This window comes from Schaalia sp., from assembly GCF_050312375.1.
In the GTDB taxonomy this organism is placed as follows: domain Bacteria; phylum Actinomycetota; class Actinomycetes; order Actinomycetales; family Actinomycetaceae; genus Pauljensenia; species Pauljensenia hyovaginalis.
The window spans coordinates 56553-114223 of the sequence record NZ_JBNOYB010000105.1; the positions used below are offsets into that span (position 1 = coordinate 56553).

Below are 57671 nucleotides of genomic sequence, written 5' to 3' on the forward strand. Positions count from 1 at the left end.
GGCCCTCGCCCTCGTAGATCCTCATCGCGACGGGATTGCCGCGGGCGACGAGCGCATCGTGCATCTCCTGCGCCTGATTCATGGGGACGACCCGGTCCTGCGAACCCTGAAGGAGGAGGAGGGGAGCGGAGATGGCGTCGATGTGGAAGAGGGGGGAGCGCTCCTTCCAGACCGGATCCTCGACATCCGACGATCCGAGCAGGCGGAAGGAGTAACCGGCTTCGAACTTGTGGGTCTCCTCCTCGAGCCGTTTGAGGTCCGCGATGCCGTAGAAGGAGGTGCCCGCGGTGAAGACATCGGAATTCACTAGGGCCGACAGGGTCGTGAATCCCCCCGCGCTGCCGCCGCGAATCGCGACGCGCTTCGGATCGGCGAGCCCGCGTTCGATGAGGGAACGGGCGCCATCGGCGCAGTCCTGGACGTCCATCAAGCCCCAATTGCCGTTGAGGCGCTCGCGATAGGCGCGTCCGAATCCGGTCGAACCGCGGTAATTGACGTCGAGGACCGCGAAACCGCGACTCGTCCAGTACTGGAGGGGGATCTTGAGGCCGGGGCGGGTCGAGGAGGTCGGTCCGCCGTGGACGTTGACGATGAGCGGGGGGAGTTCGCCCTCGGGGGCGGTGAACGCGGGATTCTTCGGCGGGTAGTAGAAGCCGTGCGCCTTCTCGCCGTCAGAGGTGGGCCAGGTGACGATCTGGGCCGGCGAGATGAGATCGGCTTCGATCTCGGCCTCGGTCGACGGCCTCACGATGGAGGTCTTCCCATCTTCGACCTGTACGATCGCGGGCGTACGGGTCGGCGAGTCGGCGAGGAAGACCACCCGGGAATCGGAGGCGGCGACATTGCCGATCGGCCACCAGCCCGTCGCCCATTCCTCGGTGAGCCCGTTGTCGATGCGCACGGTGCCGATGTGCCAGGTGAGGTCCTCGGCCCACGAGCAGATGAGGTTCTCGTGGTCGAAATTGTCGAAGGAGTGCAGGCCGAGCTGCCAGTGCGGGTGGGAGAAGGCGCGGGTCCCGGGATGAAGCGCGCGCGTCCTCAGGCGCGTGGCCCACGCCTCGGCGTCCTCGTCCTCCTTCCAGGAGAATCCTTCGGTGCGGAACAGATTCGCCCAGCCGGTCGAATCATCGACGTGGATGAGATCGCCGCGCAGGGTCCAGCGGGGCTCGTAGACGCACACCTCGGGGGAATCGACGAGGACGACCTCGCGGGTGAGTCTGCCCTCGAAATCGAGGGAGGCGACGTGGAGGGCCGATTGATTCCACGGCATATCCGGGTGATTCCAGGTGAGCCATGCGAGCTTCGTCCCATCGGGGGACAGGGCCGGCGCGGCGACGAAGTCGGTGCCCGAAAAGACCGTGATGAGGGCGGAATCATCGCGGGCCGCAGAGCCGTCGAGGGGGATGGCGACGAGGGTGTTGACCGGCTCGCCGGCGGGCGAGTGGTCCTCGCGGACCGCGTAGACGAGCCCGCGGACCTCATCGAGCTCGAAGTCGCCGAAGCGGGACTTCGACAGGGTCGTCAGCGGCTGCGCGGTGCGCTTGGGGTCGCTCGGGTCGAATCGGTACACCCGGGAATCGAAGCCGTCGGAGAAGACGACGAATCCGTCGAGCACCGCGTAGGCGCGGCCGCCGTACTCATGGACGCGGGTCCTCACATCGGCCAGTCGCACCCCGTCGATGAGGGGCAGGACCTCACTGGTCTCCCCGGCTCCGTTGCGCTTGAGCAGGGTGCCGCGCCCGTCCTCCTTCGGATGCCCCTCGACCCAGTAGGTGTCGGGGCCGTCGACGCGCACCTGCGACAGCGTGACGCTCCGCGCGGTGAAGGATTCTCCGGTGATGGGGGATGTCCATTCGCCATAGGGCGCGACGGTCACTGACATGCTTCCTCCTGGAGGACGATTCGAATCGGTCGGACGACACGTGATCCACATCCTAGTCCGAGGCGTCGGCCGTGCGCGCGGGCCCCGGGAGCCGCAGTCCGCGCTCAGGGCCATTAGACTCTTGAGCCATGCAGTCATCTGATCCGGCATCGTCCCTCCTGGGAAGAATCGACGCGCCCTCGGATCTTCATGAGCTCACGCCCTCCGAACTCGTCGATCTGTCCCACGAGATCCGCGGATTCCTCATCGAATCGGTCTCGAAGACCGGGGGGCATCTCGGGCCGAACCTCGGCGTCGTCGAGTTGACGATCGCGCTTCATCGAGTCTTCGACTCCCCCCGGGACACGCTCATCTTCGACACGGGGCATCAGGCCTACGTGCACAAGCTCCTCACGGGGCGCAAGGACTTCTCCCGGCTGCGCTCACGCGGAGGCCTCTCCGGCTACCCCTCGCGCGCGGAGAGCATCCACGACGTCGTGGAATCCTCGCACGCCTCGGCATCGATCGCCTGGGCGGACGGGATCTCTTGGGAGAAGCGCCGTCAGGGCGACGACTCGTGGACCGTGGCGATCATCGGCGACGGCGCGCTCACCGGCGGCATGGCCTGGGAGGCGCTCAATCGCATCGCCGCATCGAAGAACCGCCGCGTCATGGTCGTTATCAATGACAACGGGCGCTCGTACGCGCCGACGATCGGCGGTCTCGCGCACCATCTCGACGCGATTCGCACCTCCGAGGGCTATGAGAGGGCGCTCGCCTGGGGGAAGCGGCGCCTGCTTGCGATGGGCGAGCCCGGGCGCGCGGCTTTTGACGCGCTCCACGGCCTCAAGGCCGGTCTCAAGGACGTGTTCGTCCCCCAAGTGATGTTCGAGGATCTGGGCTTGAAGTACCTCGGCCCGGTCGACGGCCACGACATCGTCGCCCTCGAGGACGTCCTCAGGCTGGCGTCGGGGCTCGACCAGCCCGTCCTCGTCCATGCGATCACGCAGAAGGGCAGGGGCTACGTGCCCGCCGAGGAGAACACCGCCGATCGCCTCCATGCGGTCGGCCCGATCCATCCGGAGACCGGACTGCCCGTGGTTCCCGAGCGCTTCGGATGGACGAGCGTCTTCGCCGAGGAGATCACCGCTCTCGCGCGGGAGAACCCGAAGATCGTCGGCGTGACCGCGGCGATGATGGAACCGGTCGGCCTGGCCCTGCTGAAGGAGGAGTTCCCCGCGCGCGTCATCGATGTCGGCATCGCCGAGCAGGAGGCGCTCGCCTCGGCCGCGGGCATGGCCTACGAGGGCGCGCATCCCGTCATCGCCCTCTACGCGACCTTCCTCAACCGCGCCTTCGACCAGCTGCTCATGGATGCGGCGCTCCACCGGGCGGGGGTGACGCTCGTGCTCGACCGAGCAGGCATCACCGGCGCCGACGGTGCCTCCCACAACGGGGTCTGGGACATCGCCATGTGCCAGATCGTGCCGGGCCTCGAGCTCTTCGCCCCCCGCGATGAGTCCACTCTGCGCGAATGCCTCCGACGGGCCGTCGCGATCGAGGACCGCCCGACCGTGCTGCGCTACCGCAAGGGCGCCCTTCCTGAACCCGTGCCCCGGCTCCGCAGCGTCTCCGGTGTCGACGTCGTCTTCGAATGCGATGAGTCCGATGCGGATGCGCTGCTCGTCGCGAGCGGCTCCCTCGTCCCGGAGTGCCTGGAGGCCGCCCGCGCCCTCGAGTCCCGCGGGGTGAAGGTCCGGGTCGTCGACCCGGTCCGCTTGCTCCCGGTGAAGGCGGGCTTGGCGGATCTCGCCGCCGGAGCCGGGGTCGTCCTCACCGTGGAGGACGGGATCGTCGACGGGGGCTTCGGCTGGGCCGTGAGGGAACTCCTGGTGGACCAGGGCAAGCGAGTCCTGTGCGCGGGCGTGCCCAAGGCCTTCCTCGCACACGGCGAACGGCCCGAGATCCTGTCCGACCTGGGTCTCGACGCGACGGGCATCGAGGCCCGCATCCTCGAGGCGTGCGCGGGGTCCGCTTCGCGCTGACGCCGGCCCGGAGGGGCTTCGAGGGGGCCTCGGAAGGGGCGTCGGGCTTCGGGCGGCCGGACTCGCCCGGGGCGGATGCCCCGGAACGCCGGGGCGCGGGCCTCAGTCTTCGAGCGCGTCCGCGATCGGATCGAGGCTCAGATCCATCTGCCAGTCCCGGGCGCCCTTGTCGTACATGCGCTCCTCGACCTCATCGCCCGAAGGACGGGAGGGGTCGAGGGGGGCCCAGGCGAGATAGCGCTGGATCCGCGGTTCCAGAATGACTTCGGGGGCGATGCCGACGCGTTCGGAGAGGGCGTGCATGGCCGAGCGGACCGCGGCCAGCCGGGCCGCGGCCTCGGGGTCGATGCGCGCCCAGAACCGCGGTTCGGGGATGGCGCCCGGAGTCCTCGGGGGACGCAGTGCGGGCAATTCGTCCTCATTGAGGTGGAGGGCGCTGACGATCGCCCGCATCCACTCGTCGCCGTGCTGGCGCGCGACGGGGGAGCGGAACTCGGAGATCGCCTGCAGGGCGCGTCGGTTGCGAGGGGGATTCATCGCGGCCTTCACAAGGGCCGCGTTGCGCACGAGGCGCCCCGGGGCGATGTCGATCCGCCGGGCGATGTCTTCGCGCACCTCCCACAGGCCCTTGAGGACGGCGAGCTCGCGCTGGGAACGGATCTTGCCCGCGCCGGGCAGTGAACGCCAGCGCTCGGTCTTCGCGGGCGCTTCCGGCGCCGAGACGAGGTGGGCGTTCTCCTCGAGCGCCCACTCCCAGCGTCCGGCCTCATCGAGGGCGAGCGCGAGCCGGCGGTAGAGCTCGCTCAGCAGTTCGACGTCGAGAGCCGCATAGCGCAGCCAGTCCTTCGGGAGCGGCCGCACGGACCAATCGGAGGCCTGGTGGTCCTTGACGAGGCCGAGGCCGAGCACCTGCTCGCACACGGCCGCGAGGCCGAAACGCTCGAAACCGAGGAGCCTGGCCGCGATCTCCGTGTCGAAGAGCGTCGCGGGCGAAAGCCCGCACTGGCGGAGATTGGGCAGATCCTGGGCCGCATCGTGAAGGATCCAGATGTCCGCGACGCCCGCGGTGAGCCCCGAGAGGTCGGGGAGCGCGGCCGTGTCGATGAGGAAGGTCCCGACGCCCTCCCTGCGGATCTGGACGAGATAGGGGTCGTTCCCGTATCGGAATCCCTGCGCGCGTTCGACATCGAGGGCGACCGGAGTCGTCCCCTTCTCGAGGGCGCGCGCGGCCTCCTCCAGCCCCTGGAGCGTATCGATCACCTCGGGGATCCCCTCGCGCGGAGAAGCGATGAGTTCGGGGTTCTCGGTGTCTCCGGCGGGAAGACCGGCGGCGTTGACGATGCGCACGCCTCACACTCCTTCGAGGAATCGACTGGCGGCGACGCCCGCCGTCCGGGTCATCAAGTCGGTCCAGGCACTCAGGTGCGGAGCGAGATCGGGCGGGGACGGGGTCCAGGAGGCGCGGATCTCGACGTTGAGGGTCGAGCCCTTGAGCTCGAGGCCGCCGAAGGCCTCCGACAGCTCCCGCGTCACCGTGCCGGCGAGATCGTGATATCCGGCCCCCGCTTGGAAGAGGCACTCGTCCGCCCATCCCCAGAGGGCCTCCGCGAGCAGCGGGTCGGTGCCCATCTCCGGGTCGATGTGGCTGCGGATCTGGGCGACGATCCGGAAGTCGCCGTTCCAGCCGGGTTGGCCCCCGGGGTCGTGAAGAACGACGAAACGGCCGGTCGCAGCCGGTTCACCGAATTCCTCTGCGAGGGTGCGCATCGCGAGGGCGGCGGTCAGGGGCGCCAGGCCTCGCGGGGGCGGGACTTCTTCGAATTCGACATCAGTGCGTCCGCTCGCTTCGCGCAGACCGAGCAGCGCCAGGCGAAACGCCTCGGGAATTGCTCGTGAGTCCACATGCTCAGGCTAGGGGCGCGCGGGCGCCGAATCCCCGAGGCGCGCCGTCGGGGACGAGGATGGGCGCAGAGTAAGACAGGCGTGAATCGAGGGTGCATACTCGTGACTGACTGTCGAGCCTGTTCACACGCACGCCGTGCACACTTTTTGGGGAGATGACGATGACGCGATCGCGATGGATCCTGCGCCGAGGTTCTCGCGAGGAATTCGATGCGCTGACGGCGGGGGCCGCCATCGATCCTCCGATCGAGCAGACCGCCGAGTGGGCGGAGTTCGAGGAGAGCGATGAGGATCGCCAGGCGCTCGGGGTCTTCGTCGTCGAGGACTCGGCCGAATGTCCTCGCGCCGTCTTCCGTGCGACGCGGATCAACGATCACGGCACGCATTTCGTGTGGCTCAGGCACGGCCCGGTCTGGTTGGGCGATCCCTCCGCCGAGGAGGAGCGCGAGCTCGTGGACGCCCTCGTCAACGACATGAAGATCATCGACGCCGGGGCGACCCACATCCGACTCGATCTCCGCTTCCCCGCGGAGGCCACGATCCTGCCCGCTTCGATGATCACCTACGACCGCACGGTCGTGGTCGACACCTCGATCTCCTCGCGGGATCTCGAGCACGACGCGGCGGCGGAGGAGATCCTCTCGCGATTCAAGTCGCGCGGCCGTCGGGACGTCCGCAAGTCCATCCGGGAATCCGGACTCGTCTGCGCCGATGAGACCGAGCGCGCGCGGGAGGACTTCGAGGAGTATCACGCGGTGATGCGCGAGACGGCTGAACGGGACGGCTTCTCGCCCTGGCCGAAGGCGACCTATGAACGGATGATCCGCATCCTCGGGCCGAATCGGGCGCGCGTGTACGCGGGGCGCATCGAGGGGGAGCTCGTGTGCTGGGCGATCGTCACGATCTCCGGCGCCCGCGGCTGGTACTTCTACGCCGCGTCGAAGTCCGCGGTTTCGCGGCGCCTCGTCGCCGATCGGCTCCTCCTCTTCTTCTGCGCCGAGCTCGCCCTGGCGGGCGTGGAGCAGGTCGACCTGATGGGCATCGGATCCGATGTCGCGCCGGGCCTCATGAGCCTCAACACCTTCAAGACGAAGTTCTCCCCTGAGATCAAGGAGGTCCCGGCCGCTCGGGAGATCGTGGTGCGCCCCTGGTTGTATTCGAGCGTGTCGAGGGCGCGGCGGCTCGTGCGCTCCCTCCGTCGCTAGGCGTTGACGCGGAAAACGGCGGAATCCAGCGGAAATACACGCTTGTGATCCGTGTTACGCCGCTTCGATTTCCCAAATCGTCTTCGGGGCTGCTAATGTCTTCCCTGTTCGCAGCGAGCCCCTCGGGGCGAAGGCGACACGCGGATGTGGCTCAGTTGGTAGAGCATCACCTTGCCAAGGTGAGGGTCGCGGGTTCGAGTCCCGTCATCCGCTCGGGCGATTGGCGCAGCGGGAGCGCGCTTCCCTGACACGGAAGAGGTCACTGGTTCGATCCCAGTATCGCCCACGGTCGTTCCGATTCCATCGGACTCGACGGGACGGATGTCCCAGGTCGCTTGGCGATCATTCGCGGATGTGGCTCAGTTGGTAGAGCATCACCTTGCCAAGGTGAGGGTCGCGGGTTCGAGTCCCGTCATCCGCTCGTAGTCCCGCCGCTGCGCGTCGCGTGTGCGACGGGCACCTGGTGGGTTGGCCGAGAGGCGAGGCAGCGGCCTGCAAAGCCGTATACACGGGTTCGAATCCCGTACCCACCTCGGGCGATTGGCGCAGGGGTAGCGCGCTTCCTTCACACGGAAGAGGTCACTGGTTCGATCCCAGTATCGCCCACGGAATGATCCCGGAACCTTCGCGGTTCCGGGATTCTTCGTTGTGCGCACGCCCCGTGAACGCGCGGCGCGGAGAACGCGCCCGAGGCGAGTAGACTCATGGAGCAATAGAATCCGACCCCTTCGAGGAGGACCATCGTGCCCGTGATTGAGCTCGTCATCGACGGAGAATCTCAGACCGTCCCGGCAGGCACCACCGGCACGACGTGGTACGAGGGGAGGAACGAGGTCGTCGCCCTGTCGGTCGACGGTGCGCCGAAGGATCTCGACTCCGCCCTCGTCGCCGGAACCTCGGTCGAGGCGATCACCCTGGATTCCCCGGCGGGACTCGATATCCTGCGCCACTCGACGACCCACGTGCTCGCCCAGGCCGTTCAGGACCTCTTCCCCGAGGTGGACCTTGGGATCGGCCCCTTCATCACCGACGGCTTCTACTACGACTTCGGCAATATCGACGCCGTCACCCCCGAGCTGCTGCGCGAACTCGAGAAGAGGATGAAGCGCATCGTCAAGGAGGGCCAGGCCTTCCGCCGCCGCGTCATCTCCGAGGACGAGGCGCGCGTCGAACTCGCCGAGCAGCCCTACAAGCTCGAGCTCGTCACGACCAAGGGCAAGGGCGACGAGAGCGCGAGCGTCGAAGTCGGCGCCGGCGAGCTCACCATGTACGACAACGTCCGGCGGGACGGTTCGGTCGCATGGTCGGATCTGTGCCGCGGTCCGCACCTGCCCTCGACACGCCTCATCGGCAACGGCTTCGCCCTCACGAAGTCTTCGGCCGCCTACTGGAAGGGCGACCAGGCGAACGACCAGCTCCAGCGCATCTACGGCACCGCGTGGAAGTCGAAGGAGGACCTCGTCGCCTACCAGGAGCGGATCAAGGAGGCGGAGCGCCGCGACCACCGTCGTCTCGGCGCCGAACTCGACCTCTTCTCCTTCCCGGAGGAGCTCGGCGCGGGCCTGCCCGTCTTCCACCCCAAGGGCGGCGTCCTCAAGCGGGTCATGGAGGACTACGTCCGCCAGGCCCACATCGCCAACGGCTTCCAGTACGTGGGGACGCCCCACATCTCGAAGGAGGACCTCTTCCACACCTCGGGGCACTTGCCCTACTACGCGGACGGCATGTTCCCCCCGATGGACGACGACGGGCAGCAGTACTACCTCAAGGCCATGAACTGCCCGATGCACAACCTCATCTTCCGTTCGCGCGGGCGCTCGTACCGTGAGCTGCCGCTGCGCCTCTTCGAGTTCGGCACGGTCTACCGCAATGAGAAGTCCGGTGTCCTCCAGGGCCTCACGCGTGTGCGCTCGATCACGCAGGACGATTCTCACAGCTACGTGATGCCCGAGCAGGCGGCCGATGAGATCACCCACCTCCTCGGTTTCATCCTCACGCTCCTGAAGGACTTCGGCCTGGAGGACTTCTACCTCGAGCTGTCCACCCGCGATGAGGACGGCAAGAAGAAGGACAAGTTCATCGGTTCGGACGAGCAGTGGGAGCAGGCGACCGCGATCCTGCGCCGATGCGCCGAGGAATCCGGACTCGAATGCGTGCTCGATCCGGGTGGCGCCGCCTTCTACGGGCCGAAGATCTCGATCCAGGCGAAGGACGCCATCGGCCGCACCTGGCAGATGTCGACGATCCAGTACGACTTCAACCAGCCCGCGCGCTTCGGGCTGTCCTACACGGCCCCTGACGGCTCCCACCAGGAGCCCGTGATGATCCACTCGGCGAAGTTTGGCTCCATCGAGCGCTTCATCGGGGTGCTCACCGAGCACTACGCGGGCGCATTCCCCGCATGGCTCGCCCCCGTCCAGGTCAAGCTCGTGCCCGTGGCCGAGGCCTTCGACTCCTACGTCGACGAGGTCGCGGCGAAGCTGCGGGCCGAGGGCATCCGCGTCGAGGTCGATCACTCCGACGACCGCTTCGGCAAGAAGATCCGCAACGCCTCGAAGGAGAAGGTCCCCTTCACCCTCATCGCCGGCGGCGAGGACGTCGAGGCGGGTGCGGTCTCCTTCCGCTTCCGCGACGGCTCGCAGGACAACGGAGTGCCGGTCGACGAGGCCGTCGCCCGCATCGTCGGCCACGTGCGGGCACGCTCGAACTCCGACCTCTTCGAGACCGAGGCCTGAGATGACCGGGGAACCCCTGCCGGTCGAGGACTCCCGCTCGCTGGCGGGGGTTCCCGACGCCTTCGGTCGCTTCTGGACGCCCTATCGGATGGCCTACATCCAAGGAGAGGGCAAGCCCGCCGACGCGACGGACGCGGCCTGCCCCTTCTGCGCCGCGCCCGGGAAGACGGACGAGGAGGGCCTCATCGTCCACCGGGGCCTCAGCTGCTTCGTCCTCATGAACCTCTTCCCCTACAACTCCGGGCACCTTCTCGTCTGCCCCTACCGCCACATCGCCGACTACACGGAACTCGAGCACGAGGAGCGCGTCGAGTTCGGCGAACTCACGGCGAAGGCGATGAGGGTCATCCGGAGGGTGAGCGGGCCGGGGGGATTCAACATCGGGATGAATCAGGGCGAGGTCGCCGGTGCGGGCATCGCCGCCCACCTCCACCAGCACGTCGTGCCGAGATGGCTGGGGGATGCGAATTTCCTCCCGATCATCGCGCGCGTGAAGGCGGTCCCGCAGCTGCTCGATGACGCCCGGCGGATGCTGGCCGCCGCATGGTCGGAGGAGGACTGGTGCTCGGCAACCACGGCCGCTCGCTGACGAAGGCGATCTTCACACCGCTCGCCCGGCTTCTGGCGCGCGCGGGGGTCACCCCGAATCAAGTGACGATCGTCGCCACCCTCGCCTCGGTGGTGATCGCGATCTCGACCCTGCCCTTCGGGCACGTGTGGCAGGGCGCCCTGCTCCTCGGCATCGTGCTCTTCGGGGACTCGCTCGACGGCACCCTCGCGCGCATGACCACGGGCGGATCCCGCTTCGGAGCCTTCCTCGATTCGACCCTCGACCGCCTGTCCGATGGCGCCGTCTTCGCCTCCCTCACCGCCTGGGCGATCTTCTCCTTCCCCGAGGGCGCGGCCCGGACGTGGGCGATCGTGGCCGGACTGGCCGCGATCGTCGGAGCGGGCACAGTGCCCTACGCCAGGGCGCGCGCCGAATCGATCGGCATCGAGGCGAAGCTCGGAATCGCGGAGCGGACCGATCGTCTCATCGCGGCCCTCCTCGGAGGGCTGCTCGCCGACTGGGGATGGGGCGAGTGGTGGCTCACCGTCGGACTCGGGTGGGTCGCCCTCGGATCCTTCATCACCGTCGTGCAAAGAATCGTCTTCACCGCCGCCGAAGCATCCCGGCGGGAGCGGGAAAGCGCCGATCCCGGCGCGGAACGGGAGAGATCCTGAGTTTCAGCCACCCGATGCCGGCGCCGGGCGCCCCGACGCCGAGCTGGAGCATTCCCCCCGCCCCTCGCAAGCGGACGGGCGCCTTCGAAATCGTCGTGAGCGTCATCGGCGCATTCGCGATCGGACTGTCGATCCTCGGCTACCTCGGGCTGGCCGGCTGCACCACGACGCTCCACGTCGCCGTCTACGCCCTCGTTCCCCTCATGATCGTCATCTCCGTCCTGACGCGGATCGACCGATGGGAGCCGGAACCCTTCTGGACGAAGGCGACGGCGTTCATCTGGGGAGCCGGTCTCGCCGTCGTCTTCTCCTCGGTGGTCAATACCGTCTTCCTCTTCTCGGCCGAAGCGGCCCTCGCCGATGCTGATACGGCGATGCGCTTCACCACCGTCGCAGTGGCGCCGATCGTCGAGGAGAGCGCGAAGGGCCTCGGCGTGCTCCTCATCGTCCTCATGAGGAGGGAGACGATCCACTCGGTGCTCGACGGCGCCGTCTACGCCGGATTCGCGGGCGCGGGCTTCGCCTTCATCGAGAACATGCAGTACTTCATCGCGGCCTCCCAGGAGTCCATGACTTCTCTGACGGTCACCTTCATCCTTCGAGGGGCCTTCAGCCCCTTCGTGCATCCGATGGCGACCTCGATCACGGGAATGGCGCTCGCCTGGGCGCTGCTTCACGCCGGCACGGCCCTCGGGCGCCTCGCCGTGAGCGCCTCCGGATGGCTCGGCGCGGTCCTCCTGCACGCGCTGTGGAACCTCCTCGCCGGATTGCCGACCTCCGAATGGTTCCTCGCCTATCTCATGATCGAGGTGCCCCTCTTCACCGCGTGGCTCGCATTCCTCCTGCGCCTGTCCCGACTCGACGCCCGGTCCATCCGCATCGGTTTGGGGCCCTACGCCCGCACGGGCTGGATCCTCCCCGGGGAGATCGATCTGGTCACAGACGCTGCGGCGAAGAAGGCGGCGCGGGCCTGGGCCAAGGCCGGGGGCCCGCGCGCGACCCGCGCCCTCGAGGAGTTTCTCGTCGCACTGGCCGCCCTCGGACTCGATGCCGCGATCATGAACCGGCGCGGCCCCCAGACGGCGCGAATCGCGAAGGACCGGGAGCTCCTCGCCTCCGCGGCCTCGAAGCGGGCGGAGTTCCTCGCCCTCGTCGCGGGCGGAGGGACGCGATGACGAGCCCCCTCGGTGACGAATGGCCGCTCGACGCGGAGGGCTACCCGCACCGGGAGGCCGCGCGCGTCCTCCTCTTCGACGGGGCGGACAGATTGCTCCTGGCCCGCGGGCACGACGCGGATCAACCGGGCCGTTCATGGTGGTTCACGATCGGAGGCGGGATCATGCCGGGGGAGGGGCCCCGCCAGGCCGCGGTGAGGGAGCTGGAGGAGGAAACGGGCATCCGTGTCGCCTCGGAGCTCCTCGAGGGCCCCGTCGCCTACAGGAGCGCCGAGTTCGACTTCCTCGCCGTCACGGCCAGACAGGACGAGTGGTTCTTCCTCGCCCGAACGACCTCGGTCGCGCTCAGCGCCCGGGGCTGGACCGAGCTCGAGAAGGACGTCATCGATGAGCAGCGCTGGTGGGGCCTCGATGAGCTCGAAGAGGCGATGAAGGACCCGGATCTGGAGGTCTACCCGCGCAGGCTGGTCGTCCTCGCCCGCCAGTGGCTCGCAGGCTGGGACGGCGGCGTGACGCGCATCGTCGAGCGGGAGTACTGAAGGAGGTCGCCTCCTCAGTCCAAACCGAGGGGGCCGATGAGGACATCGAGTCGGCGCAGATCGAGGGCGTGCTGGACCGCTTCGCGAACCGCGGGCTTGGCGCAGAACGCGATGCCGATACCGGCCGTCCGCATCATCGCGATGTCATTGGCCCCGTCCCCGATGGCAACGGTCAGGGCGAGGTCGGCGTCATGGAGGCGCGCCCACTCCTCGAGCGCCCGCACCTTCGCCTCCGCCGTCACGATCTCGCCCAGGATCCGGCCGGTGAGGCGGCCCGCGCTGATCTCGAGGCGGTTGGCGAGGAAATGATCGATCCGCATCCGCCGGGCGAGGGGCGCGACGACCTCCTCGAAGCCCCCGGACACGACGCCGAAGGCCCCGCCGTGGGCGTGCACGGCATCGATGAGCTCCTGGGCGCCCTCGGTGGGATGCACCTCATCGAGGACCTGCGCGAAGACGCTCTGCGGAACGCCGGCGAGCGTGGCGACGCGTTCGCGAAGGGAATCGGCGAAGTCGATCTCGCCGTTCATCGCCCTCGCGGTGATCCGGGCGACGCGTTCACGGGTTCCGGCCCGGGCGGCGAGCTCTTCGATCACCTCCTCGGCGATGAGCGTCGAATCGACATCCGTCACGACGAGGCGCGGCGGAGGGGAGGCGGCGCTCCTGCCGAGTGAAGCGGCGGTCGGGACGAGGAGTTCGGAAACCTCCTTCACCGGCTGACGACCGTGCCCTTGGGAACGATCGTGATGCCCGACTCGGTGACGGTGAATCCGCGCTGGCGGTCGTACTCCAAGTCCACGCCGATCGCGGCGCCCTCCTCGACGAGGACGTTCTTGTCGAGGATGGCCTTGGCGACGACCGCATGGCGCCCGATGCGGCAGCCGTGCATGAGCACCGAGTCGGTCACCTGCGCCCACGAATGGACGTAGCAGTTCGGCGAGACGATCGAGTGGTAGACCTCGCCGCCCGAGACGATGACGCCCGGGGAGACGAAGGAATCGACCGCGTGGCCCATCCGGGAGTGCTCATCGCCGTAGACGAACTTGGCGGGGGGCAGGGAGCCGTCGATCATCGTCATCGTCGGCCACTCGCGGTTGTACAGGTTGAACACCGGGTGGACCGAGATGAGATCCATATTGGCGTCGTAATAGGCGTCGAGGGTGCCGACGTCGCGCCAGTAGTTCCGATCCCGATCGGTCGATCCCGGCACGTCGTTGTCCTTGAAGTCGTAGACGCCGCATTCGCCCCGTTCAACGAACCAGGGCACGATGTTACCGCCCATGTCGTGCTTGGAGTCGGGGTTGTGCGCGTCCTCGCGGAGCGCCGCGATGAGGTCCTTCGTCGTGAAGACGTAGTTGCCCATCGATGCGAGGACCTTCGTCGGGTCGTCGGGCAGGCCCTCCGGCGCCTCCGGCTTCTCGAGGAACTCCTTGATGACTCCGTCCCGGGCGTCGATCACGCCGAGGGCGGAGGCGATCTCGATGGGCTGGCGGATCCCCGCGACGGTGGCGGGCAGGCCGGAATCGATGTGGTGCTGGACCATCTGCGAGAAGTCCATCCGGTAGATGTTGTCCGCGCCGATGATGACGATGTAGTCGGGCTGCTCATCGTCGACGATGTTGAGCGACTGGTAGATCGCGTCCGCGCTGCCGAGGTACCAATGGGGGCCGCGCCGCTGCTGGGCCGGCACCGGCGCGATGAAGTTGCCCAGGAGGGGGGACGTGTACCAGGTCTTCGTCACGTGGCGGTCGAGCGAGTGCGACTTGTACTGGGTGAGGACGACGACCTTGAGGTATCCGGAATTCACGATGTTCGACAGGGCGAAATCGATGAGCCGGAAATGACCGCCGAAGGGAACGGCGGGCTTCGCGCGGTCATCGGTGAGCGGCATGAGCCGCTTGCCCTCTCCGCCGGCGAGAACGATAGCGAGCACGTGATTCTTGGCCATGAGCACAGACTATGCGGCAATGGTCCCGGCGCGCAGGAGTTCCGCGGGTGTGGCGCCGATCATAGACCGCGGGGCGGGATGAGGGGGCGCTCCGGGCCCCGCTCGTGCGTGACCTCAGTCACGGCTTGGTACGCTTGGAGCGCATATGCCGGTCGCTCGGAAGGAAACCCATGCGCGTCGACCTCCTCACCCGTGAATATCCTCCGCACGTCTACGGAGGAGCCGGTGTCCACGTCCTCGAGCTCGCCAAAGTCCTGAGGGACAGGGTCGCCGACCTGCGCGTCCACGCATTCGACGGCCCCCGGGTCGACGGGGGGCCCGGAGCGGACCCGGGCGTGACCGGGCACGCCGATCTCGCGGAGCTCGCGGGCGCGAATCCCGCCCTCAAGACCCTCGGCGTCGACCTCGCGATCGCGGATGCGACCTCGGGCGCCGACCTCGTGCACTCCCACACCTGGTACGCGAACTTCGCGGGTCACCTCTCGGCCCTCCTCAATGACGTTCCGCACGTGATCTCCGCCCATTCCCTCGAGCCCCTGCGGCCGTGGAAGGCCGAGCAGCTCGGCGGGGGCTACCGGGTCTCCTCCTTCGTGGAGCGCACCGCCTACGAGGCGGCCACCGCGATCGTCGCGGTGTCGAAGGGGATGCGCGACGACATCCTCCGCTGCTACCCGGCGATCGACCCCGAACGCGTCCGAGTGATCCACAACGGCATCGATCTCGAGAAGTGGAGGGCCCCGCGGACCCAGGAGGAGCTCGAACGCCAGGAGCGCGTCCTGAAGGAGCACGGGATCGATCCGCGGCGGCGCACGGTCGTCTTCATCGGGCGGATCACCCGGCAGAAGGGGCTCCCGCACTTCCTGCGCGCCGCCCGCCTCCTTCCCGACGACGTCCAGATCGTCCTGTGCGTTGGCGCCCCCGATACGCCCGAGATCGCCGCCGAGGTCGAGGGGCTCGTGAGCGAGCTCCGCCGAGGCCGAGCGGGCGTCGTCCTCATCACCGAGATGCTGCCCCAGCCGGAGGTCGCGGCCATCCTCGATGCGGCGACCGTCTTCATCACCCCCTCGGTCTACGAGCCCCTCGGGATCGTCAACCTCGAGGCGATGGCCCTGGGGCTGCCGGTCGTCGGAACGGCCACCGGGGGCATCCCCGATGTGATCGTCGACGGGCAGACCGGCTACCTCGTTCCGATCGACCAGCTCGATGACGGGACGGGGACCCCGCTCGATCCCCGGCGATTCGAAGAGGACATGGCCGAAAGGCTCACGGCGGTCCTGGACGACGCCGAGCTGGCGGCGCGGATGGGCGCGGCGGGACTGGCCAGGGCCCGTGACCTCTTCTCGTGGGAGGCCATCGGCGATGCGACCGCCGCCCTCTACGGCGAACTCCTGGGTACCGAATGACCCGGGCGGATCTCGCAGGTAGGGTTGGGGCATGAGCTCTGTACTCTCACTCGACGCCGCGGTGGTCGCCCGCAGGGGGCACCCGATCCTCGACGGCGTCTCCTGGACGACGGCGCCCGCGCAGCACTGGGTGGTCCTGGGGCCCAACGGCGCGGGGAAGACGAGCCTCGCGCGCGCCGTTTCGGGGCGTCTGCGCCTCACCTCGGGGACCGCGACCCTGCTCGGCGAGGACGTCGTGCGCATCCGTCCGGCCGAACTGGCGACCCGCGTCGCCCTCGTGTCGAAGTCCTCGGCCCCCTCGATCCGGCCCGGGAGCACGGTGCGCGACCTCGTGCGCACGGGGGCGTGGGGCGTCACGGTGCATCGGGACGAGCAGTACGAGGCGCTCGACGACGCGCGCTGTGAGGACCTTCTCTCGGCCTTCGGGGTCGCCCGCCTGGCGGACCGCGAATTCTCCACCCTCTCGGAGGGGGAGGCCCAGAGGGTGCTCCTCGCGCGCTCGCTCATGCCCGATCCCGAGGTCCTCATCCTCGACGAGCCCACCGCCGGACTCGACCTGGGGGCGCGCGAGCTGCTCGTCGGCGCCCTCGAGGAGATCATCGCCGCGCCCGACGCGCCCCAACTGGTCCTCATCACTCATCAGGTCGAGGAGATCCCGGCAGGCGTCACCCACGCGGCCCTCATGTCCGGGGGATCGATCCTGAGCGCCGGTCCGATCGACCGGGCGATCAACGGCGTCGACCTCTCGGCCGCATACGGATTGCCGCTCCTGGCGGGCCGTGGTGATTCGGGCCGCTGGTGGGCGCGGGGCGCCGCACGGGCCCGATAGGGAGGGAACGCCATGGGACACGCGATGTGGTGGCTCGCCGGGGCCGTCGTCCTCGGCATCATCGAGGTCGGCACGGTCGACTTCGTCTTCCTCATGCTCGCGCTGGGCGCGCTCGGAGGGGGCGCCGCGAGCGCCCTCGGGGCGGGATTCGCGGTCGAGGTCGCGGTATTCTCCCTCGTCGCCGTCCTCGGCCTCCTCCTGGGGCGGCCGTGGATCAAGGCGCGCCTGGCCGCCTCGACGCCGGACGTGAGGACCAACGTCCACGCCCTCGTCGGCGCCCGGGCGGTCGTCCTCGCCGAGACCGATGCGCACGACGGGCGCATCAGGCTCGAGGGCGAGGTCTGGTCGGCCCGCACCGAGGGCCCGCCCCTCGCCGAGGGCGCGCAGGTCCGCGTCCTCGCGATCGACGGGGCCACGGCGCTCGTCGAAGCCTCAGATGACGGTTCCGAACCATCGAAAGGAATACACCCGTGACCGAGCTCCCGCAGATCTTCGGAGGATGGATCGTCCTGATCCTCCTCGTTCTCCTCGTCGCATTCGCCCTCGGACGGGCGATCCAGATCGTCCCGCAGTCCCGGGCCCTCGTCATCGAGCGCCTCGGCAAGTTCCACACCGTCATGTACGGGGGCTTCCACGTCCTCGTGCCCTTCGTCGATCGCATCGCTTCGCGCGTCGATCTGCGCGAGCAGGTGACGAGCTTCCCGCCCCAGCCGGTCATCACCGCCGACAACGTCGTCGTCTCGATCGATTCGGTCATCTACTACCAGGTGACCGACCCGATGCACGCGACCTATGAGATCGCCAATTTCATCCAGGCGATCGAGCAGCTCACCGTGACGACCCTGAGGAACGTCATCGGCTCCCTCGACCTCGAGCAGACCCTGACCAGCCGTGATTCCATCAACACCCAGCTGCGGGGCGTCCTCGACGAGGCGACCGGCCGCTGGGGCATCCGCGTCAACCGCGTCGAGCTCAAGGCGATCGATCCGCCGCCCTCGATCCAGCAGGCCATGGAGCAGCAGCTGCGCGCCGAACGCGACAAGCGCGCCGCCGTCCTCACCGCCGAGGGCGTGCGCCAGTCCCAGATCCTCCAGGCGGAGGGCGAGAAGGAATCGGCGATCCTGCGGGCCCAGGGCCAGGCGGAGGCCGCCGTCACCCGCGCGCGGGGCGAAGCGGAGGCGATCGCCACGGTCTTCGCCTCGATCCACGACGGCAACCCGACGCCGGACCTGTTGAGCTACCAGTACCTCCAGATGCTGCCCGAGCTCGCCAAGGGCGAGTCCTCGAAGGTGTGGGTCGTGCCGACGGAGCTCACCGCCGCACTGGATTCGATTTCGAAGGGCTTCGGCGCCGCGAAGCAGGACTGAGCCCCGTCGGGCGAGGCGACCAGGAGGAGACGAGGAGACATGGACCGTCAGCAGGAACAGGTGATGCGGGAAGTCGCCCAGCGCGACATCCGCTTCATTCGACTGTGGTTCACCGACGTCGCCGGCGTCCTCAAGTCCGTGGCGATCGACCCGGGCGAACTCGAGGACGCCTTCACGGAGGGCATCGGTTTCGACGGTTCCTCGATCGAGGGGCTCACGCGCGTGCACGAGTCCGACATGCTGCTCCGGCCGGACGCGCAGACCTTCCAGCTCCTGCCGTGGAGGGGCGCCGCCGATCCCGTCGCCCGCATGTTCTGCGACGTGTACACGCCCGACGGGCAGCAGGCCCACTCGGATCCGCGGGCGGTGCTGGAGCGGGTCGTGGCGCGCGCCAGGGGGCTGGGCTTCACGGTGATGGTCCATCCGGAGATCGAGTTCTACCTCCTGCGGCCGCCGGTCTCGGTCGACCGCATGGTGCCCGTCGACAACGCCGGCTACTTCGATCACGTCGCGCGCGGCGATTCGAACGACTTCCGCCGCAGAGCCGTGAGAATGCTCGAGGACATGGGCATCCCCGTCGAGTTCTCCCATCACGAGGGCGGGCCGGGGCAGAACGAGATCGATCTGCGCGCGGTCGATGCGGTGACCGCGGCGGACAACATCATGACGGCGCGCACGGTCATCGAGGAGGTCGCGCTCCGCGAGGACCTGGTCGCGACCTTCATGCCCAAGCCCTTCATCGACCACCCGGGTTCGGGGATGCACACGCACCTGTCCCTCTTCGAGGGCGAGGAGAACGCCTTCTACGACCCGTCGGGCGAGTACCAGCTGTCGCGGACGGGGCGCTGGTTCATCGCGGGCCTGCTCGCGCACGCGCGGGAGATCACGGCGGTCACGAACCAGCACGTGAACTCCTACAAGCGCCTGTGGGGCGGGGGAGAGGCGCCCTCCTTCGTCTGCTGGGGCCACAACAACAGGTCCGCGCTCATCCGCGTTCCGGTGTACAAGCCGGACAAGCGGCGGGCGGCCCGCATCGAGTACCGGGCCCTCGATCCTGCGGCGAACCCCTACCTCGCCCTCGCGGTCCTCATCGCGGCCGGACTCGACGGGATCGAACGGCGCCTCGAGCTCATGGACGAGGCGGAGGACAACGTCTGGGACCTCACCGACCGCGAGCGCCAGGTCCTGGGCATCGAGGCCCTTCCCTCGTCGCTCTCGTCCGCGGTGAGGCTCATGCGCGAATCCGACCTCGTCGCGGCGGCCCTCGGCGAGGAGGTCTTCGACTACGTCGTGCGGAACAAGGAGAACGAGTGGCTGGAGTACCGCCGCCAGATCACTCCGCAGGAGATCCGCCAGTTCCTCAAGGTCTACTGATGCCCGTGACCTCGAAGGGCCTGCGGCAAGCTGGGTTCCTGGACCCCCTTCGGGCCGAGTCCTTCCTCGCCGCTCTCCCGGGCGACCCCGAGGCGTGGGTGAGGCTCTGCGCCCGCTGCGCGGATCCGGATCTCGCCGCGCTGACGGCGCTCCGATTGGCCGAGGCGGATCCGCGGGTGCTGTCCGGCCTCATCGACGAGGGCGGGGACCGGCTCGCCCGACTGGTCGGGGTGCTCGGCGCTTCGCCGTGGTGGGGCGATCATCTCGTCGCGGACCCCTCGCGCGCCGAGGGCGTCTGGGTCGAGCCCCCGCCCGCCCGCCGCGCGCTTCTTGAGTCGCTCGGAGCGGATCCGGGCGCGGATCTCCCGATCGCCGCGCCCCGGGCGAGCGCCGATGACATGAGGCGGGCCTACCGGAGGGTCCTCCTCGACCTCGTCGCCGACGACCTCGCGAGTCCGGATCCCGTTGGGGACGTGCCCTCGGTGGGCCGCAGGCTCTCGGATCTGGCCGATGCGGCCCTGGAGGCCGCGCTCGCCCTGGCCAGGAGGGACATCGATCCCGAGGGGCGCGCGCGCCTGGCCGTCATCGCGATGGGGAAGACCGGGGCGCGCGAACTCAACTACGTGTCGGATGTGGACGTCGTCTACGTCGTGGAGCCCGCTGAGGGCGTCGATGAGCGCGAGGCGGTGGAACTGGGGGCCCGTTTGGCGGCGATCGCCGCCCAGGCGTGTTCGGGGGCGGGCGCCGAGCAGCCCCTGTGGACCGTCGATGCGAATCTGCGTCCCGAGGGCCGCAACGGCGTGCTCGTGCGCACCTTGGACTCCTACGTCCAGTACTGGAGGAAGTGGGCGCAGAACTGGGAGTTCCAGGCGCTGCTCAAGGCGCGCCCGGCCGCCGGGGATGCGGAGCTCGGCAGGCGATTCGCCCTGACCGCTTCGGAGTTCGTGTGGTCGGCCGCGGGGCGCGAGGGCTTCGTCGAGAACGCGCGGGCCATGCGCCGCCGGGTCGAGGACTCCATTCCCCGCAATCAGGCCGATCGGGAGCTCAAACTCGGCCGGGGCGGGCTGCGCGACGTGGAATTCACGGTCCAGTTGCTTCAGCTCGTCCACGGCAGGACCGACGAGTCCTTGCGGGTCGCCTCGACGGTCGAGGCGATCGACGCGCTGAGCGCTGGCGGCTACGTCGCCCGCAGCGATGCGGCCGAGCTCAGGGGCCACTACTGCTTCTTGCGGGCCGTCGAGCACAGGGTCCAGCTGACCAGGATGCGGAGGACCCACCTCGTCCCCACCTCCGCCGCGGAGCTGCGCAGCATCGGCCGGGCGATCGATCCGGCGCGCTTCGCGACGCAGGACGACTTCCTGCGCGAACTGGAGCGCGTCCGCTCCAGGGTGCGCGAGTTGCACGAGGAGGTCTTCTACCGCCCGATCATCACCGCGACCGCGGGTCTGAGCCCGGATGAGGCGGCCCTGGACGAAGAAGGCGCGCGCGCCAGGCTGGCCGCGATCGGCTACATCGACCCGAACGGGGCGCTCGGGCACATCGGGGCGCTCACGCGGGGGACGAGCAGGCGTGCGCTCATCCAGCGCCATCTGCTCCCCGTGTTCATCTCCTGGCTCGCCGACGGCGCCGATCCCGATCTCGGCCTGCTGTCCTTCAGGACGCTGTCCGAGCAGATCGGCGACTCGCACTGGTACCTCGCGCTGCTGCGCGATTCGGGGGTCGCGGCCTCGCGCCTGTGCCGGATGCTCCCGAATTCGCGATGGATCGCCGAGGCGCTGTCGACCGCCCCCGAGGCGATCGCCTGGCTCGACTCCGACGCGGACCTCGAAGCCCGGACGCCCGGGGCGCTCGCCAAGGAAGTCGATTCGCTCATCGGCAGGCACCCGGATGCCGAGGACGCGGCTGCCCGCACGCGCGCCGTGCGCTCGCGCGAACTCCTCCGTTCGGCGATGGCGGATCTGCTCATCGGGATCGCGCCGACGAGGAAGGCGATCGCCCAGGCGACGGACGCTGCCCTCATCGGCGCGCTGGACATCGCCCAGCGCGAGGACGCGGCGCGCCACGGGGCCGATAGGGCGCGCGTCGTCTTCTTCGCGATGGGCCGCTACGGGGGATCGGAGTCCTCCTACGCCTCGGACGCCGACGTCATCGCCTGTCACGCCGAGGCCGGGGGCGCGAGCGCCGCGGAGGCCGCGGAGTCGGCGACGTGGATCGTCAACCGCGTCAAGGCGCTCCTGGGCAGGACGACCTCGCAGATGAGCGTCGCCCTCGACCTCGATCTGCGTCCCGAGGGCAGATCGGGGCCGATGTCGCGGACCGTCGATTCGCTGAGGGACTACTACTCGAAGTGGTCCTCGACCTGGGAGCGCCAGGCGCTCCTGCGGGCCCGCCCCGTCGCCGGACCGGCCGAGCTCCTCGCATCCGCGGGGGACGCGATCGACGCTCTCCGCTGGTCCGGGCCCCTCAGCGCAGCCGGGCTCAAGGACATCCGCCTCCTCAAAGCGCGGATGGAGAGCGAGCGCCTCCCCCGGGGCGCCGAACCCGCGCGCCACGTGAAGCTCGGCCCCGGAGGGCTCAGCGACGTCGAGTGGGTCGTTCAACTCCTCCAGCTCCGCCTGGCCTCCGATCATCCGGCATTCCGCTCGCCCTCGACGATGGAGGCCCTGGAGGCCCTCGTCGCGGGAGGCGCGATCAGCGCCGAGGACGGCGAGGTCCTGTCCGCCGCGTGGAGTCTCGCCTCGCGGATCCGGGCGGGCAACGTCCTGACGACGGGTAGGATGTCGGGCGCCAAGCTCGACGCCCTGCCGCGCGATGCGCGCGAGCTCATTCCGCTCGCCCGCGTGCTCGGCTACCGGGCCGGCTCCGAGGCCGATCTGGAGGAGGACTGGATGAGGGCGGCGAGGCGGAGCCGGGCCGTGATGGACCGGCTCTTCTGGGAATGATTGAGGGAACGAATGGAACTTGTCCTCGTCCGTCACGGCGAGACCTACGCGAACAGGGCGCACGCCCTCGATACGGGCAGGCCCGGTCTGCCGCTCACTCCCGATGGCCTCGCTCAGGCCGAGCGCCTCGCCGAGCGGTGGGAGAGGGAGGTCGCGGGCCCGCCCCTCGTCCTGGCGGTCTCCCCCTTGACGAGGACGCGCCAGACCTGCGCGCCGCTGTGCGCGAAGTACGGCCTCACGCCGCTCATCCGCCCGGGGATCCGTGAGCTGCGCTCGGGCGATGTGGAGATGAACGCGGATCCGCATTCGGATTCGCTCTACGTCGAGGGCACGGGGCGCTGGTCGCATGCGCATCAGGACTTCAGGATGCGGGGCGGGGAGACCGGGAGCGAGGCGCTCTCGCGCGCGCTCCCCGTCGTGGCCGAGGTCGCCCGGCGCGTGCGCGCGATCGATGCCGGGGGAGTCGGAGTGATCGTGGCGCACGGCGCGCTCCTGCGGCTGCTCGCCTCGACGCTCGCCGACAACATCTCCGGCGACCTGGTGATGACGCATTTCATGGGGAACACGGGCACCGTCGTATGCGAGTGGCCCGACGATCTGGGCGCCGAGGACCCGGGCCGCCTCATCGGCGCGCTCCGCGCGCGCACCTGGAATGATCGTCCGGTGGACGCCTGGGAGCGCCCTCAGTCCTGAGCATCCCCGATCGGCGCGATCTCGAAGGGGAAGCCCCGGTAGCGCATGTAGTCGGCGAGGAAGGCCTCATGCTCGGCGCATGAGAGCCAGACCTTCGAGGCCGCCCAGGGGATCTTCGGGTTCGACCACTCGATGCGCAGGGTCGCCGGTCGCGAGCACTCCCGCGCCGCGCACACCCCCTCTTCGGGTCCGCGTGCCAAAGCCATGTCGACCTCCTCCTCCCTTCGGCACTGTAGTGTTCCCGCATGGAACAGCGCACCCTCATCCTCGTTAGGCACGCCGATGCCCGCCCCGGCGGGCCCCGCGACGAACTGCGCGAGCTGACGCCCTCGGGGGCCATGCGCGCCCTCGAGCTCGGAAGGATGCTCGCCCCCGTCTCAGGGGCCGTCGATCTCGCCCTCGTCTCCCCGGCGCTGCGCGCACGGCGCACCTTCGAGGGGATCGCCCGGTCCCTCAGCGTCTCGCAGTCGCTCACGCACTCCGCGCTCTACCTCGAAGGCGCCCACTCACTGCTCGCGGATGCGCGCGCACTCGACGCCGGGACACTGCTCGTCGTCGGTCACGAGCCGACGATCTCGCAAGCGGGCCTCCTCCTCGGCGATGAGGAGGCGAAGGCCTTGCTCGCGCGGGGGATGCCGACTGCGGGCGCGCTCGTCATCCGCTACCCGTCCGCCCTCGAGGCCCTTGAGGGCGCGGGCCTCGGCGTCGAGATGCTCGTCGCTCCCCGCTTCGAGTGATTCGTCACCTCGTCCCACGCCGAGCGCCCCCATCTCGAAGCGGGCTTTCGCGGTCGGTAGAATGGCCCGGTATTCAATCCATCCCAAGAGGGAGCACTGATGTCGGGACACTCCAAGTGGGCGACCACCAAGCACAAGAAGGCCGCGATCGACGCCAAGCGCGGCAAGCTCTTCGCGCGACTCATCAAGAACATCGAAGTCGCCGCGCGCACGGGCGGTGGCGACCCCGCGGGCAACCCGACCCTCTTCGACGCGATCCAGAAGGCGAAGAAGAACTCCGTCCCCGCCGATAACATCACGCGCGCCGTCAAGCGCGGTTCGGGCGCCGAGGCCGGCGGCGCGAACTATGAGACGATCATGTACGAGGGCTACGGGCCCAACGGCGTCGCCTTCCTCGTCGAGTGCCTCACCGACAACCGCAACCGCGCGGCCTCCGACGTCCGCCTCGGCTTCACCCGTCACGGCGGCTCCCTCGCCGATCCCGGTTCGGTCTCCTACCTCTTCTCGCGCCGGGGCGTCATCGAGGTCCCCGCAGAAGGCGTCGATGAGGACGCGCTCACCGAAGCGGTGCTCGACGCGGGCGCCGAGGACGTTACCGCCGAGGGCGAGCTCTTCGTCGTCGAATCCGATCCCTCCGACCTCATCGAGGTCCGCAAGGCCCTCCAGGCCGCCGGCATCGATTACGACTCCGCCGAGGTCCAGTTCGTCGCCTCGACCGAGGTCGAGCTCGACCTCGAAGGGGCCCTCAAGGTCAACAAGCTCATCGACGCCCTCGAGGATTCCGATGACGTCCAGAACATCTACACGAACATGACGCTGCCCGACGAGGTCCGCGCGCAGCTCGAGGAAGAGGAGTGACCATGGCCGAGGCCGAGTCCACCCGCGAGGTCGGAACCGCTCGCGTCAAGCGAGGAATGGCCCAGATGCTCAAGGGCGGCGTCATCATGGACGTCGTCACCCCCGAGCAGGCGAAGATCGCCGAGGACGCGGGCGCGGTCGCCGTCATGGCGCTCGAGCGCGTCCCGGCGGACATCCGCGCCCAGGGCGGCGTCGCCCGCATGTCGGACCCCGACCTCATCGACGGCATCATCAACGCCGTGTCGATCCCCGTCATGGCGAAGGCCCGCATCGGGCACTTCGTCGAGGCACAGGTCCTCCAGTCCCTCGGCGTCGACTACATCGACGAATCCGAGGTCCTCACCCCGGCCGACTACTCCCACCACATCGACAAGTGGAACTTCACCGTCCCCTTCGTCTGCGGTGCGACCAACCTGGGCGAGGCCCTCCGCAGGATCAACGAGGGCGCGGCGATGATCCGCTCCAAGGGGGAGGCCGGAACGGGCGACGTCTCGAACGCGACGACCCACATGCGCAAGATCCGCGACGAGATCCGCCACCTCACGAGTCTTCCCGAGGACGAGCTTTACGTCGCGGCCAAGGAGCTCCAGGCCCCTTACGAGCTCGTCGCCGAGGTCGCCCGCGAGGGGCGCCTCCCCGTCGTGCTCTTCACCGCCGGCGGCATCGCGACCCCCGCCGACGCCGCGATGATGATGCAGCTCGGCGCCGAGGGCGTCTTCGTCGGCTCGGGCATCTTCAAGTCGGGTGATCCCGCCAAGCGCGCCGCCGCGATCGTCAAGGCGACGACCTTCTACGACGATCCCGCGGTCATCGCGGAGGTCTCGCGCGGCCTGGGCGAGGCGATGGTCGGAATCAACGTCGATGACGTCCCCGTCAGCCACCGTCTCGCGGAGCGCGGATGGTGACGATCGGCGTCCTCGCCCTCCAGGGCGATGTCGGCGAGCACGTGCGGGCGCTGGAGGAATCCGGCGCCCGCGCGCTCGCAGTGCGCAGGCCCGGGGAGCTCGAAGCGGTCGACGGCCTCGTCATCCCCGGCGGGGAATCGACGACCATGTCGAAGCTCCTCCTCGCCTTCGGCCTCTTCGATCCGCTGAAGGCGCGGATCGAGCGGGGGATGCCCGTGTGGGGCACCTGTGCGGGAATGATCCTGCTCGCCTCGTCGATCCTCGACGGCCGCCCCGACCAGAAGAGCCTCGGGGCGATCGACATGGTCGTGCGCCGCAACGCCTTCGGACGCCAGGTCGACTCCTACGAGGAGGACCTCGAGGTGAGCGGTCTCGCCGATCCCTTCCACGCCGTCTTCATCCGGGCCCCCTGGGTCGAGTCCGTGGGGGAGGGCGTCGAGGTGCTCGCCCGTGCCGGTGATGATCCGGCCGGGCCGATCGTCGCGGTTCGCTCCGGCCGGGCGCTCGCGACGAGCTTCCATCCGGAGATCGGGGGGGACCGCAGGATGCACGGGCTCTTCGTCTCCCTCGTGCGGGGATCTTGAGGACCGGCCCATGAGGGTGATGGGGATCGACCCCGGACTCACGCGCTGCGGCATCGGCGTCGTCGACGTCGACGCGGCCCGCAGGGCGCGCCTCGTCCACGTATCGGTCGCCCGTTCCGACAAGGACCTCGCCACGCACTTCCGCTTGCGGACGGTCGCCGACGCGATCGATGAGGCGATCCGCCTCTACGAGCCGGAGGTCGTCGCCATCGAAAGGGTCTTCGCGCAGGACAACCTGCAATCGGTCACGACGACGATGCAGGTCATGGGGGCGGCGATGACCTGCGTGGGCAGGGCGGGACTGCCGATGGCGGTCCACACGCCCTCGGAGGTGAAGTCCGCCGTCACGGGGAACGGGCGCGCGGGCAAGGCGCAGGTCCAGGCGATGATCGCCAGGATCCTCGGGCTCGACGCTCCGCCGCGCCCCGCCGACGCCGCCGACGCCCTGGCCATCGCGATCTGCCATTCGTGGCGGGGCACCGGATTGCTCGGGGCGGGCGACGACTCCTCGGTGAGCGTCTCCCTCTCGGGGCGCCTCACATCGAAGGGGAGCATGACCCCCGCCCAACGGGCCTGGGCGGAGGCCCAAGCGGCGCAACGCCGCACCGGAGCCGTCGATCCCAGGCTGCGCCGGGGCTAGAATCGTACAGGTGTTCGCCCTCGGCAAGAGAAAGCAGGGACTTCAGTGATCGCTCAGCTCACCGGAACGGTTGCGTCGACCGATCTGGAGTCGGTCGTCCTCCTCGTCGGGGGCATCGGGTTCTCGGTGAGGGTTGCGCCCGCGCTCTCGCAGTCCCTGACGCCCGGTGAGGAGACGACGATCCATACGAGTCTCATCGTGCGCGAGGATTCGCTGTCGCTCGTCGGCTTCGAGACCCCCGACGAGCGGGAGGTCTTCACCGTCCTTCAAACGGTCTCGGGCATCGGGCCCAGGATCGCGCTCGCCGCTCTGGCGGTGCTCACCCCGAACGAGCTGCGCCGGGCCGTCCGCGATCAGGATCTGACGACCCTCCAGCGCATCCCCGGCGTGGGGAAGAAGTCCGCTCAGCGCATGGCCCTCGAAATCGGGGACAAACTCGGGGTCCCTGCGGCGCTCGAGGGCATCCGGGAATCGGCCCCGGCCTCCTCGGGCGCGGTTGAGGCGGAAGTGCGCGCCGCCCTCGTCTCCCTCGGTTGGTCCGACGCGCAAGCGGGAGGCGCCCTCGACGCCCTCGGGGGCCAGGGGCTGGGCGCATCCGATCTCCTGCGCGCCGCGCTCGTGAGACTGGGAGGCGGACGTGCCTGAACCCATGGACATGCTCGGATCCGAGGCCGCGCGGATCGTCGCCCCGGACGCCGGTGAGCTCGAACGGGCCGCCGAAGCCGCGCTGAGGCCCAAGCGCCTCGCCGAGTTCGTCGGCCAGAGGGTCGTCCGCGACCAGCTCCAACTCGTTCTCGACGCGGCGCGCGGCCGGGGGGCGCCCCCCGATCACGTCCTGCTCGCCGGCCCCCCCGGACTGGGCAAGACGACGCTCGCCATGATCATCGCGGCGGAGATGGGGACCTCCCTGCGCCTCACCTCCGGTCCTGCGATCCAGCACGCGGGTGATCTCGCCGCGATCCTCTCGGGCCTCCAGGAGGGCGACGTCCTCTTCATCGACGAGATCCACCGGCTCGCGCGGACCGCCGAGGAGATGCTCTACCTCGCCATGGAGGACTACCGCGTCGATGTCATCGTCGGCAAGGGGCCCGGCGCGACCTCCATCCCCCTCACGCTTCCGCCCTTCACCGTCGTCGGCGCGACGACCCGCTCCGGACTGCTGCCGGCCCCCTTGCGCGATCGCTTCGGGTTCACCGCGCATCTCGAGTACTACGAGACCGATGAACTCGAGTCGGTGGTCACCCGTTCGGCGGAGCTGCTCGGGGCGCCGATCGCCGTTTCGGCGGCGCATGAGATCGCGTCGCGATCGCGCGGGACGCCGCGGATCGCGAACCGCCTGCTCAGGCGGGTTCTCGACTACGCGCAGGTGCGGGGTTCGGGCTCGCTCGATCTGGAGGCCGCGAAGGGCGCGCTCGCCCTGTTCGAGGTCGACCCGCTCGGACTCGACCGGCTGGACCGCGCCGTCCTCGATGCCGTGTGCCGGCGCTTCGCGGGCGGCCCCGTGGGTCTGACGACCCTCGCGGTCACGGTCGGCGAGGAGGCCGAGACGGTGGAGACGGTCGCCGAACCCTATCTGGTGAGGGAGGGCTTCCTCGTGCGGACGAACCGCGGCCGGGCGGCCACGCCGAAGGCCTGGACGCATCTGGGACTCACCCCTCCGCCCGATTCGACTCTCTTCGGCTGATCGGCGTCTCCGTCGCCCAGCGGCGTCGACTACGGGTAGACTGTCCCGGGCGCGTCAGCGCATACCGACGAAAGAGGCGATCAGTGGAGCAGTTCATCAGTCAGTACGGCATGTTCATCATGCTCGGCATTCTTCTCATCGCGATGATGTGGTTCTCGAACCGCTCGCGCCAGAAGGCCGCGGAGAAGCAGGCGGAGCGCGAGCGCCAGCTCGCCGAGGAGCTCGTGCCGGGCGCGTGGGTCCGCACCGCGGTCGGCTTCTGGGGCCGTTTCGTCGATCAGGACGGCGACGTCGTCGTCCTCGAAACCGTCGACGGCACGGAGATGTACTGGGATCGCCAGATGATCCGTGAAGTCGGAACGCAGCCGCCCTTCGCCGCCGAGTCACAGGAAGCGGAGGAGGAGCCCGAGGCGATCGAACCGGTCCTCGGCCTCGATATGCCCGAAGCCCCGGCAAACGAAGAGAAGAACTGAAGTCCCGTAATCCGGGATCGGGAGAATCATCGTGTCAACTCGTAAGCGCCGACCCCTGCGCTCGCTCGTCACCCTGCTCGTCGCGATCATCGCGGCCGTGACGGCGCTCGTCATCGGCAACCTCACACAGGGGGCGTCCTACGTCCCCTCGCTCGCACTCGACCTGCAGGGCGGAACGCAGCTCATCCTCACCCCGACATCGGCTGAGGCCGATGACCGGCAGATCACCGAAGAGGACATCACTCAGGCGATTTCGATCATCCGCAATCGAATCGACGCCTCCGGCGTCGCCGAATCGGAGATCACGTCGATGGGCCAGGACAACATCGTGGTCTCGATCCCGGGAACACCCTCCCAGGAGACCCTCGATCTCATCCGCTCCTCTTCGCAGATGAACTTCCGGCCCGTTCTTCAGATCGCGGCGGCCCAGGCCGCCGCCCCCTCGGCGGCTCCCGCGGTGACCGCTCAGTCGGGTGCGGTCGACGCCGCTCAGTCGGCCGAAGCGGGGCAGTCGGGCGATCAGCCCCAGTCGACCCGCCTCACCTCGACGGCCCTCGATGAGGCCTCGGCGATGCAGCTCGCGGACACGAACGGCGATGGCGCGCTTTCGGCCGATCCCGCCTCCGCGCCGGAGAACGCCTCGGACCTCGCGTGGGTGACCGAGCAGGCGCTCTTCGACTTCTACACCCTCGACTGCGCTGCGGGCGATTCGGCGAAGCGCCGCGAGGGCCCGGCCGACAAGCCCTTCGCCGCATGCGACGACTCGGGCACGATCAAGTACCTCCTCGGACCGGTCTCCGTCGCCGGCGCGAACCTCGATTCGGCCAACGCCGGTCAGATCACCAACTCGACCGGTCAGACGACCGGCCAGTGGGGGGTCGATCTTCAGTTCGACAAGACCGGGACCCAGCAGTTCGCGGATTCCTCGAAGATCCTCTACTCCTTCCAGACCCAGGATGCGCAGGGCCGGTCCTTCTTCGGCAAGCCCGACCGCAATCACTTCGCCGTCGTGCTCGACGGCGTCGTCATCACCGCGCCCTCGATGAACGCGATCATCTCCGACGGCCGCGCGCAGATCTCGGGCAACTTCACGGCGAAGTCCGCGACGGCCCTCGCCAACCAGCTCAACTTCGGTTCGCTGCCCTTGAACTTCGAGGTCCAGTCCGAGCAGAGGATCTCGGCGACCCTGGGCTCGGATCACCTGGAGAAGGGCCTGCTCGCCGGTGCGATCGGCCTGCTCCTCGTCATCTGCTACCTCATCTGGCAGTACAGGGGCCTGTCGATCATCTCCGCGGGTTCGCTCATCCTCGCAGCCGGGCTCACCTACCTCACGATCGCGATCCTGTCCTGGACGCTCGGCTACCGCCTCTCGCTCGCGGGCGTCGCGGGCCTGATCATGGCGGTCGGCGTGACTGCGGACTCCTTCATCGTGTACTTCGAGAGGGTCCGCGATGAAGTCCGCGACGGGCGTCCGCTCGTCGCCGCAGTCGACGAGGGCTGGGATCGCGCCAAGCGGACGATCCTCGTCTCCGATGCGGTCAACATCGTCGCGGCCGTGGTCCTTTACCTGCTCGCGGTCGGCGGCGTCCAGGGCTTCGCCTTCACGCTCGGCGTGACGACCCTCATCGACCTCGTCGTGATCTTCCTCTTCACGCACCCGATGATGGAGCTGCTCATCAGGACCCGCTTCTTCGGCCAGGGCCACCCCCTGTCCGGCCTCGATCCGGAGCACCTCGGCGCGAAGTCCGGGCTCGTGTACGCGGGCCGCGGCCGGGTCGCCGTGCGCGCCCCCCTCGCCCAGGCGGCGGGCGAGGATGCGCTCCCCGAGGGCGAGGGCTCCTCGATCGCTCAGAGGCGGCGCGCCGCGAGGCTCGCCGCGAAGGCCGAGGCGCCCGCGCCCGCGGGCCTTGAATCGAACGCCGACACGGACGGAGACAAGTGATGATGTCCTTCGCTCAATGGGGCAATGCCCTGTACTCGGGTGACAAGTCCTACGCCGTCGTCCCCAAGCGCAGGCTCTTCGTCGGCATCGCGGCGCTCGTCATCGTCATCGGCCTGCTCCTGCCGCTCTTCGCGGGCCTCAACCGCTCGATCGAGTTCACCGGCGGCGCCCAGTTCGACGTGGCGAACGTCGCCGACCAGTCGGAGGCGAAGGCGAGCGAGATCGTCACGGCCACGAAGATCGTCGGCACGGCGAAGGTGACGCGCGTCGGCACGAGTTCCGTGCGCATCCAGACGGCCTCGGTGGACTCCGATCAGGCGGCTCAGATCCGCGATGCGCTGGCGGCCGGCTACTCGGTCGATCCCGCCGACGTGCAGTCCTCGTCGATCGGCCCTTCGTGGGGCCAGTCGGTGACCTCGAAGGCCGCTCAGTCGCTCATCATCTTCATGGTGCTCGTGGCCCTCTTGATGACGGTGTACTTCCGCTCGTGGACGATGGCGGCGGCCGCGCTGCTCGCCCTCGTCCACGACGTCGCGGTGACCCTGGCGGTCTTCGTCATCACCCAGGTGGAGGTTTCGCCGGCGACGGTGATCGGCTTCCTCACGATCCTCGGCTACTCGCTCTACGACACGGTCGTCGTCTTCGACAAGGTCCGTGAGCTCACTCAGGACGTGTACGACCAGAAGCGCTACACCTTCGCCGAGTACGTGAACCTCGCGGTGAACCAGACGATGGTGCGCTCGATCAACACCTCCGTCGTGGCCCTCCTGCCCGTGGGCGCGATCCTCATCATCGGCTCGCTCATGCTCGGCACGGGCACGCTCACCGACATCTCCCTCGCCCTCTTCGTCGGCATGATCGCGGGCACGTACTCCTCGATCTTCATCGCCTCCCCGCTCCTCGTGATGTTCCAGGAGCGCCTGACGCGCACGAAGGAGCACGATGCGATCGTCGCGAAGGAGCGCGCGGGACGGCTCGCCGTTTCGCAGACCCCGGGCCGGGGCGAATCGGCCGCCGTGAAGGTGGCGCCGATCGCACCGGGGCACCGCCTGCCGAACGCCTCGCAGCCCAGAAGGAAGAAGGCCGGACGATGAGCGGTGAACTCGGCGCGCACGTGGGGGACCTCGTCTCCTCGAATCTCGGGTTGATCCCCGACTTCCCCGAGCCGGGCGTCCTCTTCCGGGACATCACGCCGCTCATCGCGAACGGTCCGGCTTTCAAGGAGCTCATGGAGATCCTGGGGGAGCGCTACGAGGGCACGATCGATGCGGTTGCGGGCCTGGAGTCGCGCGGCTTCATCCTCGGAGCGCCGCTGGCGACGGAGCTCGGCGTCGGCATGCTGACGATCCGCAAGGCCGGGAAGCTGCCCGGGCACGTGATCGGGGTCGACTACGCGCTCGAGTACGGGACCGCCCGCATGGAGATCCGTCCCGAGTCGGTCCGCCCGGGCTCCCGGGTGCTGGTCGTCGACGACGTCCTCGCGACGGGCGGGACGGCGAACGCCTCGGTGGAGCTCCTGCGCCGTTGCGGCGCCGAGGTCGAGACGATCGCGGTGCTCCTCGAACTCGAGGCCTTCAACGGGCGCGAGGTGCTCGCCGGATCGGGCGTGAAGGTCGAGTCCGCGCTGCTCGTATAACCGCCTCGTTTCGTGTATCCCAGGTCACAGGCCCTATCATGGGAGCATGACCGACCAGACAACTGACGCAGGCTCCAAGCCTCCCGCGGCCGGATCGTTCGTACGATCCGGCCTCGTCTGGTTCGGTGCGCGCTCACGCCCGACGATTCCCGAGATCGAACCCCTCGTTCGCGCTCTGAGGGCGAATCATCCGAAGGCGGACGTCTCCGTCATCGAACGCGCCTACCGGACCGCTGAGGAGCATCACCGCGGACAGGTGCGCAAGTCCGGCGAGCCGTACATCACCCACCCGGTGGCGGTCGCGACGATCCTCGCCGAGATGGGGATGACGACCCCGACGCTCGTCGCGGCCCTCCTTCACGACACCGTCGAGGACACCGACTACACGGTCGATGAGCTGCGCGCCGACTACGGGGAGGCGATCGCCGCCCTCGTCGATGGGGTGACGAAGCTCGACAAGGTGCGCTACGGCGCGGCGGCGCAGTCGGAGACCCTGCGCAAGATGATCGTCGCGATGAGCCGCGACATCCGCGTCCTCCTCATCAAGCTCGCGGACCGGCTCCACAACGCGCGCACCTGGAGATTCGTGCCCGCGGCCTCGGCGCGGGCCAAAGCCCGCGAAACGCTCGAGATCTACGCGCCCCTGGCCCACCGCCTCGGCATGAACATGGTGAAGTGGGAGCTCGAGGAGCTCTCCTTCAAGACCCTCTACCCCGAGATCTACGAGGAGATCGATCACCTCGTCTCAGAGCGGGCGCCGCAGCGCGAGATCTACCTGCGCGAGGTCGTCGGCCAGATCGAGGAGGACCTGAGGAAGTCCGGGACGAAGGGAACGGTGTCGGGCCGCCCGAAGAACCACTATTCGATCTATCAGAAGATGATCGTGCGCGGGAAGGCCTTCGACGAGATCTTCGACCTCGTCGCGGTGCGCGTGCTCGTCGACTCGGTCAAGGACTGCTACTCGGTCCTCGGCTCCCTTCACGGGCGATGGAATCCGATCCCTGGTCGCTTCAAGGACTACATCGCGATGCCGAAGTTCAACCTCTACCAGTCGCTGCACACGACGGTCGTCGGGCCGGGCGGCAAGCCGGTGGAGATCCAGATCCGCACCTACGAGATGCACGAGCGGGCCGAGCACGGCGTCGCCGCGCACTGGAAGTACAAGCAGAACCCGAATGCGACGGGCCCGGATTCGGACAAGATGACCTCGGACGAGCAGGCGAACTGGCTGCGCGCCCTCGTCGAGATGGAGCGCGAGACGGGCGATCCCGAGGAATTCCTCGATTCGCTGCGCTACGAGATCGCCGGCGACGAGGTCTACGTCTTCACGCCCAAGGGCGAAGTCGTCGTGCTCCCGGCGCGTTCCACGCCCGTCGACTTCGCCTACGCGGTGCACACGGAGGTCGGGCACCGGACGGTGGGCGCGAAGGTCAACGGCCGTCTCGTCTCCCTCGACACCCGCCTGGAGTCGGGCGAGACCGTCGAGGTCGTCACCTCGAAGTCCGACAAGGCGGGGCCCTCCCATGATTGGCTCGCCTTCGTCGCATCGCCGAGGGCGAGGTCGAAGATCAAGGCGTGGTTCTCCAAGGAGCGCCGCGAAGAGGCGATCGAGGACGGCAAGGAGGCGCTCGCGAAGGCGATGCGCAAGCTCAACCTTCCGCTTCAGCGCCTCATGAACCACGAGTCGATCCTCTCGGTCGCGAACTCCCTCGGCTACCCCGATGTTTCGAGCCTGTACGCGGCCGTGGGGGAGAACCAGGTCTCGCCCCGCAACGTCGTGACGAAGCTCGTCGACAACCTGGGCGGGGGCGACGGCACCGAGGAGACCCTGTCCGAGGCGGTGACGCCGGGGGCTGCGGGCCCGCGCCGGGCGCCTTCCTCGGATTCGGGCATCACCGTCGCGGGGATGGATGCGAAGGACATCTGGGTCAAGCTCGCGAAGTGCTGCACGCCGGTGCCCGGGGACGAGGTGGTCGGCTTCATCACGCGCGGCCAGGGCGTCTCGGTCCATCTGGCGAGCTGCCGGAACGCCGTGCGGCTTCAGGAGCTGCAACCGGAGCGCTTCATCGACGTCGCGTGGGAGGAGGGCGTGACGGGCCACGTCTTCCGCGTCCAGATCCGGGTCCGGGCCCTGGACCGTTCGGGACTGCTGTCCGACCTCACGCGGGTGATGAGCGACTACGGTGTGAACATCATCACCGCGACGACCCACACTTCGAACGATCAGGTGTCGACGGCGCAGTTCTCCTTCGAAATGGCGGACATGGGCCATCTCAACGCGGTGCTCTCGGCATTGAGGAGGGTCGACGGGGTCTTCGAGGCGGTCCGCCTGTCGGGACAGAACCGGGCCTGAATCCCCGGCGAATGTGACATCCAGGACTCGATTCGGTCACTGCGTCGAGTTGGAGCCCCTCGTGGTCCTAGACTGGGAGAGGTGCGCCACATCGGAGCACCTCGCGCCACCACGCGTGGAGCATCTTCCATGCACGGGTGCCCCGCACCCTCGTCCTCGAAAAGGAATACCGTGACCACGACGCCCAACGAGCAGGCCAACGTCCCCGCCACCGAAGCCGGACCCACGGCGACCAACGAGGCGCCGGCCGCGGCGAGCGCCTCCGCCTTCGTCCACGAGTTCGCTCGCATCGACGAGAACGGCAGCGTCTACGTGATCGACGCCGGTGTCGAGCGTGAGATCGGCGGATACCCGGAAGGCGCTCCCGCTGAGCCCTTCGCCCTCTACGAGCGCCGCTTCGCGGATCTCGAAGCGACGGTGAAGCTCTTCGAGGACCGCCTTGCGACCCTGTCGCCCAAGGACATCGATCAGACGCTCGCGACCATCGTGGAGGCGGTGAAGGAACCGGCGGCGATCGGCGACCTCCAGGCCCTGCGCGAGCGGGTTGAAGCGGTGAAGGCGCGGGCGGAGGCCCGCAAGGAGGAGGCCAAGGCCGAGCGCAAGGCCGCTCGCGAGGAGGCGCTCGCCCAGCGCACCCGCGTCGTCGAGCAGGCCGAGGCGATCGTCGAGCAGGACCCCGAGAAGACCCACTGGAAGCAGTCCGGTCAGACCCTGCGCGAGCTGCTCGACGAGTGGAAGAACCTGCAGCGCAAGGGCCCCCGCCTGGACAAGGCGACCGAGGACGAGCTGTGGAAGCGCTTCTCCTCGGCGCGCACCCAGTTCGATCGGCATCGCCGCCAGTACTTCTCCGCCCTCGATCAGGCCCAGTCCGAGGCCAAGCGCGTGAAGGAGGCCCTGATCGCCGAGGCCGAGGCCCTGTCCTCCTCGACGGATTGGGGCGCGACCTCGGGCGCCTACCGGGAGCTGATGAACCGCTGGAAGGCCGCCCCGCGGGCCTCGCGCAAGGAGGACGACGCCCTGTGGGCGCGCTTCCGCGCGGCTCAGCAGGTCTTCTTCGACGCGCGTCGGGCCAAGGACGAGGCCACGGACAGCGAGTACCGTGAGAACCTCGTCGCCAAGGAGGCCCTCCTCGAGGAGGCCGAGGCGATCGTGCCGATCAGCGATCTCGAAGCCGCCAAGGCGGCGCTCCGTTCAGTCCAGGACCGCTGGGACGAGATCGGCCGGGTGCCCTCGTCGGATCTGCATCGGATCGAATCGCGTCTGCGCGCGGTTGAAACGGCGATCCGTGAAGCCGAGGAGAAGGAGTGGCGCCAGACCAACCCCGAGACCCGCGCCAGGGCTCAGGGCATGCTCGGCCAGCTCGAGGCCCAGATCGAGGGGCTCGAGGCCGAACTGGCCTCCGCTGAGGCGGCGGGCGATGCCGGCTCGGCGAAGGCGCTGGCGGAGGCCCTTGCGACGAAGCGGAGCTGGCTCGAGCAGATCCGCTCGACGATGGCCTGAAATGCGCATCAGCGTCATCCCGACCCCCTACTACGGGGCGAATTGCGTGGTGATCGTGCCCGATGAAGGCGCGGACGCCCTCGTCGTCGACCCGTCGTGGGGGGTGACGGATCGGATCCGTGAGGTCCTCGATCGGACCGGATCGCGCGTCGGAGCGGTGCTCGCGACTCACGGGCACCCCGATCACGTGTGGCAGTGCCGGGAAGTCGCGTCCTGGGCGATCGAGGAGCGCGGATGCGAGGCCCCCGTCTTCATCCCGGGGCCGGATCGCTACCGCATGCAGGATCCGGCCGCGCACGTGCCGCTGCCCGTCCCGGAGGAGGCGGGCGAATGGATCGCCCCCGCTGATCTTCGCGATGTGCCCGGCGGCGCATTCGAAGCGGTCGCGGGAGTCCGTCTGCTCATGGTCCCGGCACCCGGTCATACCGAGGGATCGTCGGTGTTCCTCGGCGAGGCGCGCTGGTCGGTGGACAGCGGGGGAGTCGAGGTCGCCGCGGCCGATGAGCCCGCGCCCTTCGCCCTGAGCGCCGATGTGATCTTCGCGGGCTCGGTGGGGCGCACGGATCTTCCCGGGGGCGACGAGCAGGCGATGCGTCATTCCTTGAGGACCCTGGCCAACGCCCTGGATCCCGCGACGCTGCTCATCCCCGGGCACGGCGCGCTGACGACGATGGCCGGGGAGCTCGAGTCGAACGCGTACCTGCGCAGGGCCCGCATGATCGGCTGAAAGGCTCGCAACTCGGCGTCGAATCGTAAGGGATGCGCGTGTCGTGGGAGAATGCCCCCATGGCACGCGCATCTCTTTCCGGATTTCCCGAATGGCTCCCCGAGGGCCGCATCATCGAACAGTTCGTCCTCGACCGCATCCGCGAGGTCTTCGAGCTCCACGGCTTCTCCGGGATCGAGACCCGGGCCGTCGAGACCCTCGAGCAGCTCGAGGCGAAGGGGGAGACCTCGAAGGAGATCTACGTCCTCGATCGCCTGCAGGCCCTGAAGGACGCCGAGGCGGGGCGGCACTCGGGCAGGGAGCGCAGGATCGGCCTCCACTTCGATCTGACGGTGCCCTTCGCGCGCTACGTGGTCGAGAACGCGAATGATCTCGATTTCCCCTTCAAGCGCTACCAGATCCAGAAGGTCTGGAGGGGCGAGAGGCCGCAGGACGGCCGCTTCCGCGAGTTCATCCAGGCCGATATCGACGTGGTCGGCGATGGCGCGCTGCCCTTCCACTACGAGGTCGAATTGCCCCTCGTCATGGCCGAGGCGCTGTCCCGGCTCCCGATCCCCAAGGTGACGGTTCTGGTGAACAACCGCAAGGTCGTCCAGGGCGTGTGCGAAGCCCTCGGCGTCGAGGACGTGGAGGCGGCGCTTCGCGGCCTCGACAAGATCGACAAGATCGGGCCCGAGGGCGTGGCGGCTGAGCTGGCGGAGTCGGGGATCACGGGCGAACAGGCGGGCGCGCTCCTCGACATGGCGTCGATCCGCAGCGCCGATCCGGCCGAGATCCGCGCTGGGATCGAGGCGCTGGGCGTGTCGGGGGAGATCCTCGACGAGGGCCTGGACGAGCTGTGCGCCCTGCTGGAGACCGCCGGCGCGCGCATGCCCGGTGCGATCGAGGCCGATTTGAAGATCGCCCGCGGTCTCGACTACTACACGGGCTCGGTGTACGAATCCGTGGTCGAGGGCCACGAGGACCTGGGATCGATCTGCTCGGGCGGGCGCTACGACTCGCTCGCCAAGGACGGGAAGCGCACCTATCCCGGCGTCGGCCTGTCGATCGGCGTGTCGCGTCTCGTGTCGCGGATGATCTCCGCGCCGATGGTGCGCGCCACGCGCAAGTCTCCCGCGGCGGTCGTGGTCGCGGTCACCGACGAGGACGACCGTGTCCGCTCCGAGGCGATCGCGGGGATTCTGCGGGACCGCGGCATCGCGACGGAGGTCGCCCCCACGGCCGCGAAGTTCGGCAAGCAGATCAAATTCGCCGATAAGCGCGGCATACCCTTCGTCTGGTTCCCGGGCGGGCAGGGCGAGCCGGACACGGTGAAGGACATCCGTTCGGGCGAACAGGTGGAGGCCGTCGCCCAGACGTGGGCGCCCGCGGCGGAGGATCTCGTGCCGCGGGTGGAGGCGATCGGCTGAGATGGACGCGATCGCGGCGCTCGAGGATCTGCGGGGCGCGCTCCGCACGGCCGTAGTGCCCCTCGGGACTCCGGGCTCTGCCCAGGGCCGGGAGGCGCGGGACCGCGCGCTGCGGCGCCTCGAGGACTTCGTCCTGCCCCGAGCCTCGTCCCTCGACGCGCCCCTGCTCGCCGTTGTCGGAGGATCCACCGGGTCGGGCAAGTCGACCCTCGTCAACGCCCTGGCTCGCGCACGGGTGACGGCATCCTCACCGGTGCGTCCGACGACGCGCAGGCCGCTGCTCCTGCACAGGGCGGAAGACGCGGGCCGCTTCGCCTCGGCCCGGGTACTGCCCGACCTCGTCCGAGTGCGTCGTGCCGCATCCGATCCGCCGACTCCGGCGGGCGCCGGGACCGCCGGGGAGTTGGAGATCCGAGAATGCCCGAATCTGCCGGAGGGCCTGGCGATCCTCGACTCTCCCGATGTCGATTCGATCTGCGATGAGAATCGTGCGCTCGCAAGGCGTCTGCTCGACGCGGCGGATCTCTGGGTGTTCGTCACGACCGCTGCCCGCTACGCCGATGATGTCCCCTGGAAGCTCCTCGACGAGGCCGCGGCATCGGGCATCACGATCGTGGTCGTCCTCGATCGCGTCGCCCCCGATGCCCGTGATGCGGTGGCGGGGGATCTGCGCGCCCTCATGGATCGCAGGGGCCTTGATCGCGCCCCCGTGCTCGTCGTCGAGGAAGCCGCCCTCGTCGACGGCGTGCTGGGGGAAGGGGCGGTGTCCGAGCTGCGCGATTGGCTGAGCGCGGGGGCCGTGAGCGCGCAGTCGCGGCGCGAACTCGCCCGGATCGCCCTGACGGGCGCCATCGCCGATGTCGTGCAGCGCGCCGAAACCGTGGCCGTTGCGATTGATCGCGCCTCCCGGGCGCGCGCGGGAGCCCGTGCGCAATTGGATGATGCCGAGGCCGCAAGTCTGGCGCGACTGCGCGAGGCGACCGCCGACGGTTCCCTTTTGCGAGGGGAGGTGCTCGCCCGTTGGAACGAGGTCGTCGGGGCGGCGGACGTGTCGAGACTCCTGTCGGCCTCCTTCGCGAGTTTCCGCGACCGAGCGGGCGCGTGGCTGCGGGGCCGCCCCGCCCCGGGCGCTCCCGTGGAGGACGCGATCGAGGCCGGACTGGCGTCGTTGATCCTCGAGGAGCTCCATCGCGCCGACGATGAGGCCCGAGTGCGCTGGGAAGGGGCCGAGTGGACGCGCTCCCTGTCCCGAACAGCGCCCCGCCGGCCGATCGACGAGGCGGAATCGCGGGCCGTGAACCTCACTCGCGCCTGGCAGCGCCGTCTTCTCGACACGGTGCGCGCCGAGGGGCGCGACCGGCGGGCGGGCGCTCGGATCGCAGCCGTGGGGCTGAATGTCGTCTCCGCGGCGCTCATCATCGCGGTCTTCGCGTCCACGGGAGGGCTCACCGGTGCCGAAGTCGGGATCGCCGGCGCCTCCGCGCTCGTCGCGCACAAGCTCCTGGAAACCGTCTTCGGCGATCAGGCCGTTCGATCGATGGCGAAGGCCGCGAGGAAGGACCTGGAGGAACGGATGCGCGAGGCGCTGGCCGAGCAGCTCGAACCACTGAGGTCGCTCCTGCCCGAGGATCAGTCCTCGCTCCCCCTGACGAGTGCGATCGACCGGGTGCGTGCCCAATGGCTGTGAATCTGCTCGACAAGCTCGACGGGCTGGAACGCGCATTCGAGCTGCTCAAGGATGAGCTTCCGGTGCGGCTTCGCGATGACATCGAGGCGAAGCTCGTCCTCGTCCGCGAGCGCGCGGTCATGGATCCCGGAACGGTCCTCATCGCACTCGTCGGCGCAACGGGATCGGGGAAATCGTCGCTCGTCAACGCCCTCGTCGGGGATTCGCTCGCCCGGGTTGATGTCTTGCGGCCGACGACGCGTCAGGCCCTGGCGGTGTGCGCGCCCGATCTGGACGCGAGGGAGCTTCTCGATTGGCTCGGGATTGAGCGGCGCGCCCGTGCGGACGGGATGCGGATCCCGAGTAACGCCGTCATCCTCGACCTGCCCGACATCGATTCCTTCGCTGAGGAGCATCGAGAGCTGGCGCGACGCGTCGCGGAGCGCGCGGACATGATCCTGTGGGTGGTGGATCCGCAGAAGTACGCCGATGAGGTGATCCACGCCGAGTGGGTCGCGCCGATGGCGCGTTCGGCGCGGGCCACGGCGACGGTGCTCAATCAGATCGATCGTTTGGGCGCGTCCGAACGCGATGCCGTGCTCGCGCACCTGCGGCGCATCCTCGACGATGAGGGTGCGGCTGAGAGTGCGCTCGTGGGCGTGTCGGCTGCGACGGGGGAGGGGATCGCCTCCCTGGCCGATGTCATCGATGCCGTAGCGAGGATGGTCAGAGCGACTTCCGTCAAAGCCGTCGGGGCGCTGGAACGGGTCGCCGAGCAGCTGAGCACTGCGATCGGCGCGCCTGATCCCCTGCCCGATTTCGATGCGCGGGGTCTTGCCGAGGCCCTCGCCGAGCGGATCGCCGAGTCGTCGGGTCTCGAAGGGCTCGCCGCGAGCGTCGGCGCTTCGTATCGGCATCGCGGGATCATCCGCGCGTCATGGATGCCCACGCGCTGGATCCGGCATCTGCGCTCCGATCCCGTGCGCCGAGCCCATCTGCGCCCCGCCGCCGATCACCCCGGAGCGCCGGTCGTCGACTTCACGGTCGATCCGGCGATGCGCGCGCGCACTTCGATGGCGGTGCGCCGTCTCGGAGCCGAGGTCGGGCGCGGACGACCCGAGGCGTGGTCGAGGACGATGGAGGCGATCTGCGCTCGCCTCGTCGACTCGGTGCCCGATATCGCCGACCGCGTCGTGAATCGAGCGGGGCTCGATCCGGACCCTCGGCCCACCTGGTGGTCGCTGTCATCGTGGATGCAGGCACTCGGGTGGATCGTGGCGATGACGGGTGCGCTGTGGCTCGGGGCGGCCCGGATCGCCCAGGATGCGCTGCTCGTCGCCCTTCCCCTGCCCTTGAGATACGGAGTGCCGCTTCCGACGTGGTGCCTCTTCGGCGGCCTGGCGGCGACCGTGATCATCGCCCTCGTATCGCGGATCGGGATTTCGCTGGGTGCGGCGAGGGCCTCGGCGAGGGCGGCGCGGAGTTTTCGCCGCCTGCTCGTCGCTGAGCTCCTCGAGGGCCCGGTGGCCGAGTGCGCCGCAGAGGATTCTCGGCAGCGCGAGATCATGCGGCTCTTGCTCGAGGCGCGCGCTTCGGCCCCGCAGCGGTGAGTGAACTCACGGAAGAGCATCGCCGCGGCGCTGTGCTCCTCGACTAGGCTGGAAGGGCGATGAGGCGCGCCTTTCGTGTTGTGATGGGCACCTGCGGGTGAGTGTTGTGTGTACGAGGCGGCGCCGAAGGCCCCGATGGGCCCGGTCCGGTGATGCCGGCCTCGAATGACCACGATTCCAAGGATGATTGTGCCCGATACCCCCATGCCTGAAACCCTCGATGCCGAAGACTTCTCGGCCCCTGCTGAACGTGACGCGCCCCCTGCTGGGCTCCCGGTCGATCTCGACGAGTCCGCCGATTCCGCCGATTCTGAGGAGGCGCTCGACGCCGGGACCGGGGACGCCGGCGATGAGCAGAGCGAGGACCGCGTGAACTTCGCCGATCTCGGCCTGCCCGAGGAGATCCTCGCCGCCGTCACCTCCATGGGCTTCGCGACCCCGACCCCGATTCAGGCCGAGGCCATCCCCGCTCTGCTCGAACTGCGCGACGTCGTCGGCATCGCGCAGACCGGTACCGGCAAAACGGCCGCCTTCGGCCTTCCGATGCTCGCGATCGTCGACGCCGGGGAACCCGGGGTGCAGGCCCTGGTCCTCGCGCCCACGCGCGAACTCGCGATGCAGTCAGCGCAGGCCATCGAGGACTTCGCCGCGCGCACGCGCGGTCTCGTCGTCGTCCCCGTGTACGGCGGTTCCCCCTACGGCCCGCAGATCTCGGCCCTGAAGCGCGGTGCTCAGGTCGTCGTCGGAACCCCGGGCCGCGTCATCGACCTCATCGACAAGGGGGCGCTCGACCTCTCCGGAGTGCGGATGCTCGTCCTCGACGAGGCCGACGAGATGCTGCGCATGGGCTTTGCCGAGGATGTCGAGACGATCACCTCCGAGGTGCCCGAGGACCGTCTGACGGCCCTGTTCTCGGCGACGATGCCGGCCGCCATTGAACGGATCGCGAAGACCCACCTCACCGATCCGGTGAAGATCGCCGTTTCGGAGGAGTCCTCGACGGTCGACACGATCCACCAGACCTACGCGGTGGTTCCTTACAAGCACAAGATCGGGGCTCTTTCGCGGGTCCTGGCGACCCGCGCCCAGCACATCGCGAAGGGCCAGGAGGAGGCGGACGCAGCGATCGTCTTCGTCCGCACCCGGGCCGATGTGGAGGAGATCTCCCTCGAGATGTCCGCCCGGGGCTTCCGCGCGGCGGGGATCTCCGGCGATGTCGCCCAGAGCGAGCGCGAGCGCATGGTGGAGCGCCTGCGCTCCGGGTCCCTGGACGTCCTCGTCGCCACGGACGTGGCGGCCCGCGGCCTCGACGTGGAGCGCATCTCCCTCGTCGTGAACTTCGACGTGCCCCGCGAGCCCGAGGCCTACGTGCACCGCATCGGCCGGACCGGCCGAGCCGGCCGTCAGGGCCGCTCCCTCACCTTCTTCACTCCCCGTGAGCATTCGCGCCTCAAGCGCATCGAACGCCTCACCGGCACTCCGATGGAGGAGGTCGCCATTCCCTCCCCGGCCGCGGTCTCCGAGTTCCGGGCGAGCCGCGTCCTCGAGACGCTCCCGGCGCGGATCGAGAAGGGCCGCCTCGAGATGTATCGTGAGCTGCTCGACACGGCGGTGCGGGCCGAGGGCCTGGAACTGGCCGATCTCGCCGCGGCCCTCATGGCCAATGCGGTGGGGGACGAGGGCCCCAAGCCCCGCGTCGAGAAGGGGCGTGCGAAGGGCCGCCAGCGCGATGAGGGCGAAGTCGATGAGACCGGTGAGTTCATCGGCGCCTCCTTCGAGGGCCAGCGCGACAAGGACCGCCCCCTGCGTCCGGGGCGGGATTCGGCGAAGCGGCGCGCGGGCGGCCGGCCGGTTCACGGGCCGAGCGTGAAGTACCGCGTCGAGGTCGGCAAGAAGGACCGCGTGAAGCCCGGTTCGATCGTGGGCGCCATTGCGGGCGAGGGCGGGATCGATGGGCGCGACGTCGGCCATATCGAGATCTATCCGACCTTCTCCCTGGTGGAGATCACCGCCGACCTGTCGAAGGAGCAGCTCGACAGGATCGGTCGCGGCTACGTCCAGGGCAGGCCCTTGAGGATCCGTCTCGACGAGGGGCCGGGCGCCCGGGGTGCGGAGCGCCCCGAGGCTGCGCAGCGTTTCGATCGTTCCGGCCGTCCGCCGCGCGACCGCGAGGAGCGCGAGTACGCGAGGCGCTACGAGAGGCGGGATTCCTTCGAGGAGCGCGAGGATCGCGGGCGCGAGCACAGGTCCTTCGGCCGTGACGCCAAGCGCGCCCACTTCGATCGGAAGGGCTTCGGCTCTCGTCGTTCGGAGCGCTACGACTCCTCTGAGCGTCAGGGGCGCTCCTTCAAGGACCGCGGCCGCAAGTCCCGCTGAGTCCGGCGTTCACGCCCTCGGCGCTGCGCCCGTGCTGATGCGGGTCGACGCGCCGAGGGCGACGAGCGCGAAGAGGAAGGCGATGAGCGGAGCCGGGAGGTAGGCGAGGCCGGCACCGGTCCCGAGGGAGTTCCAGGCCGCCATGATGATCGACATGATCGCCAGCTCGATCGCGGCGCCCGAGGCGTCGGCCACCTGGAGCCAGCTGGCGACCTTGCCGTGCTCGGCCGGGCGGGTCAGATCCAGGGACAGGACGGACAGCGTGGAGTGCATGAGTCCCGTGCCCGCCCCGGCGATGAACCAGCCGAGCATCGCGGCCCAGATCCATGCCCGCGGGTGCGCCAGCGCGACGATGGGAAGGATGCCGAGCGTCAGCAGGGCCACGCCGATCAAGGGCAGGCGCAGCCGTCGTTCGGAGCCCGTGATCCGGGATTGAAGGGTCGCCCCGGCGGACCATGAAACGGTGCCGATCGTGACGGCGAGCGCAGCGGATTCGGGCTCCCAGTCGTGGACCCGCTGAAGGATGAGGGGGAGGACGGCCGCGGCGCCCGCCTGCGCCCCCATGGCCAGGAGCCTCGTCATGATCGCCGCGGGCAATCCGGGCCGAAGCGCGAACGCGCCCTTCGGCAGGAGTCTGGGGAGAGCGATTCCGGTGAGCGCGAGCCCGAGGAGCGCGACCGCGACCAGGGGCAGGCCGCCGAGCGCGCCCGACAGCTGGAGGAGGACCACGCCGCCCCCTGCGAGGATCGCGAGGCGGAGCAGGCGCGCGAGTGAGGAGGGCGAGTGCTCGTGCGCGCCGAGGGCGCGGAGCACCCCGATGAGGGGGAAGAGGGCGATGAGCGCGAGCACGGGCACGGCGAGGAACACCGGGCGCCAGCCCACGAGGGAGACCGCGTATCCGGCGATCGCCGGGCCGACGAGTCCGGGCAGGACCCAGGAGAGGGAGAAGGCGGCGAAGAAGCTCGGCCGGTGCGAGGGGTCGGCGATCGATCCGATGAACACGTAGAGGGGCACGATGATAAGGCCGCCGCCGACTCCCTGGATGATCCTCCCGATGACGAAGATCTCGATCATCGGCGCGCACCCGGACACGAGGAGGCCGAGTGCGAAGAGGGCGACGCCGTATCCGAGGACGCGCCTGGGCCCCCGCGAGTCCGAAAGGCCGCCGGCGACCACCGTGGCCGAGAGCTGGGCGGCGAGGGCCGCGCCCGAGGCGATCGAGAACCAGGAGTCGGCATGGAACTCGGCGACGACGTTGGGCATGATCGTGGTCGTGGCGAGGCCCTCGAAGGCGGCAAGGGTGATGAGGAGGACGGACCCGATGAGGAGGGAGATCTCAATCGGGCGCCAGGGTTCCTTCACGGGGGTGTCAGCACTCACCTGCGAATCCTCCCACCCGTCTTGGGGGCGCCCAAACTCGGGCGTAGAATTCCCGGGTGCCTCCGCCCGTCTCGCGGTCGGCAATGATGAAAGGAATGCACGTGCTCCGAACCCACAACATCGGCTCGCTCGGTGTCGAAACCATCGGCCAGACGGTCACCCTCACAGGCTGGGTCGACCGCCGCAGGGATCACGGGGGCGTGGCCTTCGTGGATCTTCGCGACGCCTCCGGGATCGCCCAGGTCGTGGTCCGCGACGAGTCGGTCGCGCACGAACTCCGCTCCGAATTCGTCCTCAAGGTGACCGGCGAGGTCTGCGCCCGCCCCGAGGGCAATGAGAACGCGAATCTCGCGACCGGCGCGATCGAGGTGATGGGGGACGACATCGAGATCCTCAACACCTCGGCCCCCCTTCCCTTCCAGGTGTCCGCGCACGCCGAGGACTCCGGGAACGTGGGTGAGGAGACCCGTCTGAAGTACCGCTACCTCGACCTGCGCCGCGAACCCGAGCAGTACGCGCTGCGCCTGCGCTCGAAGGTCTCGCGGGCCGCTCGCGACACCCTCTACGCCCACGACTTCGTCGAGATCGAGACTCCGACGCTCACGCGCTCGACGCCCGAGGGCGCGCGCGACTTCATCGTTCCCGCGCGCCTCAATCCGGGTTCGTGGTATGCGCTGCCGCAGTCGCCCCAGCTCTTCAAGCAGATGCTCATGGTCGCGGGGATGGAGCGCTATTTCCAGATCGCGCGCTGCTACCGGGACGAGGACTTCCGCGCGGACCGTCAGCCCGAGTTCACTCAGCTCGACATCGAGATGAGCTTCGTCGACCAGGACGACGTCATCGCGGTCGCCGAGGACGTCATGAAGAACGTCTGGTCCCTCATCGGCTACGACCTGCCGACTCCGCTGCCGCGCATGACCTACAAGGACGCGATGGAGAAGTACGGCTCGGACAAGCCCGACCTGCGCTTCGGACTCGAGCTCGTCGACCTCACCGAGTACTTCGCGAACACGAGCTTCCGCGTCTTCCAGGCGCCCTACGTCGGCGCGGTCGTCATGCCCGGCGGCGGCTCGCAGCCGCGGCGCACTTTCGACAAGTGGCAGGAGTGGGCGAAGGCCCGCGGCGCCAAGGGCCTGGCCTACGTCACCATCGGCGAGGACGGGTCGCTCGGCGGTCCGGTTGCGAAGAACATCACGGAGGCCGAGCGCGAGGGCCTCGCCGAGGCGACCGGGGCCAAGCCCGGCGATTGCATCTTCTTCGCCGCCGGCAAGGCGACTCCTGCGCGCGAGCTGCTCGGCGCCGCGCGTCTCGAGATCGGCAAGCGCTGCGATCTCATCGATCCCGACGCCTGGGCCTTCACCTGGGTCGTCGATGCGCCGCTGTTCAAGCCGACCGGCGATGCCGAGGCCGAGGGGGACGTGGCGCTCGGGCACAGCCCGTGGACGGCCGTTCACCACGCCTTCACTTCTCCGAAGCCCGAATGGCTCGACAGTTTCGACGAGGATCCGGGCAATGCCCTCGCCTACGCCTACGACATCGTCTGCAACGGCAACGAGATCGGCGGAGGGTCGATCCGCATCCACCGCCGCGACATCCAGAATCGCGTCTTCAATGTCATGGGCATCGGCGAGGAGGAGGCGCAGGAGCAGTTCGGATTCCTGCTCGACGCCTTCAAGTTCGGTGCGCCGCCGCACGGCGGAATCGCATTCGGGTGGGACCGGATCGTCGCGCTCCTCACGAAGGCGGATTCGATTCGCGACGTCATCGCCTTCCCGAAGTCGGGTGGCGGCTACGATCCGCTCACCGATGCGCCGGCTCCGATCACGGCCCACCAGCGCAAGGAGGCGGGCGTCGACGCCGAGCCGAAGAAGCGCGGTGAGCAAACGGCGCAGGATGAATCCGGGAAGACCGAGTGAATTGAGGGGCGTCCGCTCATCCTCACGGGGATGAGCGCAGCGGGGCGGCATGCGCGTCATGCCGCCCCGCTGCGTTTCCTCGCCGACATGCGCAAGTCATATGCCTATTGATGGCATATGACTTGTTGTACGGTTATTCCATGAGCACCTCGCTGACGCGCAACTCCTTCTGGATCCTCACCGCCCTCGCGCAGGGGCGCAGGCACGGCTACGACATCATGCGCGAGGTCGCGAGCCTCTCCGATGGGGGCGTCGTCTTGAAGGCCACCTCCCTGTACGCCGCCCTCGAGCGTCTTGCGGGCGAGGGGCTCATCGTGAGCGACGGGGAGGAGATCGTCGACGGTCGGGCCCGGCGCTACTACCGGCTCACGGACGAGGGCGGGGACGCGCTCGACGAGGAGGTCCGCGCCCTCGAGGCGCGGGCCGCCATCGCCAAGGCCCGCATGAATGCTCTGAGGCGGCTCAAAGCGGGCCCGGCGCGGTCGGCTCGTGCGCGGGGCGCCACGGCGTGACCCGCGTTCCGGCGTTCCGTGAGATCGAAGAAAGGGGATGAGGGGCATGCCGCTGAACGAAGGGGCTTTCGCCCGGCTCCTGCGCTTCTACCCGAAGCGCTGGCGTGAGGACAAGGGTGAGGAGTTCCTCGCGACGCTTCTCGAGGACGCTCGGGCTCGCGGTCTCGAACGGCCTGACGGGGCGCTCGTGCGCTCGGCGATCGTCCACGGCTGGGGGAGTCGGCTGACGCTCGGGGTCGCGCTCGCCGCGGCGGCCCTGGGGTGTCTTCTGGCGATCGTGCATCAGTGGCTCTACACCGGCCTCCTTCCCGGATTCGACGCGGGAACGTTGACGAGAGTGATGGAGGCGCATCGCGGGGCCTACCTGCTGGTCGAAACCACGATGGGGCGTCTCGTCGTGCCCTTCGTCTCCCTGCTGGCGATCGGGGCGCTCATGCGCCTGAAGGGCAGGCTGTCCCCTCCTCGGGCCCTCGGATTCGTCGTCGGCGCGAGCGCCTCCTTCGCCTGCGGGTGGCTCGCCGGCGCCATTCGACTGATCCTTGAGGAAACGCGGGGCGCTCAGGATCGAGGCCTCTTCGAGGCCGTCGGCGTGATCGGCGTATGGGCGATTGTGCTCGTGATGGCCGTGACGGTCGCCTTCGCGGTCGACGAGATTCTCGAGGGCGCCGTAGCGCACAGGGCGGTGCGCTGGATCATCGGGCTCGCCCTCGGGGCGCCCATCGGGGGGATCGCGATCGGGCTCGAAGCCTTCGTCATCGGCTGGTTCATGATCGATGCCGCTGTTCTTGGGGCTGCGATCGTCGTCGCCCTCGTGGTGCGCTTCCCGAGCGGCGATTCATCGTCGGCGGCGAACGGGGAGGAAAGACGCAAGCCGAGCATCTCATCGCGCCGATTCGAGTCCCTCCCGATGCACGTGAGGATCCTCGCAACGCTCGGAGCCGTCCTCGCCCTCGTCCTCGCCTCGTGGACAGAGCTCCTCGGATTCCTTCCCGGACTGTCGAGCCTCGTCGCAGGAGAGGGCGGCGCCGGAGGGCCCTGGGACCAGGCGTTCCTCTTCATCGGCCGGATCGTCCTGCTCCTCGCCCCGATCGTCCTGTTCGTGGCATGGGCCAGCGTCGACTCGGCGCTCGGGCGCCATTCGCTCGCGAGCATCTGGGGTCCGGCGGTGTTCTTTTCTGCGGCGTGGGGGCTCGTCTGGCTCCTCGTCATGAGCGACACAATTATCGGTGGGGCGCTGTGGCGCGCAGCGAAGACCCTGCCCTTCTTCACCGATCCCAAGGGTTTCGACATCATCGCGACCGCGATGTTCATCTTCGGCCTTCCCGGCGTCGTCTGGCTGGTCGACCGCTACATTCCGCGTCGAAGGGCGATCCGGGTCCTCGTCGCCCTCCTCGTCGCGCTCGCCTGGTACTTCGCCGCGCTCTTGGTCTTCTTCGGACTGGCGTCCTTCTTCGTCCCGTTGGGAGCGCTCATTCTGCTGGTGCGCGCATGGAGTGCGAAGAGGCTCGTCAGCGACGAGCCGAAGACGGGATGCGCTGAAGCTCGAGGCATTGACCGCGCATTCACCGGCGCGAATCCGTGAGGTGGGACACAATAGGGGCATGTCGTACGTGGAGATGCACCCGGAGAACCCGCAGGCCCGATTCGTCACCAGGACGGTCGATACGATTCGGAAAGGGGGAGTGATCGCGCTGCCGACCGATTCCGGTTACGCGATCGCCTGCGCCCTCGGGAACAAGGCCGGAATGGATGCGATCCGGCAGATCCGCAAGCTGGACGACAAGCACAACTTCTCGCTCCTGTGCCACTCCTTCGCCCAGCTCGGCGAACTCGTCATCGTGGACAACTCCCAGTTCCGGACGATCAAGGCCCTCACGCCCGGCCCGTACACCTTCATCCTCCCGGGCACGAAGGAAGTGCCCCGCATGACGCTGAACAAGAAGAAGCACACGGTCGGAGTGAGGATCCCCGATCACGTCATCACCCAGGCGATCGTGGCCGAGCTCGGAGAACCGCTGCTGTGCTCGACGCTCATCATGCCCGGGGATGAAGATCCCCTGACCGACGGCTTCGAGGTCGATGACCGGATCGGCTCGCTCATCGACCTCGTCATCGTCGGTCCCGTGGGCACGGCCGGCGCCACCACCGTGGTCGACTACACGGACGGGGCGGGGCGCATCGCCAGGCGCGGCGCGGGCGACGATTCGCTCTTCGAGTAACCATTCCCACTGCCCGCGCGTCCCGACGGCTGATAGTCTGAGCTCCTGGTGCGCCTCGCGGATGCGGGGCAGGAGAGGATGAGATGCCACGAGCGGGCCGTTTTCGGGGCGTTGCGCCCGTGCGCGCCCTCGCCGTCCTCGCGATGATCCTCACCGTGTTCGCCCTCGGATTCTCCGCCGCTCAAGCGACTCAGATCGCGCCGAGCCCGGTGTCGAACGCAGTCGTTCGGGGCGACGGGCGCACGGCCGATACGGCCGCCTTCAAGTACGAGGGCGCGAGCTCCTTCACGCTCAGGCTCTCGGGCTGCCAAGAGGCGATCGGCCGAGCCGTCGCGGTGATCGTCCGCATCGACCCCTCGGCATCGGAGGGGCCCGAAGAACGGCGCGAACCCCTCGTCGACGAGTCGGGCGCAGCGCTCGCTCCGACGATCTGGGCGCGCGGCTCCTCACTTCCCGATACCGGCGGTTTCGCAATCATCGCCGAGATCCCGAACGCGCAGAACTCCGCGTCGGGCATCGGCTGGCGACCCGGCGATGTGCACGTCTTCGAAGTCTCCTACGACGCACCGGGTCTCAGCGCATGCACCAGGCGCTTCTACGCCGGCGTTCTGGAGAACCCTGATCGGCCGAAGGAGCCTGAAGCCGCACCCGAGGCGCCGAGCGGCGGCGAGGACGCTCCTCAGTCGTCTCCCGCAGTCCAGGGGGAGGACGAGCCCGCGCCCCGGGGCGACATCGTCCAGGAGTCGGCCGATCGGGAGGATCCGTCCCTCCAGGAGGCGCCCGCCCCGTCGTCGAGCGCCGACACCCCGATCCAGGCGGACTCCGCTCCCGCCGCGTCCGAACCGGCTCCGTCCCGCTCCTCCTCCGGGCGCCAGACCCTCCTCGCGCCGCCCGTGAGCGTGGAGCCCGCGAAGCTGTCCGAACCGGCCCGTCGACTCCTGAACTCCCAGGTCCGCACGTCGAATTCCTCGGCGCTCCGGGCGCACGAGGCCCAGACCACCTCCGATGCGGTCGCGCAGTCGCTCACCGCTCTGTCCGGTTCGGTGGTGGCCGCAGGGGGCGTCCTCGTCCTGGTCTCCGCCGCCGTGATGACGCACGTCCTGAGATCGGCGAAGGCGAAGCCGGGGCCGTGAGCATGGACCTGTTCGAGGCTCAGAGCCTCGACGCCCTCGGCACGCCCTCCTTCGACCCGAATGCGCCCCTCGCGGTCAGGATGCGGCCCCGCACGATCGGCGAAGTCGTCGGTCAAGAGGCCGTTCTCGCGGAGGGCTCGCCCCTGAGGCGCTTGCTCGAGGGGGCCAAGCGCGGAGCCCCCCAGGGCTCCTCCCTCGTTCTGTGGGGCCCTCCCGGAACGGGCAAGACCACCCTGGCCTACCTCGTCGCTCGTGCCGAGGGGCGCCGCTTCGAGGAGCTCTCCGCCGTGTCCTCCGGAGTCAAGGACATCCGCGATGTCGTCAGCGCCGCGAGACGACGCACCGCGACGGCGGGCGAGCAGACGGTCCTGTTCATCGACGAGGTGCACCGCTTCTCGAAATCCCAGCAGGACGGGCTCCTCCCGGCCGTTGAGAACCAGTGGGTCACCCTCATCGCCGCGACGACGGAGAACCCGTCCTTCTCGGTCATCCCGCCGCTCCTGTCGCGATCGCTCCTCCTCGTCCTCGAGCCCCTGGACGAAGAGGCGATCGGAACCCTCATCGATCGGGCCCTCGACGACGAGCGCGGCCTTCGCGGCGCCTTCGGGATCGAGGAGGAGGCGAAGGGCGCGCTCATCCGCCTGGCCGGCTCCGATGCGCGCAAGTCCCTCACACTTCTCGAGGCGGCCGCAGGGGCCGCGGCGGACACCTCATCGGCGATCATCAACGCCTCGCACATCGAGATGGCGGCGAATACGGCCCTGGTCGCCTGGGACCGGGACCAGCACTACGACGTCGCCTCGGCCTTCATCAAATCGATGAGGGGCTCGGACGCGGACGCCGCGATCCACTACCTCGCCCGCATGCTCGAGATGGGGGAGGACCCCCGGTTCATCGCGCGGCGCGTCATGATCTGCGCTGCCGAGGACGTGGGCATGGCGGCGCCCGAAGTCCTGTCCACGACGGTCGCGGCAGCGCAGGCCGTGGCCCTCATCGGGATGCCCGAGGCCCGGATCATCCTCGCCGAAGCGGTGATCGCCGTGGCCACGGCGCCGAAGTCGAATGCCGCCTATCTCGCGATCGACGAGGCCATCGCGGATCTGCGCGCCGGCAAGGGGGGACCGGTCCCCAAGCACCTGCGCGATGCGCACTATGCGGGGGCGAAGCGCCTGGGGCACGGGAGCGAATACCTGTACGCCCACGACGCCCCGCACCACGTCGCCGCCCAGCAGTACCTGCCCGATGACCTCGAGGGCGCCCGCTACTACCGGCCGACCGTCAACGGGCATGAGGCGCTGCTCACGAAGAGGCTCGCCGCGCTTCGCGAGCTCCTCGCGATGCGTTAGACTGCTCGGGTTGCCGTTGCGGCACCCCTGGGGCCCTAGCCGATGGAACACCCGTTCCGGGAGTCGGCCCCGTGGCCCGAGAATCCCCTCGGGTCATGACATGAGAAACAGGAAAGACAGAGGAAATGGCTCAGAACCGTTCCCGCAAGCAGGTGCGCGAGTCGCGCGCCCTCGGCCTCGCCCTGACCCCGAAGGCCGTCCGCTACTTCGAGAAGCGCCCCTACGGCCCCGGCGAGCACGGCCGTTCGCGTCGTCGCCAGGATTCCGACTACGCCGTTCGTCTCAAGGAGAAGCAGCGTCTGCGCGCCCAGTACGGCATCCGCGAGGCCCAGCTGCGCCGCGCCTTCGAAGAGGCCCGTCGCACCGCTGGCCTGACCGGTGAGAACCTGGTCGAGCTCCTCGAGATGCGCCTCGACGCCCTCGTCCTGCGCGCGGGCTTCGCCCGCACGATCCAGCAGGCCCGCCAGTTCGTCGTCCACCGTCACATCCTCGTCGACGGCAAGATCGTCGACCGCCCCTCCTTCCGCGTGAAGCCGGGCCAGACGATCCAGGTCAAGCCGAAGTCGCAGACGACGGTCCCCTTCGAGATCGCCGCGCAGGGCATCCACCGCGATGTCCTCCCCGCCGTTCCCGAGTACCTCGATGTCGAGCTCGAGCGTCTCAAGGCCACCCTCGTGCGCCGTCCGAAGCGCGTCGAGGTGCCCGTCACGGTCGATGTCCAGATGGTCGTCGAGCACTACTCGCGCTGATTCCGACTCTACGGACCCCGGGAACTCGGTTCCCGGGGTCCGCCATATTCCACCGTCGCGCCGGCGATGTGCTCGTCACGGCCCGACCCGACTACGATGAGGACCCATGCGCACCTCTGAGATCCGCTCCCGCTGGCTCGACTACTTCCGGTCCAAGGACCACCACATCGCCGAGTCGGTCCCGCTCATTTCCCCCGACCCCTCGATCCTCTTCACCGTCGCGGGGATGGTCCCCTTCATCCCCTACATCCTGGGAACGGAACCCGCTCCGTGGCCCCGCGCCGCTTCGGTTCAGAAGTGCATCCGGACGAACGACATCGACAATGTCGGAAAGACGACGCGTCACGGCACGTTCTTCCAGATGAACGGCAACTTCTCCTTCGGCGACTACTTCAAGGAAGGCGCGATCGACTTCGCGTGGGAGCTGCTCACGACCCCTCAGGACCGCGGCGGCTACGGCCTCGACGGCGATCGTCTCTGGATGACGATCTGGGAGGAGGACGAGGTCTCCTTCGATCACTGGACGAAGACCATCGGACTGCCCGCCGAGCGGATCCAGCGCCTTCCCTTCGCGGAGATCTCCTGGTCGACGGGCCAGCCCGGTCCGGCCGGCGCCTGCTGCGAGATCCACTACGACCGCGGCCCCGAATTCGGGCCCGACGGGGGTCCGGTCGCGGACCTCGCCGGTGACCGCTTCCTCGAGATCTGGAACCTCGTGTTCGACGAGTTCGTCCGGGGCGAGGGCGAGGGGCACGATTTCGAGCTCGTCGGCAAGCTCGACAAGACGGCCATCGACACGGGTGCGGGCCTGGAGCGCCTGGCGTTCATCATGCAGGACAAGCCGAACATGTACGAGATCGACGAGGTCTACCCCGTGATCGCGGCCGCCCAGGAGATGTCCGGCAAGACCTACGGGCGAGGCGCCGCGGGCCCCTCAGCGGGCTCCGCCTACGACGACGACGTGCGGATGCGCGTCGTGGCCGACCACGTGCGTTCGGCCCTCATGCTCATCAACGACGGGGTCAGGCCCGGCAATGACGGACGCGGATACGTGCTGCGCCGCCTCATCCGCCGCGCGGTGCGCTCGATGCGCCTGCTCGGCGTCGACGAGCCCGCGCTGCCGACGCTCCTGACGGCCTCCAAGGAGGTCATGGCGCTGTCGTATCCGGAGCTCAACGGCAACTGGGCGACGATCCAGGACGTCGCCTACGCCGAAGAGGAGGCCTTCAGGCGCACCCTCAGCGCCGGGACCTCCATCCTCGATCTGGCGGTCGCCGACGCGAAGGCCTCCGGCTCGAAGGTGCTCGACGGCGCTTCGGCCTTCTCGCTCCACGACACCTACGGCTTCCCGATCGATCTCACCCTCGAGATGGCCGCTGAACAGGGGCTCAAGGTCGATGAGGACGCCTTCAAGGCCCTCATGCTCGAGCAGAAGGAGCGCGCCCGCGCCGATGCCCGCGCCAAGAAGACCGGGCACACCGATGTCCGCGTCTTCCAGGAGATCGGCAAGCGCATCGGAGGGGCGAGCGAATTCCTCGGCTACACCGACCTCGCGGCGGAGGCGACGATCGAGGCGATCCTCGTCGACGGCGTCGACGTCCCGGCCGCCTCGGCGCCCGCCGAGGTCGAGATCGTCCTGGACCGCACGCCCTTCTACGCCGAGATGGGCGGCCAGCTCGCCGATCACGGCGTCATCCGGCTCGCGGACGGTGCGATCGTCGAGGTGCATGACGTTCAGGCGCCCATTCGCGGCCTGGCCGTTCATCGGGGCACGATCACGGAGGGGACCGTCGTCCCCGGCGCGAAGGCGTGGGCCGAGATCGACGCCCAGCGCCGACTCGCGATCGCACGCGCGCACACGGCGACCCACATGGTCTACGCGGGCCTTCGCCGCGTCGTCTCCGAGGAGGCGGCCCAGGCGGGTTCTGAGAACTCGCCGTCGCGCCTGCGCTTCGACTTCCGTCACTCCTCGGCGCTCGAATCCTCGCAGCTCAACGATATCGAGGCGCTCGTGAACGAGAAGCTCGCCGAGGATCTCGTCGTCTCCACGGAGATCATGTCTCTCGATGCCGCGCGCAAGGCGGGCGCGATCGCCCTCTTCGGTGAGAAGTACGGTTCCGAAGTGCGCGTCGTGACCATCGGGGACGGATTCGACAAGGAGCTCTGCGGCGGGACCCACGTGCCGACGACCGGTCGGATCGGGCGGATCGCCCTGCTCGGCGAGGGCTCGATCGGTTCGGGGGTGCGCCGCATCGACGCGCTCGTCGGGGACGGGGCTTACGACTTCCACGCGAAGGAGCACGCGCTCGTCTCGCAGATCACGACGCTTCTCGGCGGACGCCCGGAGGACGCCCCGTCGCGGATCGAGCAGGTCCTCGCCAAGCTGAAGGAGGTCGAGAAGGAACTCGATCGCCTGCGCCTCGAGCAGACGCTCGCCGGAGCGGCCTCACTGGCGGAGGCGGCCGAGGATCATCCTCGGGCGAGGCTCGTCGCCAAGGACGCGGGAGAACTCCCCTCGACGGACGCCCTGAGGACCCTCGCCCTGGATGTCCGGGATCGACTCGGCGACCGTCCGGGCGTGGTGGCCCTCGTCGCGAGGGTGAAGGACAAACCCGCGATCGTCGTCGCCGTGACGCCCAAGGCGCGCGAAGCCGGTTTCAAGGCGGGAGCCTTCGTGCGATCGGTCGGCGAGTACCTCGGAGGCGGAGGCGGTGGCCGTGACGACATCGCCCAGGGCGGCGGTTCGAGGACGGACCGCATCCACGAGGCGATCGCGGCGATCCGCGCCGAGGTGGCGGCTTCGTGACCCTTCGCCGGGGAGTTCGACTCGGTGTCGATGTGGGGACCGTCAGGGTCGGGGTATCGCGCTCCGACCCTGAGGGGATCCTCGCCGTGCCGCTTGAGACGGTTCACCGGCGCGACGACTGGTCGGATATCGACGACATCTGCCGCATCATCGACGCATTCGACGCCTTCGAAGTGATCGTCGGCCTGCCCCGCCACCTCAAGGGGGGCGAGGGCGTGTCGGCGAAGGGCGCCCGCAGGTACGCGCGTCGCATCAAAGCGGAGCGTCCGGGGGTCCGCGTCGCCCTCATCGATGAGAGGCTGAGCTCGAATCAGGCGCACGCCCGGCTTCGCCAGTCCGGCATCCCGGAGAGGGAGCACCGGCCGGTCATCGATCAGGTGGCCGCACAGATCATCCTTGAACTTGCGCTCGACGAAGAGCGGATGTCGGGGCGTGCTCCCGGTATCGAGATCACGAAGGAAGGGAACGACCGTTCATGACGACGCCGCCCCCGAGGCCCCCGTTCAAACCTCGCCGTGAGATCCACTCCCACGGCGCTCACGCAAGCTCGCACACGGAGCCGCCCCGACGCGCGCCGAGGGCGGAGGGCGCGGTTCAAGCCCCCGATGCGGTGGGTCTCGAGACCACGGGAATGCGCTCACGGAGGTTGGAGCACGAACGCCTCCGCGTGAAGCGGCGCCGGAGGAACCGGCGGATCCGATCCGCTTTCGTGATCCTCCTCGTCCTCGTCCTCCTCGGAGGCGCCGGATGGTTCGCGATCAACCAAGTGATGGATTCGAGCTCGCAATCGGCCCACCTGGCCGACGACTACCCGGGACCGGGCGAGGGCAGCGTCGAAGTGACGGTGGACGTCGGGGAATCCGGCGTCGAGATCGGCCAGACCCTCGTGAACGCGGGCGTCGTCAAGTCCCTCGACGCCTTCACCCGCGCCTTCAACGCGAATAAGGCATCGACCTCCATCCGTCCGGGCACCTACACGCTCAAACTGAAGATGAGCGCTTCGGAGGCGGTCGCGGCCCTCCTCGACGACGCGAACCGTTCAGAGAACACGGTGACCGTCGCGCCGGGGCAGACCGCGGCGCAGATCGTCGAGCGCATCGTCGCCGTCACCGACTTCACTCAGGAGGAGGTCGACTCGGCGCTGGCCGACTCCGCGGCCATCGGCCTCCCGGCCGAAGCGGGCGGCAAGGCCGAGGGCTGGCTGGCCCCCGGATCCTACGAACTCGCCTCGACCGACACGCCCGCGACCCTCCTGAGCCAGATGGTCG

General features: G+C 69.0%; 49 protein-coding genes and 5 tRNA genes (2 of these 54 cut by a window edge). 47 read left to right on the forward strand and 7 right to left on the reverse strand.

Translation table 11 applies throughout. The features are described 5' to 3' along the window. Positions 1-1882 carry the 5' portion of an alpha/beta hydrolase family protein gene (locus tag ACQY7V_RS08275; RefSeq protein WP_303772229.1) on the reverse strand. Its footprint begins 119 nt before the window's first position, so 1882 of the gene's 2001 nt are visible here — the first part of the coding sequence; the start codon lies at positions 1880-1882; the stop codon falls past the left edge of the window. 128 nt (positions 1883-2010) lie between these two features. On the opposite strand from ACQY7V_RS08275, the gene dxs reads away from it, so the two are divergent. Further along, positions 2011-3906, forward strand: coding sequence for a 1-deoxy-D-xylulose-5-phosphate synthase (gene dxs, locus ACQY7V_RS08280; protein ID WP_320836372.1), 1896 nt, complete (start codon positions 2011-2013; stop codon positions 3904-3906). 102 nt (positions 3907-4008) lie between these two features. Here the strand turns inward: dxs and ACQY7V_RS08285 are convergent, their stop codons facing one another. Both ACQY7V_RS08285 and ACQY7V_RS08290 read right to left on the reverse strand, forming a co-directional pair. Further along, positions 4009-5253, reverse strand: coding sequence for an HRDC domain-containing protein (locus ACQY7V_RS08285; RefSeq protein ID WP_320836373.1), 1245 nt, complete (start codon positions 5251-5253; stop codon positions 4009-4011). Between the two features lie 3 nt (positions 5254-5256). Further along, positions 5257-5808, reverse strand: coding sequence for a DUF3000 domain-containing protein (locus ACQY7V_RS08290; RefSeq protein ID WP_235360981.1), 552 nt, complete (start codon positions 5806-5808; stop codon positions 5257-5259). A 161-nt stretch (positions 5809-5969) separates the two neighbouring features. Between ACQY7V_RS08290 and ACQY7V_RS08295 the strand changes: the two genes are divergently transcribed. The 11 genes from ACQY7V_RS08295 (at position 5970) to ACQY7V_RS08345 (ending at position 12686) form a co-directional block, all read left to right on the forward strand. Next, the gene (locus tag ACQY7V_RS08295; RefSeq protein WP_235360980.1) at positions 5970-7013 is read left to right on the forward strand and encodes a lipid II:glycine glycyltransferase FemX; all 1044 of its coding nucleotides are present in this window, start codon (positions 5970-5972) and stop codon (positions 7011-7013) included. A 140-nt stretch (positions 7014-7153) separates the two neighbouring features. Next, positions 7154-7226 (forward strand) — tRNA-Gly (locus ACQY7V_RS08300). A 1-nt stretch (position 7227) separates the two neighbouring features. Beyond that, positions 7228-7299 (forward strand) — tRNA-Val (locus tag ACQY7V_RS08305). Between the two features lie 62 nt (positions 7300-7361). Next, positions 7362-7434 (forward strand) — tRNA-Gly (locus ACQY7V_RS08310). Between the two features lie 41 nt (positions 7435-7475). After that, positions 7476-7546 (forward strand) — tRNA-Cys (locus tag ACQY7V_RS08315). Position 7547: 1 nt separating this feature from the next. Next, a tRNA-Val gene (locus tag ACQY7V_RS08320) sits at positions 7548-7619 on the forward strand. Between the two features lie 137 nt (positions 7620-7756). Next, positions 7757-9748, forward strand: coding sequence for a threonine--tRNA ligase (gene thrS, locus ACQY7V_RS08325; RefSeq protein ID WP_320772186.1), 1992 nt, complete (start codon positions 7757-7759; stop codon positions 9746-9748). Between the two features lies 1 nt (position 9749). Next, on the forward strand, positions 9750-10337 hold the full coding sequence (locus tag ACQY7V_RS08330) for an HIT family protein (RefSeq protein ID WP_235360978.1): 588 nt from the start codon (positions 9750-9752) through the stop codon (positions 10335-10337). Next, complete coding sequence (gene pgsA, locus ACQY7V_RS08335) at positions 10310-10972, forward strand: phosphatidylinositol phosphate synthase (protein ID WP_320836374.1); 663 nt, start codon at positions 10310-10312, stop codon at positions 10970-10972. The genes ACQY7V_RS08330 and pgsA overlap by 28 nt, the downstream gene beginning before the upstream one ends. Positions 10973-11067: 95 nt before the next feature. Next, positions 11068-12147 carry a PrsW family intramembrane metalloprotease gene (locus tag ACQY7V_RS08340; RefSeq protein WP_428639756.1) on the forward strand — a complete coding sequence of 360 codons (1080 nt, stop codon included), beginning with the start codon at positions 11068-11070 and terminating at the stop codon, positions 12145-12147. Continuing rightward, positions 12144-12686, forward strand: a complete 543-nt coding sequence (locus ACQY7V_RS08345) for an NUDIX hydrolase (RefSeq protein ID WP_154477478.1) — start codon at positions 12144-12146, stop codon at positions 12684-12686. The genes ACQY7V_RS08340 and ACQY7V_RS08345 overlap by 4 nt, the downstream gene beginning before the upstream one ends. A 14-nt stretch (positions 12687-12700) precedes the next feature. Here ACQY7V_RS08345 and serB read toward each other — a convergent pair whose 3' ends face one another. Together serB and ACQY7V_RS08355 are read right to left on the reverse strand one after the other, a co-directional pair. Continuing rightward, entirely contained in the window at positions 12701-13399 is a 699-nt protein-coding gene (serB, locus tag ACQY7V_RS08350) for a phosphoserine phosphatase SerB (protein ID WP_320836376.1), read from the reverse strand. Continuing rightward, positions 13396-14634: a glucose-1-phosphate adenylyltransferase gene (locus ACQY7V_RS08355; RefSeq protein WP_428639758.1), complete on the reverse strand. Its 1239-nt coding sequence runs from the start codon at positions 14632-14634 to the stop codon at positions 13396-13398. The genes serB and ACQY7V_RS08355 overlap by 4 nt, the downstream gene beginning before the upstream one ends. Positions 14635-14804: 170 nt before the next feature. On the opposite strand from ACQY7V_RS08355, the gene glgA reads away from it, so the two are divergent. From glgA to ACQY7V_RS08390, 7 genes are read left to right on the forward strand one after another with little or no spacing between them, the layout of a single operon-like run. Next, on the forward strand, positions 14805-16037 hold the full coding sequence (glgA, locus tag ACQY7V_RS08360) for a glycogen synthase (RefSeq protein WP_428639760.1): 1233 nt from the start codon (positions 14805-14807) through the stop codon (positions 16035-16037). Between the two features lie 31 nt (positions 16038-16068). Then, positions 16069-16866, forward strand: coding sequence for an ABC transporter ATP-binding protein (locus ACQY7V_RS08365; protein ID WP_428639761.1), 798 nt, complete (start codon positions 16069-16071; stop codon positions 16864-16866). A gap of 12 nt (positions 16867-16878) precedes the next feature. Continuing rightward, complete coding sequence (locus ACQY7V_RS08370) at positions 16879-17340, forward strand: NfeD family protein (protein ID WP_428639762.1); 462 nt, start codon at positions 16879-16881, stop codon at positions 17338-17340. Then, positions 17337-18233 carry an SPFH domain-containing protein gene (locus ACQY7V_RS08375; RefSeq protein WP_184452736.1) on the forward strand — a complete coding sequence of 299 codons (897 nt, stop codon included), beginning with the start codon at positions 17337-17339 and terminating at the stop codon, positions 18231-18233. The genes ACQY7V_RS08370 and ACQY7V_RS08375 overlap by 4 nt, the downstream gene beginning before the upstream one ends. A gap of 39 nt (positions 18234-18272) precedes the next feature. Then, on the forward strand, positions 18273-19607 hold the full coding sequence (locus ACQY7V_RS08380; RefSeq protein WP_235360972.1) for a glutamine synthetase family protein: 1335 nt from the start codon (positions 18273-18275) through the stop codon (positions 19605-19607). After that, positions 19607-22549, forward strand: coding sequence for a bifunctional [glutamine synthetase] adenylyltransferase/[glutamine synthetase]-adenylyl-L-tyrosine phosphorylase (locus tag ACQY7V_RS08385; protein ID WP_320836377.1), 2943 nt, complete (start codon positions 19607-19609; stop codon positions 22547-22549). Before ACQY7V_RS08380 ends, ACQY7V_RS08385 begins: the two co-directional genes overlap by 1 nt. Before the next feature lie 12 nt (positions 22550-22561). After that, a complete protein-coding gene (locus tag ACQY7V_RS08390; protein WP_320836378.1) occupies positions 22562-23242 on the forward strand; it encodes a histidine phosphatase family protein in 681 nt (226 codons plus the stop codon). On the opposite strand, the gene ACQY7V_RS08395 is transcribed toward ACQY7V_RS08390, so the two are convergent. Further along, the gene (locus ACQY7V_RS08395) at positions 23233-23448 is read right to left on the reverse strand and encodes a hypothetical protein (protein WP_154477493.1); all 216 of its coding nucleotides are present in this window, start codon (positions 23446-23448) and stop codon (positions 23233-23235) included. The genes ACQY7V_RS08390 and ACQY7V_RS08395 overlap by 10 nt on opposite strands. Positions 23449-23487: 39 nt before the next feature. On the opposite strand from ACQY7V_RS08395, the gene ACQY7V_RS08400 reads away from it, so the two are divergent. The 18 genes from ACQY7V_RS08400 (at position 23488) to ACQY7V_RS08485 (ending at position 44342) form a co-directional block, all read left to right on the forward strand. Further along, complete coding sequence (locus ACQY7V_RS08400; RefSeq protein ID WP_303772256.1) at positions 23488-23979, forward strand: SixA phosphatase family protein; 492 nt, start codon at positions 23488-23490, stop codon at positions 23977-23979. A gap of 99 nt (positions 23980-24078) precedes the next feature. Next, on the forward strand, positions 24079-24837 hold the full coding sequence (locus ACQY7V_RS08405; protein ID WP_154477497.1) for a YebC/PmpR family DNA-binding transcriptional regulator: 759 nt from the start codon (positions 24079-24081) through the stop codon (positions 24835-24837). A 2-nt stretch (positions 24838-24839) separates the two neighbouring features. Next, positions 24840-25742 carry a pyridoxal 5'-phosphate synthase lyase subunit PdxS gene (gene pdxS, locus ACQY7V_RS08410; protein ID WP_303775994.1) on the forward strand — a complete coding sequence of 301 codons (903 nt, stop codon included), beginning with the start codon at positions 24840-24842 and terminating at the stop codon, positions 25740-25742. Continuing rightward, a complete protein-coding gene (gene pdxT / locus ACQY7V_RS08415) occupies positions 25736-26326 on the forward strand; it encodes a pyridoxal 5'-phosphate synthase glutaminase subunit PdxT (RefSeq protein WP_235360969.1) in 591 nt (196 codons plus the stop codon). Before pdxS ends, pdxT begins: the two co-directional genes overlap by 7 nt. A gap of 10 nt (positions 26327-26336) precedes the next feature. Then, positions 26337-26966: a crossover junction endodeoxyribonuclease RuvC gene (gene ruvC, locus ACQY7V_RS08420; RefSeq protein WP_154477503.1), complete on the forward strand. Its 630-nt coding sequence runs from the start codon at positions 26337-26339 to the stop codon at positions 26964-26966. Between the two features lie 45 nt (positions 26967-27011). Then, complete coding sequence (ruvA, locus tag ACQY7V_RS08425; RefSeq protein ID WP_235360968.1) at positions 27012-27611, forward strand: Holliday junction branch migration protein RuvA; 600 nt, start codon at positions 27012-27014, stop codon at positions 27609-27611. A gap of 4 nt (positions 27612-27615) precedes the next feature. Continuing rightward, positions 27616-28650 (forward strand): Holliday junction branch migration DNA helicase RuvB, encoded by a 1035-nt coding sequence (gene ruvB, locus ACQY7V_RS08430; protein WP_154477869.1) that lies wholly within the window; start codon positions 27616-27618, stop codon positions 28648-28650. Positions 28651-28733: 83 nt separating this feature from the next. Beyond that, on the forward strand, positions 28734-29123 hold the full coding sequence (locus ACQY7V_RS08435; protein ID WP_235360967.1) for a preprotein translocase subunit YajC: 390 nt from the start codon (positions 28734-28736) through the stop codon (positions 29121-29123). 31 nt (positions 29124-29154) lie between these two features. Then, on the forward strand, positions 29155-31065 hold the full coding sequence (gene secD / locus ACQY7V_RS08440; protein WP_320836380.1) for a protein translocase subunit SecD: 1911 nt from the start codon (positions 29155-29157) through the stop codon (positions 31063-31065). Further along, positions 31065-32159 carry a protein translocase subunit SecF gene (secF, locus tag ACQY7V_RS08445; RefSeq protein WP_320836381.1) on the forward strand — a complete coding sequence of 365 codons (1095 nt, stop codon included), beginning with the start codon at positions 31065-31067 and terminating at the stop codon, positions 32157-32159. Before secD ends, secF begins: the two co-directional genes overlap by 1 nt. After that, positions 32156-32701 (forward strand): adenine phosphoribosyltransferase, encoded by a 546-nt coding sequence (locus tag ACQY7V_RS08450; RefSeq protein ID WP_235360964.1) that lies wholly within the window; start codon positions 32156-32158, stop codon positions 32699-32701. Before secF ends, ACQY7V_RS08450 begins: the two co-directional genes overlap by 4 nt. A gap of 46 nt (positions 32702-32747) precedes the next feature. Then, the gene (locus ACQY7V_RS08455) at positions 32748-35054 is read left to right on the forward strand and encodes a RelA/SpoT family protein (RefSeq protein WP_235360963.1); all 2307 of its coding nucleotides are present in this window, start codon (positions 32748-32750) and stop codon (positions 35052-35054) included. A 171-nt stretch (positions 35055-35225) separates the two neighbouring features. Beyond that, positions 35226-36554: a DUF349 domain-containing protein gene (locus ACQY7V_RS08460; protein WP_235360962.1), complete on the forward strand. Its 1329-nt coding sequence runs from the start codon at positions 35226-35228 to the stop codon at positions 36552-36554. A gap of 1 nt (position 36555) precedes the next feature. Further along, positions 36556-37281: an MBL fold metallo-hydrolase gene (locus ACQY7V_RS08465; protein ID WP_154477513.1), complete on the forward strand. Its 726-nt coding sequence runs from the start codon at positions 36556-36558 to the stop codon at positions 37279-37281. Between the two features lie 59 nt (positions 37282-37340). Beyond that, the gene (gene hisS / locus ACQY7V_RS08470) at positions 37341-38690 is read left to right on the forward strand and encodes a histidine--tRNA ligase (RefSeq protein ID WP_320836382.1); all 1350 of its coding nucleotides are present in this window, start codon (positions 37341-37343) and stop codon (positions 38688-38690) included. 1 nt (position 38691) lies between these two features. After that, positions 38692-40377 (forward strand): dynamin family protein, encoded by a 1686-nt coding sequence (locus ACQY7V_RS08475; RefSeq protein WP_320836383.1) that lies wholly within the window; start codon positions 38692-38694, stop codon positions 40375-40377. Continuing rightward, positions 40368-41966, forward strand: coding sequence for a GTPase (locus ACQY7V_RS08480; RefSeq protein WP_320836384.1), 1599 nt, complete (start codon positions 40368-40370; stop codon positions 41964-41966). The genes ACQY7V_RS08475 and ACQY7V_RS08480 overlap by 10 nt, the downstream gene beginning before the upstream one ends. Before the next feature lie 204 nt (positions 41967-42170). Further along, positions 42171-44342, forward strand: coding sequence for a DEAD/DEAH box helicase (locus ACQY7V_RS08485; protein ID WP_320836385.1), 2172 nt, complete (start codon positions 42171-42173; stop codon positions 44340-44342). A gap of 9 nt (positions 44343-44351) precedes the next feature. Here the strand turns inward: ACQY7V_RS08485 and ACQY7V_RS08490 are convergent, their stop codons facing one another. Further along, positions 44352-45722, reverse strand: coding sequence for an MFS transporter (locus ACQY7V_RS08490; RefSeq protein ID WP_320836386.1), 1371 nt, complete (start codon positions 45720-45722; stop codon positions 44352-44354). A gap of 101 nt (positions 45723-45823) precedes the next feature. Between ACQY7V_RS08490 and aspS the strand changes: the two genes are divergently transcribed. The 10 genes from aspS to mltG form a co-directional block, all read left to right on the forward strand. Then, positions 45824-47638 (forward strand): aspartate--tRNA ligase, encoded by a 1815-nt coding sequence (gene aspS / locus ACQY7V_RS08495; RefSeq protein ID WP_235360955.1) that lies wholly within the window; start codon positions 45824-45826, stop codon positions 47636-47638. Positions 47639-47778: 140 nt separating this feature from the next. Continuing rightward, entirely contained in the window at positions 47779-48150 is a 372-nt protein-coding gene (locus ACQY7V_RS08500) for a PadR family transcriptional regulator (RefSeq protein ID WP_154477523.1), read from the forward strand. 46 nt (positions 48151-48196) lie between these two features. After that, on the forward strand, positions 48197-49732 hold the full coding sequence (locus tag ACQY7V_RS08505) for a hypothetical protein (protein WP_320836387.1): 1536 nt from the start codon (positions 48197-48199) through the stop codon (positions 49730-49732). Positions 49733-49751: 19 nt separating this feature from the next. Continuing rightward, a complete protein-coding gene (locus ACQY7V_RS08510) occupies positions 49752-50369 on the forward strand; it encodes an L-threonylcarbamoyladenylate synthase (RefSeq protein ID WP_154477527.1) in 618 nt (205 codons plus the stop codon). A gap of 83 nt (positions 50370-50452) precedes the next feature. Next, entirely contained in the window at positions 50453-51502 is a 1050-nt protein-coding gene (locus ACQY7V_RS08515; RefSeq protein WP_154477529.1) for a hypothetical protein, read from the forward strand. 2 nt (positions 51503-51504) lie between these two features. Continuing rightward, a complete protein-coding gene (locus ACQY7V_RS08520; protein ID WP_154477879.1) occupies positions 51505-52848 on the forward strand; it encodes a replication-associated recombination protein A in 1344 nt (447 codons plus the stop codon). Between the two features lie 125 nt (positions 52849-52973). Continuing rightward, positions 52974-53597: a 30S ribosomal protein S4 gene (gene rpsD / locus ACQY7V_RS08525; RefSeq protein ID WP_154477531.1), complete on the forward strand. Its 624-nt coding sequence runs from the start codon at positions 52974-52976 to the stop codon at positions 53595-53597. Between the two features lie 106 nt (positions 53598-53703). Then, positions 53704-56403, forward strand: coding sequence for an alanine--tRNA ligase (alaS, locus tag ACQY7V_RS08530; RefSeq protein WP_154477533.1), 2700 nt, complete (start codon positions 53704-53706; stop codon positions 56401-56403). Next, entirely contained in the window at positions 56400-56882 is a 483-nt protein-coding gene (gene ruvX / locus ACQY7V_RS08535; protein WP_235360953.1) for a Holliday junction resolvase RuvX, read from the forward strand. The genes alaS and ruvX overlap by 4 nt, the downstream gene beginning before the upstream one ends. A 230-nt stretch (positions 56883-57112) precedes the next feature. After that, positions 57113-57671, forward strand: the 5' portion of a protein-coding gene (gene mltG, locus ACQY7V_RS08540) for an endolytic transglycosylase MltG (RefSeq protein WP_235360952.1). It continues 479 nt past the right edge of the window; the window shows 559 of its 1038 coding nt (coding positions 1-559); it begins with the start codon at positions 57113-57115; its stop codon lies beyond the right edge, outside the window.

Bases quoted from the DNA above. Each gene is read 5' to 3' on its own strand.
- ACQY7V_RS08330 (WP_235360978.1), top strand. From the start codon at position 9,750: ATGACCGGGGAACCCCTGCCGGTCGAGGACTCCCGCTCGCTGGCGGGG.
- ACQY7V_RS08400 (WP_303772256.1), top strand. From the start codon at position 23,488: ATGGAACAGCGCACCCTCATCCTCGTTAGGCACGCCGATGCCCGCCCC.
- ACQY7V_RS08455 (WP_235360963.1), top strand. From the start codon at position 32,748: ATGACCGACCAGACAACTGACGCAGGCTCCAAGCCTCCCGCGGCCGGA.
- rpsD (WP_154477531.1), top strand. From the start codon at position 52,974: ATGGCTCAGAACCGTTCCCGCAAGCAGGTGCGCGAGTCGCGCGCCCTC.
- pdxS (WP_303775994.1), top strand. From the start codon at position 24,840: ATGGCCGAGGCCGAGTCCACCCGCGAGGTCGGAACCGCTCGCGTCAAG.
- ruvC (WP_154477503.1), top strand. From the start codon at position 26,337: ATGAGGGTGATGGGGATCGACCCCGGACTCACGCGCTGCGGCATCGGC.
- ACQY7V_RS08450 (WP_235360964.1), top strand. From the start codon at position 32,156: ATGAGCGGTGAACTCGGCGCGCACGTGGGGGACCTCGTCTCCTCGAAT.
- ACQY7V_RS08405 (WP_154477497.1), top strand. From the start codon at position 24,079: ATGTCGGGACACTCCAAGTGGGCGACCACCAAGCACAAGAAGGCCGCG.
- ACQY7V_RS08465 (WP_154477513.1), top strand. From the start codon at position 36,556: ATGCGCATCAGCGTCATCCCGACCCCCTACTACGGGGCGAATTGCGTG.
- ACQY7V_RS08370 (WP_428639762.1), top strand. From the start codon at position 16,879: ATGGGACACGCGATGTGGTGGCTCGCCGGGGCCGTCGTCCTCGGCATC.
- glgA (WP_428639760.1), top strand. From the start codon at position 14,805: ATGCGCGTCGACCTCCTCACCCGTGAATATCCTCCGCACGTCTACGGA.
- ACQY7V_RS08475 (WP_320836383.1), top strand. From the start codon at position 38,692: ATGGACGCGATCGCGGCGCTCGAGGATCTGCGGGGCGCGCTCCGCACG.
- hisS (WP_320836382.1), top strand. From the start codon at position 37,341: ATGGCACGCGCATCTCTTTCCGGATTTCCCGAATGGCTCCCCGAGGGC.
- ACQY7V_RS08385 (WP_320836377.1), top strand. From the start codon at position 19,607: ATGCCCGTGACCTCGAAGGGCCTGCGGCAAGCTGGGTTCCTGGACCCC.
- pdxT (WP_235360969.1), top strand. From the start codon at position 25,736: ATGGTGACGATCGGCGTCCTCGCCCTCCAGGGCGATGTCGGCGAGCAC.
- ACQY7V_RS08395 (WP_154477493.1), bottom strand. From the start codon at position 23,448: ATGGCTTTGGCACGCGGACCCGAAGAGGGGGTGTGCGCGGCGCGGGAG.
- ACQY7V_RS08485 (WP_320836385.1), top strand. From the start codon at position 42,171: ATGCCTGAAACCCTCGATGCCGAAGACTTCTCGGCCCCTGCTGAACGT.
- ruvB (WP_154477869.1), top strand. From the start codon at position 27,616: ATGGACATGCTCGGATCCGAGGCCGCGCGGATCGTCGCCCCGGACGCC.
- ACQY7V_RS08295 (WP_235360980.1), top strand. From the start codon at position 5,970: ATGACGCGATCGCGATGGATCCTGCGCCGAGGTTCTCGCGAGGAATTC.
- secF (WP_320836381.1), top strand. From the start codon at position 31,065: ATGATGTCCTTCGCTCAATGGGGCAATGCCCTGTACTCGGGTGACAAG.
- ACQY7V_RS08500 (WP_154477523.1), top strand. From the start codon at position 47,779: ATGAGCACCTCGCTGACGCGCAACTCCTTCTGGATCCTCACCGCCCTC.
- ACQY7V_RS08345 (WP_154477478.1), top strand. From the start codon at position 12,144: ATGACGAGCCCCCTCGGTGACGAATGGCCGCTCGACGCGGAGGGCTAC.
- ACQY7V_RS08390 (WP_320836378.1), top strand. From the start codon at position 22,562: ATGGAACTTGTCCTCGTCCGTCACGGCGAGACCTACGCGAACAGGGCG.
- ACQY7V_RS08505 (WP_320836387.1), top strand. From the start codon at position 48,197: ATGCCGCTGAACGAAGGGGCTTTCGCCCGGCTCCTGCGCTTCTACCCG.
- ACQY7V_RS08355 (WP_428639758.1), bottom strand. From the start codon at position 14,634: ATGGCCAAGAATCACGTGCTCGCTATCGTTCTCGCCGGCGGAGAGGGC.
- ACQY7V_RS08510 (WP_154477527.1), top strand. From the start codon at position 49,752: ATGTCGTACGTGGAGATGCACCCGGAGAACCCGCAGGCCCGATTCGTC.
- ACQY7V_RS08380 (WP_235360972.1), top strand. From the start codon at position 18,273: ATGGACCGTCAGCAGGAACAGGTGATGCGGGAAGTCGCCCAGCGCGAC.
- ACQY7V_RS08365 (WP_428639761.1), top strand. From the start codon at position 16,069: ATGAGCTCTGTACTCTCACTCGACGCCGCGGTGGTCGCCCGCAGGGGG.
- ACQY7V_RS08515 (WP_154477529.1), top strand. From the start codon at position 50,453: ATGCCACGAGCGGGCCGTTTTCGGGGCGTTGCGCCCGTGCGCGCCCTC.
- ACQY7V_RS08520 (WP_154477879.1), top strand. From the start codon at position 51,505: ATGGACCTGTTCGAGGCTCAGAGCCTCGACGCCCTCGGCACGCCCTCC.
- ACQY7V_RS08480 (WP_320836384.1), top strand. From the start codon at position 40,368: ATGGCTGTGAATCTGCTCGACAAGCTCGACGGGCTGGAACGCGCATTC.
- dxs (WP_320836372.1), top strand. From the start codon at position 2,011: ATGCAGTCATCTGATCCGGCATCGTCCCTCCTGGGAAGAATCGACGCG.
- alaS (WP_154477533.1), top strand. From the start codon at position 53,704: ATGCGCACCTCTGAGATCCGCTCCCGCTGGCTCGACTACTTCCGGTCC.